This is a genomic window from Kitasatospora sp. NPDC048722 (assembly GCF_040650235.1).
GTDB lineage: Bacteria > Actinomycetota > Actinomycetes > Streptomycetales > Streptomycetaceae > Kitasatospora.
In genome coordinates, this window is sequence record NZ_JBEZGX010000003.1 from 159656 (window position 1) to 215677 (window position 56022).

Sequence of the window (56022 nt, forward strand, 5' to 3'; positions counted from 1 at the left end):
GCCTACCGCGCCATCCGCGGGGGCGACCTGCCGAACCACCGCGCCTGGATGATCCGCAGCTTCGCCCTCACCTACGCCGCCGTCACCCTCCGGGCGTGGCTCGGCGTCCTGATCCTCCTCCAGACGCTCACCGCCGACGGGCCCGTGGACGGCGCGCACGTGTTCGACACCGCGTACGCCGTCCTGCCCTTCCTCGCCTGGCTCCCCAACCTCGTCGTCGCCGAGTTCCTGATACGCCGCCGCGGTCTCCCGTCCTACCGGATCACCCCGGCCTGACCGGCGCCGGTGAAGCGCTGTCGCTCCGACGGCGCCGGGCCGCAGCCGGGTCGGCTGCGGCCCGGCGGGCGCGGCGGGTCCGGTCGATCGTCAGCCCATGCTCTTCGCGCCGTCGATGGCCTCGCGGATGATGTCGGCGTGGCCCGCGTGCTGGGCGGTCTCGGCGATGATGTGGAGGAGGACGCGGCGCGCGGACCAGGCCTCGTCCTTGAACCAGGGGGCCTTCGGGAGCGGCTGGACCGCGCCCAGGTCGGGCAGGGTGGCGACCAACTCGTCCGTGCGGAGGGCCACTTCCCGGTACGCGGCGAGCACGCCGGCCAGGGTCTCGCCGGGCAGCATGCGGAACTCGTCGGCGCGGCGGGCGTAGTCCTCCGCGGTGAAGGTCGAGAAGTCGGGCATCGCGGACGGGCCGTCGACGATGAAGTCCGCCCACAGCCTCTCGACCACCGTCACGTGCTTGATCAGGCCGCCCACGCACAGCTCGCTGACGGTGGTGCGCTGCCCGGCCTGCTCGTCGGTGAGGTCGCGGGCGGTGAAGCCCAGGAAGTGCCGCTGCTTGGCCAGCGCCACGAGGAGGTCGGCGCGCTCGCCGGTGATGTCGGTGGCCTTGTCCACAGCGGTGGAGGTGGTGGTGGTCATGGTGATCGCCTTCCGTGTTGCTTCCTGCTCCCTCGGACAGGAACCACAGTAGGGACCATTGCGGCCACTTCCTGACCTGAATTGCGCGGAGAATCGGAGTCATGGCGAACACCAGCACTCGCACCCTCCGGCTGCTCTCCCTCCTGCAGACGCATCGCTACTGGCCCGGCGAGGAACTCGCCGAGCGGCTCGGCGTCTCCGCCCGCACCCTGCGCCGCGACATCGACCGGCTGCGCGAGCTCGGCTACCCCGTCGAGGCGCAGCGCGGCGTCGACGGCGGTTACCAGCTCGCCGCGGGCGCCGCCCTGCCGCCGCTGGTGATCGACGACGAGGAGGCGGTCGCGCTGGCGGTGGGCCTCCAGGCGGCGGCGGAGAGCCCGGTGGAGGGGATCGCCGAGGCGTCGGTGCGGGTGCTTGCGAAGGTGGTGCAGGTGATGCCGGCCCGGCTGCGGCGGCGGGTGGAGGCGTTGCGGGCGATGACGGTGCCGGTCGACTGGGGCGGTCGGCTCGCGGCGCCGGTCGACCCGGACGGGCTGACGGTGGTGGCGCTGGCCTGCCGGGACGCCGAGCGGCTGCGCTTCTCGTACACGGCGGCGGACGGCAGGCGGGCGGACCGGCACGTCGAGCCGCACCGGCTGGTGTGCCTGGGGCGTCGCTGGTACCTGGTGGCGTACGACCTCACCCGCCAGGACTGGCGCACCTTCCGGCTCGACCGGCTCACGGCGCCCGAGGGTGGCGGCGGCCGGTTCGCCCCGCGCGAGCTGCCGGCCGCCGACGCCGCCGAGTTCGTCCGGGCGGGCGTCAACGGCCTCGTCCGCCCGTACCGGGTCGAGGCGGTGGTGGCCGCGCCGGCCGGGGGCGTGCGCGAGCGGATCGGCCGGTGGGGCGCGGTCGAGGAGGTCGACGAGGGGCGCTGCCGGATCGTGATGGCCGCCGACGACCTCAACTGGCCCATCATGGCCCTCGGTTCGCTCGGTGCTGAGTTCACCGTCGTCGAGCCGCCCGAACTGGTCGAGCGGCTCGACGAGTGGTCCTCCCGCTTCGCCCGGGCGGTCCGGACCCCGGGGTAGTCGGGCCGTCACGGCGGCGGGACGGACCTGCCGATCGACGAGGGGCTGGTCGTCGAGGTGGTCTGGTTCGCCGCGACGGTGCCGACGGACGGGGTCCGGAACGGGCCGAAGCGCTTCCTGGACCGGTAAGCGGTTGCGCCTCCCGGAATCCCGGAATAACGTCGTTATTCTCAAATAACGGCGTTATTTCGATCGAGGAGGCGTCCCATGGGCGGCACCGTCGAGCTGACGATCCTGGACGACCACAGCGAGACCCGGGTCGCGGCCGACCTGCGCCCCGCACCGGACGGCGCGGACCCGCACGTCTGGCTCGCCCACGCGGACGTCGAACGCGCGCTGGGCTTCACCCGCAAACCGCAGGGCTGGTGCCGCGGAGACGTCTGCGTCCCGGCGGCGGCCGTCGCCCGGTTCGAGGACGCCGGCCGCCTCGACCTCACCGCCTTCGCCGCCCTGCTCGGCCGCCCGGTGGCCGCCGAGCCCGCCGTCGGCGTCCTCGCCCTCGGCGCCTCCGCCGACGACCGCTCCGCCGCCCTGGCCGCCGGCCAGGCGCCCGACTTCTCGCTCCCGGACGTCCACGGCGTCCGGCACGCGCTGAGCGACCTGCGCGGGCGCAAGGTCGCGCTGGTCTTCTGGGCCTCCTGGTGCGGCTGCCGCTACGACCTGCCCACGTGGGAGCGCCTGCACGCCGAACTCGCCGCCGACGGCTTCTCCCTGCTGAGCGTCGCCGTCGACCGCAGGGCCGAGGACGCCGCGCCCTGGATCGCCGAGGCCGCGCCGACCCACCCGGCGCTGATCGACGTCGACGGCCGGGTCGCCGACCTCTACCAGCTGCTCAACGTCCCCACCGCGGTCTGGATCGACGAGGACGGCCGCATCGCCCGGCCCAGCGACACCCAGTTCGCGACCGACCTCTTCCGCTCGATGAGCGGCCTCGACTCCGGCAGGACGCTCGCCGCGCTGCGCCGCTGGGTGGCCACCGGCGACCCGGGCGTCGACGCCGACGCCGTCGCCGCACTGACCGAGCCGGGCACCCCCGCGCGCCAGCGAGCCCGCACCGAGGCCGCACTCGCCCTGTGGCTGCTGCGCCACGGCCACCCGGGCGCCGCCGAGCGGCACTTCGCCACGGCCGCCGATCTCGCCCCGGAGGACGTCACGACGTGGCGCAGCGCGATGCCGCTGCTCGGCGTCGACCCGATGGGCGACGAGTACTTCGCCCGCCGGGCGGCGCTGGAAGAGGCGGGCGTGCCGATCTACCGTCCGCTGCCCTGACCGAGCTGAGCGCACCACGTACGGGAGAATCGTCCGCATGCCCGCCAAATCACCCACCGGCGCCTTCGCCCGGGCCCAGGCCCTGGGCGAGGCCGCGCTGCGCACCGCCCTGCTGGACATCGCCGCCGGCCTGCTCGCCGCCGAGGGCCCGGCCGCGCTGAGCATGCGCCGCGTCGCCGCCGCGGCGGACTGCTCGACCACCGTCCTGTACCGGCACTTCGGGGCCAAGGACGGCATCACGCGGGAGCTCTACCTGGAGGGCTTCGCCCGGCTGCGCCGCCGCCTGGACGCGGTGCCCCGCGGTGACGATCCGGCCGAGCACCTGGCCGCCCTCGGCCGCGCCTACCGGGCCAACGCGCTGGAGGAGCCCAACTTCTACGGCGTCATGCACGGCGAGGGGGTGCCCGGCTTCGTCCCGGACGACGAGTGCAGGACGGCCGCCGCCGCGAGCCTCGACGTCCTGCGGGAGGCGGCGCGGGCGTGCGTCGAGGCGGGCGTGCTGCGGGCGGACGCGGACGTGGACGAGGTGACGGACACGCTGTGGGCGGCCGCGCACGGCGTGATCAGCCTGGAGCGCGGCGGGCATTTCCCGGGCGCCCTCGGCGAGCAGCGCTTCCGGACGCTGACGCGGGCGGCGGTGGGGGCGTTCCTGCCGTAAGGCGTTCCCGGCGTGGGGCGTCGCCGGCGTGGGGCGTTCCCGCCGTGAAAACCGGTCGCCCCCGGCCGATCCCCACCGGCACCATGCAGGGGTGACCACGTTGTTCCTGATGGTCGGCCTGCCCGGCGCCGGCAAGACCACGCGCGCCCGGCAGCTCGCCGCCGAGCACGGCGCGCTGCGCCTGACGCCCGACGACTGGATGATCCCGCTGTTCGGCGAGGCGGAGCCGGAGGGCAAGCGCGACGTGCTGGAGGGCCGGATGCTCTGGCTCGCCCTGGAGACGGTCCGGCTGGGCACCGACGTCGTGGTGGACTACGGGTGCTGGTCCCGGGACGAACGCTCCGCCATCCGCTGGCTGGCCGAGGCCGAGTCGGTGCGCTTCCGGATGGTCTACCTGCCGGTGGACGACGCGACCCAGCGCGCCCGGATCGCCCATCGCTGGGCGACCACCCCCGACGAGACGTTCCCGATGTCGGAGGCCGACATCCAGCACGGCCGGTCCCGCTTCGAGGAACCCGACGCCGCCGAGCTCTCGGCCCGCGAGCCCGCCGCCGTGCCGCCGGGCTGGGCGACGTGGCGCGAGTGGGCCGCCGAGCGCTGGCCGTCCTTCGCCTGAGCGGAGCCGCCGGGTGAGGCCCTGCCGGAGTGCCGAGCTCCATCGACCGCATGCCGTTGACCCCGGGCCACATCTGCCTTCACCTCTCCCGAGCGCCCGCCTGGAGGCGGATCATTTCCACTTCCAGCAGATCCATTTGACGCCCGGACGGGTATCCGCGGCACACCACCCCACCCCGGCCCGGCCCGCCCGGTCGGGCCGCTCACGTCCCGCAGTGCTCGGCGACGGTGTCCGCGAAGGCGCGGGCCAGCGGCGAGAGGGTGTCCCAGCGGCGGACGGCCCAGCCGGCGGTGAGCACGGGGAGGGCGGGCAGCGGGACCAGCCGCAGGCCCGGGTGGCCCGGGCCCTGCCACTCGGGGAGGGCGGGCACGACGGCCTGGCCGAGCCCGAGCTCGGCCAGCAGGATCGCGGTGTCCCAGTCCGCGACGCTGGTGTCGAAGACCGGCCGGATGCCCGACGTGGCGAGCCAGGAGTCGAGTCGGGAGCGTGAGACGGAGTTCTGCGGCAGCCCGATGAGGCGGGCGTCCTGGAGGTCGACCGGGTCGACGTGGGTGCGGCCGGCGAGCGGGTCCCCGGCGGCGACGGCGAGCACCCAGGGCATTTCGACGACCGGCCGCTGCTCGATCCCGCGCGCGGGCGCACCGAGCGAGATCCACGCGAGGTCGACGCGGCCCGCGGCGAGCGCCTCGAAGCAGCTGCGGCTGGACACCTCCGTCTGGAACTCCAGGCTCACCCCCGGGAAACGGCGCCGGAAGTCGACGACGGCCGCGGACATGAAGTGCCGGATGCTGGTGGCGCCGGTCGTGATCCGCACCGATCCGCCCTCCCCGCGGGCGAGTTCGTCGATGCCGCGCAACGCGTGGTCGATGCCGCCGAGGCTGTCGACGGCCGCCGCGCGCAGCAGGTGCCCGGCCTTAGTCGGCACGACGCCGCGGGGATGGCGTTCGAGCAGGACGACGCCGAGCTCCCGTTCGAGCCGTTTCACGTGCTGGCTGACGGCGGACTGCGTGCAGGACAGCCGGCGGGCCACGGCGCTGAGCGAGCCGGCCCGGCACACCGCGGCGAAGACGCGGAGATCGTCGAGGGTCACGGCAGTCACCGTACGCCCGTGCTGACCCAAGCTTTCCCTTGGGGGTTCCCCAGTGAACCCGTGGATTGACTTGGATGTCCGCGCGGCTCGATCATCGCTGCAGGGCCCAGGGCGGCAACCCGCCCGCTGTCCTCGCGCGTTCCGGACGCACGGCGGGGCACGGCGGGTGCCGACCCACAATCCCCCGAGAGGAAACCAGAGTTGACGACCGACCATGTCATCGCCCGAGCCGTCTCCGTGCTGCGCTCGCTCGGCGCGGACGGCATCGAGCACCCCGGCGGCACCCTGCTCGCCCACCTGGAACGCGTCCGGCGCCGGCTCGCCGACTGGGGCGCCCGCCCGGACCTCCAGCTCGCCGGGCTCTGCCACGCCGCCTACGGGACGGACGGCTTCCCCACCGCCCTCCTGCCGCTCGACCGCCGCACCGACCTGGCCGCCGTGATCGGCCCGGGGGCCGAGCGGATCGTCCACCGGTACGCGAGCTGCGACCGCCGCGCCACCTACCCCGGACTGCCCGGCCCGGACGCCGACTTCCACGACCGCTTCACCGGCCGCGCGCTCACCCCCGACCCGTCCGAACTGCGCGACTTCGCGGAGCTGACCGCCGCCAACGAGCTCGACATCGTCGGGAGCGACCCGGCCTTCCGCGAGCGGTGGGGCGCGGACCTGCTCGCCCTGTTCACCCGGCTGCGGCCGCTCCTGAGCCCGGCCGCGTGGGAGGCCTGCCAGACCGTCCTCGGCCCCCGCCGGACGGTCGCCGTGCTCGGCCCCGGTGGGGTCGGCGGGCTGCTCGCCGCGCTGCTGGCGCGGGCCGGGCACCAGGTGATCTGCCTCGCCGGGGAAGCGACCGCCGAGGCGCTGCGCCGGGACGGGATCCGGGTGCGCAGCGCCCAGTTCGGCGAGTTCACCGCACCCGTGGCGGCGGACACCACGCTGCGCCAACCCGTCGACCTGTGCCTGGTGACCGTCAAGCACACCCACCTGGCGGAGGCGCTGGAGCGGGTGCCGCCCGCCCTCGTCGCGGACGGACTGGTGGTGCCGCTGCTCAACGGCATCGAGCATCCGGCGCAGCTGCGCGGCCGGTTCGGGGCGGAGCGGGTCGTCGGGGCCGTCGTCCGGGTCGAGTCGGCCCGGGTGGCGCCGGGCGTGGTCGAGCACGGCAGCCCGTTCACCGAGATCGACCTCGCCGGTCCGGCCGACCGGCTCGACAAGGTCGCGCGGCTGCTGGAGGGCGCGGGCGTGCGCACCCGGGTGAGCGCGGACGAACCGGCCGTGCTGTGGGCCAAGTTCGCGTTCCTCGCACCGTTCGCGCTGCTCACCACCCGGTACGGGCTCCCGATCGGGAGCGTCCGCGCCGAGCACCGCGCCGAGCTGGAGGCCCTCGTGGCGGAGGCCGCCGCCGTCGCCCGCGCGTGCGGGGCTCCGGCGGATCCGGCGAAGTCGCTGGCGCTCTACGACGCGTTCCCGCCCACCGCGAAGTCCTCCATGCAACGCGACGCGGAGGCGGGTCGCCCCCTGGAACTCGACGCCATCGGCGGAGCCCTCCTCCGCGCCGCCGCCCGCCACGCCGTCCCCGTCCCGCTCGCCACCCGCCTGGTCGGCGAGCTGGGGTGACGGTTACGCCCGGCCGGTGCGGACGGCGCCCGCCGCTACGCCCGCCCGGCCCGGCCGGTGCGGACGGCGCCCGCGCTCGCGGCCATCACCAGGGCGACCGCCGCGCACTGCGACGCCGACAGGGTCTGCCCCAGCACCAGGAAGCCGGCCAGGGCGCCGACCGCCGGGGCGAGGCTCATCAGCACCGCGAAGGTCGCCGCCGGCAGGCGCCGCAGGGCGAGCACCTCCAGGGCGTACGGCAGGCCGGAGGAGAGCAGTGCCACGGCCAGCCCGAGCGCCAGCACCCCGGGGTCGAGCAGGGCGGTGCCCGCGGCGGCGATCCCCAGCGGCAGGCTCATCAGCGCCGCCACGGACATCGCCACCACGAGCCCGTCCAGGCGGGGGAAGCGGGCCCCGGAGCGGGAGTTGAGGACGATGTACGCCGCCCACAGGGCGCCGGCGGCGAGCGCGAACCCGGCGCCCGTCAGGTCGAGCCGCTCGAAGCCGTCCCGGCCGAGCAGGAAGACGCCCGCGAGCGCGAGCGCCGCCCACACCAGGCTCACCGCCCGGCGGGCGGCGACCACCGACAGCACGAGCGGGCCGAGCACCTCCAGCGTCACGGCGGGTCCCAGCGGGATCCGGTCGATCGCCTGGTAGAAGAGGATGTTCATGCCGCCGAGCGCCACCCCGAAGGCCCCGGCGACGGCCCAGTCCCCGCGGCTGTGGCCGCGCAGCCGGGGCCGGCAGACCGCGAGCAGCAGCACGGCCGCGATCGTCACCCGCAGCGCCACCGTTCCCAACGGCCCGACGCGCGGGAACAGCAGGGCGGCGACGGCCGAGCCGAACTGCACCGACAGCGTGCCGCCCAGCACCAGCCCGATCCCGCCGAGGCCGCTCCGGGACGGCACGACGGGCCGTCCCGCCGGGTGGGGCGCCGGGAGCGTCGCGGCGGCTGCCGCCGTCCGGGACATCCCGGACACCGTGTTCGTCATGCCCCCCACGTTAGGGATTCGTTCGTGCCCCGGGAAATGCCGAATGGCAAGCCGTTATGCTTCCGAAGCATGACCATCGAGCTGCGCCACCTGCGAGCCTTCCTCGCCATCGTCGAGGAGGGCACGATCACCCGCGCCGCCGCCCGCCTCCACACCGGCCAGCCCGCGCTCTCCCGGACCCTGCGCCAGCTGGAGGACCACCTCGGCGTCCGCCTGATCGACCGCTCCACCCACCACCTGGACCTCACCGCCGCCGGCCGCACCTTCCGCGACCGCGCCGCCGCCGCGCTCGCCGCGGTGGACAGCGCCCTCGACCCCCGCACGCTCGCCTCCCCGCCGCTGCGCCTCGGCCACCCCTGGGCCGCCCTCGGCGACCACACCATCCCGCTGCTGCGCCGATGGGACGACGAGCACCCCGACGTGCCGCTCGAACTGCGCCGCATCGACGACCGTACGGCCGGCCTCACCCAGGGCCGGGTCGACATCGCCCTGCTGCGCGGCGAGGTCACGGCGCCCGGTCTCGCCACCGAGCTGCTGCTGGACGAGGAGCGGGTGGCGGTGGTGCCCGCGGCGAGCGACCTCGCCGACCGCGAGGCCCTCACCCTGGCGGACCTCGCGGCGTGGCCGGTCGCCCTCAACACGGTCGCCGGCACCACGACCCTCGACCTGTGGCCGGCCGGCCGACGCCCGACGGCGACGATCGAGGTCGCCAACACCGACGAGTGGCTGACCGCCATCGCCGCGGGCCGGGCCGTCGGCATCTCGACGGCCGCGACGCCGCGGCTGCACAAGCACCCCGCGATCGCCTACCGCCCGCTCGCCGACGCCCCGCCCGTCCCGCTGTTCCTGGCCTGGCGCCGGGGCGTCCCGGCGCACCCGGCCATCCCGGACCTGATCCGGCTGGCCCGCGCGGTGGTGACCGGGAACTGACGGTCTGCGAACGGATTGTCCGTCGGGCGGGGCGGCCGAACGTCGAGGGTCCGGTGAGCGGGCCGAGGAGATCGCCGGGGTTTGGTCCGGCACCTGTCGAGGTCCATGACAACTCGCTAACATCACGGACGGTCACCACCCGGGAACCGTGAAGGTCCCGGCGACGGAGGGGAAGCGCCATGCGATACGCGGACGGACCGCGGACGTTCTGCGAGGTGCACATCAAGGCCACGGTCGAGGAGGTCTGGTCGCTGGTCACCGACATCGCCCTGCCCGCCCGGCTCAGCCCCGAACTCCGGGGCGTCGCCTGGCTCGACGGCGCGGAGGGGCCCGCGGTCGGGGCCCGCTTCGAGGGGCACAACGAGAACGAGCGGCTGGGCAACTGGCGGACGGTCTCCCACGTGACGGAGCTGACCGACCGGGAGGTGTTCGCGTGGATCGTCACCGATGCGGACGGCCGGTTCGGCCGCCCCTCGACGGACCCGGCGGCCTCGCTCGCCTCCTGGCGCTACGAGCTCACGCCGGAGGACGGCGGCACCCGGCTGCGGCACTCGGTGCTGATCGGCCCCGGCCGCAACGGCGTGACGGCCGCCATCGACCGCTGGCCGGACCGCGAGGAGCAGATCATCGAGGTCCGCCTCGGTGAACTGCGGACCGGCATGGCGGCCACCCTCGACGGCATCAAGTTCCTGGCGGAGCAGGGAAGTTAGCCGTTGGACAGCAGAACTCGCCACCCGGAACGACCGTACCGGGCAAGGAAGCCGGGCATCACCGTGGAAGACCGCACCGTGGAAGGCCGCACCGTGGAAGGCCGCACCGCACTCCTCGACGCCGTCCACGCGTCCGCCGCCCGGTTCGCCGCCTGCGTCTCGGCCCTGACCGAGACGCAGGCACGCGGACCGTCGGCGCTGCCCGGCTGGAGCCGGGCGCACGTCGTCACCCACGTCGCCCGCAGCGCCGACGTCTACACCTGGCTCCTGGTCCTGGCCCGGACGGGCACCGAACCCGGGCCCAGGGCCGACGGAGCCACCCTGGAACGCCTGCTGGGCGAGGGCGCCGGGCGGGACGCCCCCGCCCTCGCCGCCGACCTGCGCGCGAGCCTCGACCGGCTGCTCGACGAGGCCTCGGCGATGCCCGCCGGGCGCTGGTCCGTCCTGGTCACCGCCCTCGCGGGATGGAAGCACCCGGCCTGGTACACCCTCCACCGCGCACGGCGCGAACTGGAGGTCCACCACACCGACCTGGCCCTCGGCCGCACCCCGGCCGACTGGTCGGCCGGCTTCGTCGCGGGGGCCCTGGAGGAGACCGTGGCCGCCCTGGCCGAGTGCGGTTTCCCGGTCGGCCGGTTCGAGGCCGTCGACCTCGGCCGCGCCTGGACCGTCGCCCAGACCGGCCAGACCGGCCAGACCGCGCCCGCCCCGACGGCGTCCGGCCCCGGCCACGCGCTGCTCGCCTGGCTCGCGGGCCGCGGCCCGGCGCCGGACCCGGGGTTGCCGGCCCCGCCGCCGTGGCCGCAGCCGCCGGTGCCGGGGTGGGGGTGAGCGGGGCCGGCCGGGGCGCTGACATTTGTCACGCCCCATCGGTGTGCGAGCACACTGCCCCGCGAGGGGTGCCCCCCGCCAGCATGAATGCCATGACCTCGACCGATCTGAACCACCCCGAGACCCGCCGGGCCTTCCGCACGATCCGCCGCCTCCTGGGCGCCTACCTCGGGATCAGCCTCGTCACGATGGCCGCGATCGTCGCGCTCGCCGGCCACCCCGACCTCGTCAACGTCGCCGTCTGGATCCGCGGCAGCGCCGTCGCGGCGAGCTCGGTGATCACGCTCGTCCTGGCGGTCAGGGCGGCGGGGGGCTCGACCGGAGCGTTCCGCCGGCTGCGGATCATCTCGACCGCGATGCTCGTCGCGATCGTCGTGATCATCGCCCTGCCGGGCACGTTCCCGTTCTGGATGAAGGCCGAGCAGGCGCTGTGCGGCGCCCTGCTGCTGGGGGTGGCCGTGATCCTCAACGGACGCCACCTGCGTACGCTCTTCGGGACGGCCGCCCCGCAGAACTGAGCCCCGACCGGTGGAAGGAGCACCCGTGACCGACGAAGGCCCCGACCCCGGATCGCACCCGTGGGCGCACGGCTGGCGGCGCGTCATGCTGGCCACCGGGATGCTCGTCTACCCGGCCCTCACCGCCCTGGGCGTGTCCCACACCGTCACCGGGGCGCGGGCCGTCGCCGGGTACGCGGTCGTCGCGGCCTTCACGGCCTGCTACGCGGCCGGCGGCATCGCGTTCGCCCGGGGCCGACGCCGGCAGGCCGAGTTCCTGACGGCCGGGCAGGCGGTGCTCTTCGCGGCCGCCCTTCCCTTCGCCCACGCCGACGCCTTCTTCCTGGGCACCGGCGTGGTCTCGTTCGTCGCCGTGCTGTTCCCCGCCCGGGCCACCGCGGCCGTGGCGGCCGGCACGGCGGGTGCCCTCGTCCTGCCGTGGGCGGTGCGCCCCTGGCACAGCGGGCCCGGCTGGTTCCAGGCGCTGGCCCTGCTCTTCAGCTCGCTGACCGTGCGCGGGTTCTCCGAGATCGCCACCACCAACCAGGAACTGGTCGCCGCCCGGGCCGAGGTGGCGCGCCTGGCCTCGGAGGCCGAGCGCAACCGGATCGCCCGGGACCTGCACGACCTGCTCGGGCACTCGCTCACCGCGATCACCGTCAAGTCCCGGCTGGCGCAGCGGCTCGCCGCCAAGGACCTCGCCCTCGCGGTCGAGGAGATGGCCGCCGTGGAGGACCTCTCCCGGCAGGCGCTCGCCGACGTGCGGGCGGCCGTCTCCGGCTACCGGGAGGTGACGCTGGCCGCCGAACTGGCGCGCGGCCGCGAGCTGTTGCGCGCCGCCGGGGTGGTCGCCGACCTGCCGGGCGCCACCGACGCGGTGGCCCCCGCGCACCGGGAACTGTTCGGCTGGGTCGTCCGGGAGGGCCTGACCAACGTCGTCCGGCACGCCCGCGCGGGCCGCTGCACGGTGCTGCTCACCGGCACCTCGGTGGAGATCCGCGACGACGGGCCGGGCAACGGCCCTGCCGTGGGTGACGGCAAGGGGCTCGCAGGCCTGCGCGAACGGGTTGCGGCGGCGGGCGGTAGCGTCGAGGCGGGCCCGCTGGGCCCGCGCGGGTGGCGGCTGCGGGTCACCGTCCCCGCCGTCCCCGGCCGGCCGCACGTACCCGTCCGGGAAGGAAGCCCATGACGATCCGCCTCCTGCTCGCGGAGGACCAGGAGCTGGTCCGCACCGCTCTGCGCACGCTGCTCGACCTGGAGGACGACTTCACCGTCGTCGCCGCCGTCGGCCGCGGCGACCAGGTCGTGGAGGCGGCCCGCGAGCACCGGCCCGACGTGGCCCTCCTGGACATCGAGATGCCCGGGCTGGACGGCCTCGCCGCCGCCGCGGTCCTCGCGCAGCAGGTGACGGACTGCCGGGTGGTGATCCTCACGACCTTCGGACGGGCGGGCTACCTGCGTCGCGCGATGGAGGCGGGTGCGGTCGGCTTCGTCGTCAAGGACGCGCCGGCCGAGGTGCTGGCCGACGCGATCCGCCGGGTCGCCGCGGGGGAGCGGGTGGTGGACCCGGAGCTCGCCGCCGCGACCCTCGCCGCGGGCGCCTCCCCGCTCACCGCCCGCGAGCGCGACGTCCTGAACGCCTGCCGCTCGGGCGCGGACGTGGCCGAGATCGCCGCCAAGCTGTACCTGTCGGAGGGGACGGTCCGCAACTACTTCTCGTCCGCGATCGCCAAGACCGCCAGCCGCAACCGGCTGGAGGCGCTGCGGGTGGCGGACGAGCGCGGCTGGCTCTGAGGCCTGGGGCCGCTGTGACCCGCATTCCATCACGGTGGAATCCCTTGGCGGCGGCCGCCGCGGCGATCAGGCTGGCTCCCGGAAGCACGCCCGATGTCCTAGGAGTCCCACCATGTCCGAAGCCCTGCCCGCCGAGATCCAGCGGGAGATCGCCCGCGCCCTGGGCGTCGCCCCCGTCCCGAGCGCCGAGCGGGAGGCCGAGCGCCGGGTCGCCTTCCTCGCCGAGCAGGTGCGCGCGGCGGGCGCCCGCACGCTCGTCCTCGGCATCAGCGGCGGCGTCGACTCCACGACCACCGGACGGCTCTGCCAGCTCGCCGCCGAGCGGCTGCGCGCCGAGGGCCACGAGGTGTCCTTCGTCGCGATGCGGCTGCCGTACGGCGTGCAGGCCGACGAGGCGGACGCCCGGCTGGCGCTGGACTTCATCCGGCCGGACCGGGTCCTCACCGTGGACGTCAAGCCCGCCACCGACGGCGCGATGGACGCCCTGGCGGCCGCCGGCCTGACCTTCCGGGACGGCGCCCACGAGGACTTCGTCCGCGGCAACACCAAGGCCCGGCAGCGGATGATCGCCCAGTACGCCGTCGCCGGCGCGTCCGACGGGGTCGTGATCGGCACGGACCACGCGGCGGAGGCCGTCACCGGCTTCTTCACCAAGTTCGGCGACGGCGCGGCCGACATCATGCCGCTGTCCGGCCTGACGAAGCGTCAGGTCCGTTCGCTGGCCGAGCTGCTGGGCGCACCGGCGGAGCTCGTCCACAAGGTGCCCACCGCCGACCTGGAGACGCTCGCGCCCGGCAAGCCCGACGAGGACGCCCTCGGCGTCGGCTACGACGCCCTGGACGACTTCCTGGAGGGGCGCCCGGTCAGCGAGGAGGTGTTCCGCACGGTGCTCGGCCACTACCGCCGCACCGAGCACAAGCGCCGCCTGCCGGTCACGCCCGCCTGACGCCTCCGTGCGGGCCTCCGTCCGGCGGCGTAGCCTCACAGAGGGGGTCTCGCCCGCCGGCGGAAGGGGACTCGGCCATGAAGCACGACGAGATCATCGCCACCGTCCGGGACCTCGCCGGGCTCCCCGACCGGGCCGCCGCCGAGCGCGCCACCAAGGCCGTCCTGCTCACCCTCGGCGAGCGCCTGCCCTCCGGGCTCGCCGTGCACGTCGCCGCCCAGCTGCCGCCCGAGCTCGCCGCCACCGTGCGGGAGGCGGCCCGGGAGGCCGACGAGGAGGGCCGCACCCACGCCTCCGGCGAGCGCTTCGGCCTGCCCGTCTTCGCCGGCCGGATCGCCGGCCGGGCCGGCACCGGCGAGGACGGCGGCATCCGCGAGGCCGCCGCCGTCCTGGAGGTCCTGGACGCGGCGCTCGCGCCGGACCTGATGGACAAGCTGGCCGCCGTCCTCCCGCACGACATCGCCGAGTTGCTGCCCTCGGGGCGCGCTACATAGCGGACTTCCGCTCGGCCAGCCGGTCGAGGGAGTCGACGTACTTCAGCATCAGCCGGGCGAATTCGAGCCGGTCGCGCTCGGCCCAGTCGGCGGTGATGTAGTCGTACGCGTCGCGCTGGTGGCGCCGCAGCCGGGCGATCAGGTCGGTGCCGGCCGGGCTGAGGTGGAGGACCGTGCGGCGGCCGTCGTGCTGCGAGGCGGCGCGGGTCAGGTAGCCCGCCTTGATGCTGTCGCCGACCATGCGGCTCGCGACGGACGGGTCCACGCCGAGGAGTTCGGCGACCGCGCCGACGGTGATCTCGGCCTCGGAGTCGCGGGTGTGCTGTTCGACGAGGTTGAGGACCAGGGTGCGGCTGAGGTCCTTGGCCGAGATGGGGTTCTCGACCTCCAGGAGCGAGGTGCGGCGCAGTTTGCCGAAGGCCGGGCCCACGGCGTTCAGGAGGTCCTCGGCCGTGCGGTGGTCCGGCTCGTTCGTCGTCATGGCGGCCATCCTAAGGTCCATGCTCGGCAGCAGCCACATGTTGACTCGCAATTACATGCATGCCAGCATGCATATGCGTCACAGCAAGGGGCTGTGCATCATCATGCAACGGGGGAACCATCCATGACCGTCCTCGTCACCGGCGCCCGCGGGAAGGTCGCCCGCGCCGTCCTCGACCGCCTGCACGCCGCCGACCTGCCGGCCCGCGCCGCCAGTGCCCGGCCCGCCGACCTGTCCGTCCCGGCGGGCGTCGACACCGCCGAGCTCGTCCTCGACCGGCCGGAGACCTTCGCCGCGGCGCTCGACGGCGTGCGCCAGGTCTTCCTCTACCCCGAGCCCGCCGGCATCGGCGCCTTCGTCGAGGCCGCCCGCGCGGCCGGCGTCGAGCACGTCGTGCTGCTCTCGTCCTCGTCCGTCCTCGCGCCCGGCGCCGAGACCGACCCGCTCGGCTCGCACAACCTCGGTGTCGAGCGCGCCCTCGCCGCGAGCGGCCTGCCCTGCACGTTCCTGCGCCCGGACGCCTTCGCGAGCAACGCGTTCGCCTGGGCGCACCCGATCGGCCACCGCCGGCCGGTCGAACTCGCCTACCCGGAGGCGTCGTTGGCGCCGATCCACCCCGAGGACATCGCCGAGGTCGCCGTCGAGGCGCTGACCGGCACCGCCCTGCGCGGTCACGCCGTCACCCTCACCGGGGCGCAGGCGCTCACCTTCCGCGAGCAACTCGCCGTCCTGTCGGAGGTGCTGGACCGCCGGATCACCGTCGAGACCATCTCCCGCGCCGAGGCCGAGGAGCAGATGGGCCGCTTCATGCCCGCCCCGCTGGTCGGCTCGCTGCTCGCCTTCTGGGCCGAGGCCTCCGTGCGCCCCGCCGCGATCGCCGACACCACCGAGACCCTGCTCGGCACGCCCGCCAGGACCTTCCGCCAGTGGGCCGTCGAGAACGCCGCCGCGTTCGCGCCCGCGGGGGAGTGACCGCGCCATGAAGCCCATCGGCTACTGGCTGAACCGCACCGACAAGGCGCTGACCGCCCACATGAACGGCATGCCGGCCGACTTCGGCCTCACCCGGACGGCATGGCAGGTGCTCAACGTGGTCGACGACACCCCCGAGGCGGGCGACGCGGACGTCCATGCCGCGCTCGCCGCGAACGCCGACGCCCCGGCGCGGACGGCAGCCGTCGCCACCGTCCTCGCCGACGGCTGGACCACCCGCCCGGCCCCGGCCCCCGGCCGTCTCGCGCTCTCGTCCGGTGTGGTGAATTACCCGAGAATTTCGTTAGGTCGCCCTCGACTCACCCGGTGTCGAACGAGGGGGACGGCGACCATGAGCCAGCACGAGATGACCTTCCGTGCCATTGACGTCGGTGACGGCGGCGATGGGCGATGGGCAGCCCACGCGCAGGCGCTGTGGCCGTTGGCGGAGGAGTGGATGAGTGAGGAGGGCCGGTCCCCCGAGGGGGCGGACCGTGCCCGGAAGCTGTTCGAGGCGCACATGCCGGAGCTCGTCCCGGTGCTCGACCGGCTCGCCCGCCGGCTCGACCGGCCCGGAGGAGGGACCTTCCTCACCCTGGCCGCCGTACGGCCTTTCTTCTCGGGCTGCACCCAGATCGGGGGCAGCGGCACCCTGCTGCGCAACTACGACTTCAGCCCCGACGCGTGTGAGGGCACCGTCGTCTCCTCCCGCTTCCTGCGCCCGGTGATCGGGATGCAGGAAGCGCTCTGGGGCTTGCTGGACGGGATGAACGACGCCGGGCTCGCCGTCTCGTTGACCTTCGGCGGGCGGTTCGTCCACGGGCCCGGCTTCTCCATCGTCATCGTGCTGCGCTACTTGCTGGAGACCTGCGACACCGTTGACGAGGCGATCGGCAGGCTGCGGTCCATACCGATCGCGATCCCGCAGAACGTCACCCTCGTCGACTCCCGGCGTGCAGTGACGGTGTTCGTGGGGCCGGACATCCCGCTGACCGTGGCTTCGGACGCATGCGCCGCCAACCACCAGCACCTGCCGGTGCCTGACGAGCAGGAACGGTTCTCCCGGACCCGGGAACGGCTGAGCGCCGTCCGGGCAGCGGGAACGGACGTGGTGGCGATGTTGAGGCCGCCGCTGTACCAGTCCGCGTACGAGGAGGGGCTGGGAACGGTCTACACCGCCCATTACCGGCCCCGCGAGGGCCGCGTGTCCTACGTCTGGCCCGGCGAGTCCTGGGAACAGTCCTTCGATGACTTCGCCGTGGGGTCCCGTACCGTGACCGCAGGCCGAGCCGGCTGAGCCCGTCCCTTCGCCGCGGGCCTTGAACGGGGCCTCGAACGCCGCGCCTGACGCCCCAATCCGGTTGCCCCGCGGGCGCGGTGCGCGCGGATACTGCGGCATGACCAGAATCGCGCAGGTCCTCGTGCTGGCCCCGTGGGACGAGGAGGCGATGGCGCCGCTGTGCCGACCGGACGCCTCCCGCAGTTGGTACGGCTGCTTCGCGCCGCTGCCCACCTTCACCGAGGCGTGGGTGGCCGAGTTCGACCGGATGGGGCAGCGGGCCGGGCTGCTCCGTCACTTGGAGTCGCTGCCGTGGCGGGCACCGGAGAGCGTCCAGGTGCTCATCCACGACGAGGAGGACGACTGCTTCGGGCTGTGGATGATGCGCGACGGCAAGCTGACCGAGATCCCCGTCCCCGGCCACCGGCGGCTCCACCCGCTGACGCCCGCCACCGAGTTCGCCCCCGACCCCGGCCTGCTGTGGCGCTCGGGCACGCCCGTGCCGGCCGGCTTCTCCGAGGAGCGGCGGGATCCTCGTCCGGCCTGGTAGGGCTGTCGGTGGGCTCTGGTCTACTTCCCTGCGAAGCGCAAGGCACGGCGGAGGGCGAGGACGATGGGTGTGTTGACCGACTACTTCCGTGCGGCGGACGCGACGGTGGTCCGGCGGGAACTGGAGGCGGCGGACGGGGGATCACCGCTCCTCGGGCCGCAACGGGCGTTCGACGGGGTCGAGGCCAAGGGGCTGGATCCGGTCGTCGTCCTGGGGCAGCTGGTCGCCGCCGTCCGCCAGGTGCCGTGGGCCGTCGACCTCGTGGGCGACACGCCGGTGTGGCCGACCACTCCGCCACCCGGCCCGGACGGGCCCGGTGACGAGGACGACCCGTGGCTGACCGGCCCATGGGTGTTCGAGCTCGACACCGACACCCGCGACGCCCTCGCCGCGGTACCGGACGCCGACGTCCCGGCGGTCGCCGCCCGCTGGGCGCGGGCGGAGGAGCTGCACGGCGCCTGCGCCGGGAGCCTGTGCCCGGTGGTCGGCGGACTGGTCGGGCTCGCGCGGCGAGCCCGGGAGGCCGACGAGCGGCTGTACTGCTGGACCTGCCTCTGAACCGACCGGACGGATCGTGCGGCTGGTGCCCGGGCGCGTTGCTCGGTGTCCGCACCAGTGTCATGATCGCGTGGGCGGGGGCTGCACGGAGCACGAGCGTGAGGGGCTGGAGCCGATGGGGACGACGTTCGGGGTGCTGGGTCCGCTGGTGGTCGCCGTGGACTCGGAGCCGCAGGCGTTGCCCCGGGCGGCGGTGCTCCGCGGGCTGCTGGGGGCGCTGCTGCTCGCCGAGGGCGAGCGGCTGTCGGCCGGGCGGCTGCTGGAGCTCGTGTGGGCCGGACAGGCCGACCGGGTCGGCCGCGGCGCCGTGCACACCGGGGTGTCCCGGTTGCGCGGGTGGCTCGGGACCTTCGGCGACGACGCCGTGGTGCTGGACTCCGACGGCGAGGGCTACCGGCTCGCCGTCCACCCGGAGGCCGTCGACCTCGGACGCTTCCGGCGGCTGGCCGCCGACGGAGACCTGGCCGCCGCGCTCGACCTGCGCCGCGGCCCGGTGCTGGCCGGGCTGGACCGGGTCAACCGCGAGGACCCGCTGGTGACGGCGGTCGAGGAGACCGTCCGCTCCACCGCCCTCGCCCTCGCCGGGACCGCCGCCCCCGGCTGCGCCCTCCCGGCCGTGACGGCGCTCGCCGAGGAGTACCCCTTCGACGAGCCCGTGCAGGCCGCCCTCCTCGAACTGCTCGCCGCCGACGGCCGCCCCGCCGAAGCGCTGCGCCGCTTCCAGGCGCTGCGCCGGCGGCTGGCCGAGGAACTCGGGATCGAGCCGGGCGAGCAGGTCCAGAGTGTCTTCCTCGCCCTGCTGGCCCGCGATCACGACGGCGCCCGCCCGGTCCACGCGCCGAGCCAACTCCCTTCCGACCTCCCGGACTTCACCGGCCGCGAGGAGCACCTGCGGCTGGTCCTCGCCGCCCTCGCCGACGGCCACGTGCCGGTGGTCTCGGGCATGGGCGGCATCGGCAAGACCGCCCTGGCCGTCCACGCCGCCCACCGCGCCGCCGCCGACTACCCCGACGGCCGGCTCTACGCCGACCTGCGCGGCGCCGACGACGAACCGGCCGACCCGGCCCGCGTCCTCGCCGCCTTCCTGCGCGCCCTCGGCGCCGACGCCCGGGAGATCCCCGAGTCCCTCGACGAACGCGCCGCCCTCTACCGCACCCTGCTCACCGGCCGCCGCGTGCTCGTCGTCCTGGACAACGCCGCCGGGGAGGCCCAGCTCCGGCCCCTGCTCCCAGGGGCGGCCAAGGCGGCGCAGACCGGCCCGGCCGCCCTCGTCACCAGCCGCGCCGTCCTCACCGCCCTGCCCGGCGCCCGGCTCGTCGACCTCGGCGGGTTCGGCCCCGTCCACGCCGAGACGCTGCTGCGCCACATCGTCGGCGACGCCAGGGTCTGCGCCGAACCCGTCGCCGCCGGCCAGATCGCCGACCTGTGCGGCGGCATGCCGCTCGCCGTCCGCATCGCCGGCGCCCGCCTGGCCGCGCGCCCGCGCTGGAGCCTCGCCCGTCTCGCCGAGCTGCTGCGCGACGAGCGCCGCCGCCTCGACGAGCTCGCGGCCGGCGACCTCGCCGTTCGTGCGGGCTTCGCCGTCGGCTACACCCGGCTGTCCGAGCCCACCCGCCGCACCTTCCGCCTGCTCGGCCTGCTCGACGCTGCCGACTTCGCCCCCTGGGCCGCCGCCGCGCTCGCCGACGTCCCGCTGGAGGAGGCCGACCGGCAGCTGGAGGAGCTCATCGACGCCCAGCTCCTCCAGGAGACCGGCACCGAACCCCACCTGCGCTACCGCTTCCACGACCTCGTCCGGCTCTACGCCCGCGAGCACGCCCACGCCACCGACACCCCCGCCGACCGCGCCGACGCCCTCGAACGGGCCTTCGGCGCCTGGCTCTGGCTCGCCGAACAGGCCGCCGACCAGGTGCCGGGCCCCTGCTTCGCCGCCATCCACGGCCCCGCCCTGCGCCGCCCGCTGCCCGACGGCCCCGCCGCCCGGCTGCTCGACGACCCGCTCGCCTGGTTCGACGTCGAGCAACCCGCCCTCAACGCCTGCGCCCGGCAGGCCGCCGCGCTGCGCCTCGTCCCGACCGCCTGGGACCTCGCCGCCTGCCAGGAGAAGTACTGCGACGTCCGCGGCCTCTACGACGACTGGCGCACCACCAACCTCGCCGTCCTCCAGGCCTGCAAGTCGGCCGGCGACCTCGTCGGCACGGCCGTGCTCACCCGCGGCCTCGTCGAGGTCACCACCTGGGCGACCCCCGCCGACGGCACCGAGACGATGGTCGCCCTGGACGGTCGCGCGCGGCAGCTGCTCGAGCTGTTCGAGCAGGTCGGCGAGCCGCGCGGGGCCGCCGACGCCCTCGTCCTGCTGGCCTGGAGCCTGGTCGCCCAGGGGCGCTCCCGTGACGCGCTGGACGCCGCCCGTCGCGCCCTGGACCTCGCCGCCGCCCACGACCACCCCGGCGGGGTGGCCAAGGCGCACCAGATCATCGCCGTCGCCCACGGCGAGACCGACCTCGCCCGCACCATCGAGCACCTCACCGAGACGCTGCGCCTGGCGCGCATGATCGGCAACGTCCGCTTCGAGACCACCGCGATCCAGTTCCTCGGCGCCGCCCACGGCCGCGCCGGCGACGTCGAGCACGGGCGCAACCTGCTGACGAGCTCGCTCGCGATGGCCCGCTCGCTCGGCGACAGCTACGCGGAGGCGTTCTCCCTGCTCTACCTGGCCACGCTCCACGCGGCGACCGGCGACACCCGGGCGAGGGAGACGGCGGAGGCGGCGCTGGCCATCGCGCGGCGCTTCGAGCTGGGCCACCACCTCGCCCAGGCCCTGGGCATCCTGGGCGAGTTGGACCTCGCGGAGGGGCGGCACGACGCCGCCGTCGCGCGCCTGGAGGAGTCCGTCCTGTTCTGGCGGGCCCGGGGCTGGCGCTCGTTCCTCGCCGAGGCGCTGCGGGCGCTCGGGCGCGCGTACGAGGCGGCGGGGCTGGACGCGCCCGCCGATCGGGTGCGGCGCGAGGCCCGGGAGCTGGACGAGGGACCGGCGAACGGCGACGCGGACGCGCTCTCGCACGACGGGTGAACCGTCCGCGGGGAGTACACACCCGCGGCCGGGTCCGTCCCCTGCGCGGACCCGGCCGTCCCCCCATGCGGGTGTGTGCTTCGAACGTAGGCAGCGGCCTCTTACCGATCGCTTACCGCTCCGGCCGAGGTGCGTGCGTGACCGGTCAGGATTCGAGAAGCCCCGGCCCGCAGCCCGCGCCTAGCCTCGTGGACATGAAGACCAACGACCTCAGCATCCACTGGACCTTCCTCCCCCACACCGACCCCGACGCCTCCCTCGCGTTCTACCGCGACCTGCTCGGCTTCGAGGTCCGCAACGACGTCGGCCAGGGCAGGATGCGCTGGATCACCCTCGGGCCCGCCGGCAGCCCGGGCACGTCCGTCGTCCTGGAACCGCCGGCCATGGACCCCGGCGTGACGGAGGACGAGCGCCGCACCATCACCGAGATGATGGCCAAGGGCACCTACGCCCGCCTCACCCTCGCCTCCGCCGACCTCGACGGCGTCTTCGACCGGCTGGCGGCCGCCGGCGCCGAGCTCGTCCAGGAGCCGACGAAGCAGCCCTACGGCATCCGCGACTGCGCCTTCCGGGACCCGGCGGGCAACCTGATCCGCATCAACGAGCTCGGCTGAGCCGAGCCGAACAGCCGGCCCCCGAGCCGTCCGGTGCGGTTGGATGAACCGGGTCGGACGGACCGACCGCACCGGGCGGCCCCGCCCGCACAGAACCGGAGAGACGACGACCATGGCCAAGAGGACGGGCGCGCACGCGCCGGTGCCGCACGACGCCGACAGCCACGACATGATCCGCGTGCTCGGCGCGCGCGAGAACAACCTCAGGGACGTCAGCGTCGAGATCCCCAAGCGCCGGCTGACGGTGTTCACCGGGGTCTCCGGCTCGGGCAAGAGCTCGCTGGTGTTCGACACCATCGCCGCCGAGTCGCAGCGGCTGATCAACGAGACCTACAGCGCCTTCGTCCAGGGCTTCATGCCGTCGCTTTCGCGCCCCGACGTCGACGTCCTCGACGGGCTGACCACCGCGATCATCGTCGACCAGCAGCGGATGGGAGCCGACCCGCGCTCCACCGTCGGCACCGCGACCGACGCCAACGCGATGTTGCGCATCCTGTTCAGCCGGCTCGGCGTGCCGCACATCGGCTCGCCCAAGGCGTACTCGTTCAACGTCCCCTCGGTCAGCGGCGCCGGCGCCGTCACCGTGGAGCGCGGCGGCAGGACGGTGAAGGAGCGCCGCTCGTTCAGCGTCACCGGTGGCATGTGCCCGCGCTGCGAGGGCCGCGGGAGCGTCTCCGACATCGACCTCGCCCAGCTCTTCGACGACACCAAGTCGCTCGCCGAGGGCGCGCTCACCATCCCCGGCTACACGCCCGGCGGCTGGAACTACCGGCTCTACAGCGAGTCCGGCTTCTACGACCCGGACAAGCCCATCCGCAAGTACACCGAGAAGGAACTGCACGACTTCCTGTACCGCGAGCCGGTCCGGATGAAGATCGCGGGCATCAACATGACCTACGAGGGCCTGATCCCGCGGATCCAGAAGTCGTACCTCGCCAAGGACAAGGAGGCGATGCAGCCGCACATCCGGGCCTTCGTCGACCGCGCGGTCGCCTTCACCACGTGCCCCGACTGCGACGGCACCCGGCTCACCGAGGCGGCCCGCTCGTCGAGGATCGGGAAGACCAGCATCGCCGACGCGTGCGCCATGCAGATCAGCGACCTGGCCGTCTGGGTGCGCGGGCTCGACGAGCCCTCGGTGGCGCCGCTGCTCGCGAGCCTCGGCGAGGCGCTCGACTCGTTCGTCGAGATCGGTCTCGGCTACCTCTCGCTCGACCGCCCCTGCGGCACGCTCTCCGGCGGCGAGGCGCAGCGCGTCAAGATGGTCCGTCACCTCGGCTCCTCGCTCACCGACGTCACGTACGTCTTCGACGAGCCCACCGTGGGCCTGCACCCGCACGACATCCAGCGGATGAACGGGCTGCTGCTGCGGCTGCGCGACAAGGGCAACACGGTGCTCGTCGTCGAGCACAAGCCGGAGACGATCGCGATCGCCGACCACGTCGTCGACCTCGGCCCCGGCGCGGGCAGCGGCGGTGGCACGGTCTGCTTCGAGGGGACGGTCGAGGGACTGCGGGCGGCCGGCACGATCACCGGACGCCACCTCGACGACCGGGCGAGGGTCAAGGAGACGGTGCGCACGCCGACCGGCAAGCTGGCCATCCGCGGCGCATCCACGCACAACCTGCGGAACGTGGACGTGGACATCCCGCTCGGGGTGCTCGCGGTCGTCACGGGCGTGGCCGGCTCCGGCAAGAGCTCGCTCGTGCACGGCTCGCTGCCACGATCGTCGGGGGCTCCGGGCGAGGGTGTGATCTCCGTCGACCAGGGCGCGATCCGCGGCTCCCGGCGCAGCAACCCGGCGACGTACACGGGTCTGCTCGAACCGGTCCGCAAGGCCTTCGCCAAGGCCAACGGCGTGAAGCCGGCCCTGTTCAGCGCCAATTCCGAAGGCGCGTGCCCGACCTGCAACGGCGCGGGCGTGGTCTACACGGACCTGGCGATGATGGCCGGCGTGGCGAGCGTCTGCGAGGACTGCGAGGGCAGGCGCTACCAGGCGTCGGTGCTGGAGTACCGCCTCGGCGGACGCGACATCAGCGAGGTGCTGGCGATGCCGGTGACCGAGGCCGAGGAGTTCTTCCGCGAGGGCGGGGCCCGCATCCCCGCCGCGCACGCGATCGTGAGCCGGCTCGTGGACGTCGGCCTCGGCTACCTGAGCCTCGGCCAGCCGCTCACCACGCTCTCCGGCGGCGAGCGCCAGCGCCTCAAGCTCGCGACGCACATGGCCGACAAGGGCGGCGTCTACGTCCTCGACGAGCCGACGACCGGCCTGCACCTGGCCGACGTGGAGCAGCTGCTCGGCCTGCTCGACCGCCTGGTCGACGCGGGCAAGTCGGTCATCGTCGTCGAGCACCACCAGGCGGTCATGGCGCACGCGGACTGGATCGTCGACCTGGGCCCGGGCGCCGGCCACGACGGCGGGCGGATCGTCTTTGAGGGCACCCCGGCCGAGCTGGTGGCCAGGCGGCACACCGTCACCGGGGAGCACCTCGCGGCGTACGTGGGCGCCTGAGGCGCCCGGTCGGTCGGGAGGGCCTAGCGGGTGACGGCCCACCAGGCGACGGGGTAGCGCACCGGGTGGCCGCCGATCCGGCCCGGGAGCAGGCCGATCGCGACCAGCAGGACGGTGGCCGGCGCGAGCAGCGGCAGGAACGGCAGCGGGTGAGGCGCCTGGAGCACCACGATGACGGCGGTGGCGGCGGCGGGCGAGTGGGAGAGGTGCGTGAGCAGCATCACGCCGAGCGAGATCCCGGCGGCCACCGCCGCGCCCCACCCGTTGCTGCCGGTTGCGGCGAGCGTGGCGTACCCGATCAGCGCGGAGACCAGCCGGCCGCCGACGAGGTTGCGGGGCTGCGAGATCGGCAGCCCGGGGGCGCCGTGGACGAGCGCGGCGCTCGCGGCCAGCGGCGGGACGAGCAGCGGCTGGTGCAGCAGGACCCCGGTCCCGACCAGGAGGAGCAGGGCCGCGATGGCGAAGGCGGTGGCCCTCAGCACGTGCAGCGGATGCGGCCTGGCGGCGGACGGGGGTCTGGGCATGCGGGAGCTCCGGGTGAGGGGCGGTGGAACGGCAGCGCCTTCCACAAAATGTTGATTTGCCGATCACCATCCTGCCTCGCGGGGACCCGGCGGACCCGGCGTTCCGGCGTCCGGACGGCGGGGTCCGTCAGATGAGCGGCGGCTCCTCGGTCTCGAACAGGCGCAGGATCAGGTCGTCGACGTCGAGGTGGAGCGTCTCGGTGCCGTACGGCACGACGTGCTCGGTCGCGTCGAGGAAGGTCTGGACGAGGGCGGCGGGCGCGCGCAGGACGGCGGTCGTGTCGTCGGCGCTGAGCGCGATGAAGAGCGTCGCGGCCGCGGGCCCGGTGCCGCGGTGGACGGTGACGTCGCCGAGGCCGGCCCAGCCGGTGAGGCCGGTGGCGAGGAGTTCGCGGGCGAAGATCCAGGTGATCGGCTCGTCGAGGTCGATGTGGGTGTCGAGGCTCACCGCGTAGGGGTCCTCCCGGCGGTAGCGCAGCCGGGCGGGCAGGGAGACGAGGAGGCCGGGGCAGGCGACCGCCTCCAGGTCGATGTACAGCGCCAACTCGTCGCCGGCGCAGGCGTTCTCCTGCGGGGCGCCGGGCAAGTCGTGCTCGCTCATGGGCTCTTCCTGTTCTCTTCCCCGGGTGTTCCGGGGCGTCTCGGGGCGTCTCGGGCTGTCTTCAGGGGAGCAGAATCGTTTTTTCTCGGTCGGTTTGGGCGGTGGGGCGGAACGCAGGCGGTGCGGGGCGCGGTGCGGCTGTGCGGTGTGGTGCGGCGGTGCGGCTTCGGCGTGCGGGGCTTCCGGCTGGAGAACGAGCCGACCCGTCCCGGGTAACCGTCCGCGACGATATTCGGGCGACGGCGCCCTGTCCCGGCCTGGGGCATTGCGGTTCGGTCTCCGTGGCGGCGGAATTGTGCATGATCGCTCCGTTGGTGTCAGAGTGTCACCGTCTTCTTTTCCGATCGGGGGGTTCGATGACAGCGGGGGACGGGTCGGATCTCGTCGCCATGGTGGTCGAGGCGCTGGTGCAGGCCGCGTCGCACACGGTCGGCGCGGCCGGGGCCGCGCTCGGCGGCGAGGCGGTCGCGCGCGTGCGGGAGTCGCTGCGGCAGTGGCCGCAGTGGGCGCACGCCCTCGGGCGGGTGGAGGCCCGTCCCGGCGACCAGCAGGCCCAGTGGGACCTGGCGCTCGCGGTGGGCCAACTGCTCGCCGGCGACCCGGGCCTGGCGGCCAACCTGCGCGCCCGGCTCTCCGTCGCCATGACCGCGCCGCCGCCGATGGCCGGGGCTCCGATGCCCCAGGCGGCTCCGGCGTGGCAGGGCGGCGACGGCGCCAACTGGCCCGCGTACGGCCCCGGGACGGTCCAGGGGACGTCCGCCCGGCGCAGCCGTGCCTGGGCGGTGACCGGCGGGGTCGTCGTGCTCGCCGTGATCGGGACGCTGACCGGACTCGGTTTCTACCTCGGCACCGGCCCGGACGGCCCGAAGCCGCTGGCCAACCTGGACCAGGTGAAGTCCGTCCTGCCCGACCTGCACGCCGTGCCGGACGGCTGGACCCAGGAGAAGGCGCCCTCCGCCGCGCCCATGGACCCCTGCGGCGGCGACGGCATCGCACCCGAGCAGGCGGCGCTGTGCCCGCAGGCGGTCGGGACGGGCAGTTCGCGCTTCCACGGCGACAACGGCAAGACCCAGGTGGTGTTCCAGATCATCGCCGGCCCCAGCACGGCGTGGGCCGACAAGATGTACGACTTCGCCAACGCCGGTCCCAGCGCACTGCCCGAGCAGCCGCCGATGGCCGCTCCGAAGGCCGGCCAACGCTCCGCGATCTCCGTGGACCGCGAGTGCCTGGCCATTCTCGTCGAGTCCGGGAGCAACGTCCTGAGGATCTCCTACTGCCCGGAGAACCTGAACGCCCCGAACGTGGACGTGGTCAACCGGATCACCCGCATGTTCGCAGCGCGCTCGCAGCAGGCGCAGGACGGGAAGACCCCGGACGCTGCGGCCTGAGGGTTCCCGGACAGGGGTGGAGCCGAGCGCCCGGCTCCACCCCTGTGTCCGTGGGGCGGTCAGGCCTTCGCGCAGATCACGAAGACGCTGATGCCGACGTCGTCCGCACCCGGCTGGCGGCCGAGACCGATCCAGCCGCCGCCGTCGTCGGTCGGGAAGCTGCCGACCAGGACCGCCTCGTTGCCGCGGGCCTCCGCGCCGCCGCCGAGCGCCTTCTTGCCGGCCGGGCAGGACACCGTCCGCCGATGGAAGTTGGGCACGTTCGCGTTGTCGAGCCTCACCAACTGGTACCCCTCGACCGATCGGACGACGGTGTCCCGTGCGGGTGCGTTGTCGGTGGTGGGGTCGGCCTCCGCGACCCAGCCCGTGCCGGCGGCGGCGAGCGCGACCGTCAACAGGCCTGCGGCCGGCGCGATTGCCCGAAGCTTCATGCCGTGTCCTCCCGAGGGGTGGCGGGCGCGCGCTTCGCGTCCGTCCCACTCGGGGTATCGGCCGTTCGGGTGGCGGCCGTGATCGGGTTGACCCTTTCGGGGGGTGTGAGGGCCGTCCGGCGCGCGCCGCGGTGGCGCCCCCGGGCGGTGCCGTGGGCTCTCACGCGGACGTCGGTGGTGGGCCGCTGACGGGCCCGGCGTTCCGGGGCCCGGACCCCGGGATCACTCGACCGGGTGAGCTGCCGTGGAACGGCCGAAGGCGCGGGCGGGCGCGCCCTACCGTCGGAGCCGGAACCCGCCGTTCGGACCGGAAGGAACCCCATGCGCCGCACCGTCGCCGTTCTCCTCGGAGCCTCCGCCCTCCTCGCCGCCACCACCCCGGCGGCCGGCGCCGCCACCGCCGCCGCCCCCGGCGCGCAGGCCGCTCCTGCCATGCAGGCCGGCGCCCCGTTGTTCGGCATGCTGGGCAGCGCGAGCGCGATGGCCTTCGGGGCCGTCGACGCGCTCAAGGGCGCGGTGAAGCTGCCCTAGGCGTGGCTGGCGCCGGCGGCTCCCGCACCGGCGAACCCGGGGCGGGAGCCGCGCCGTTCCGCCCCCACGGGCTCCGTCGCCTCCGGGGAGGTCCGATTGTCGGCGGGGCGCGCTAGGGTGCCGTCCGGGAAGCCCGACCAGGGCGGGTCGGTGCGACGGGGGGAGGGCGCCGTGAGCGACGGCATCCGGTGGCTCGCCGAGGGCGACGACCGCCTCAGCGGCATCCTGTTCGCGCGTGGGATCCCGCCGGAGGAGGTGGCCCGGCGGATGGGCGCGGACGTGCGCGGCGGCGCCGGTCCGGTCAGCGGCGCCGAGGTGTGGGACCTCGACATCGAGACCTACCGTCCCGGCGAGGACGGCGACGGCGTGGTCCGCGTCGGGGTGTCCGGTGGCTGGTCGTTCGCTATCGAGTACGGCGACTCCACCGGCGCCGACCTGCTTACTGAGATAGCGCGCGACGGCGTCGAGGTCGTCCACTACCGCCCCATGGCCGAACACCCGCCGGCCCTGCTCGACTACGCCCGCGACGGCTCCGTCCTGTGCGGGTTCGGTCTCGCCGAGGAGCGCTGGCGCTGGGGCAGTGAACCGGACCTCCTGCTCCCCGTCCTCGTCGCCGCCGGCGTCCTCCACCCCGACGGCATCACCCGTGCCACACCCGTCGGCGAACCCCTCCCCGCCGTCCACCGCCGCACCCTCGGCGCCGTGGAACGCCACTTCGGCCTCAGCCTCCCCCCGGCCGTCCTGGACGCCGCCCGCCTCCCGGTGTACGCGGTCCGCGGCACGCCCGACCTCATGCTCCGCTAGCGGCGTGGCCGGACGGGTTCGCCCGTCCGGCCACGGGGTCCGGCGCTACCCGGGCACCGTCACGCCCAGGGCTCGGAGAACGACCGTCCGGGGACGGGCTTGGCGATCAGGGCGATCGCCGCGAAGAAGCTGACCTGCCCGATCGCCAGCGTCAGCGCCGTGAGCGCCTTCTCGTCGTAGTGGGCGGCCACCTCGGCCGGACACCCGGTTGTCGGAGCGCAGGCGGCATCAGGCGTACAGGCAGGGCGGATCGAGTTCGAGCATGAGGACGTCCGCGCTGCTGTGGTCCGTGGTGAAGGTGCGTTCCGTCCTGTCCGCGCCCATGTGACGGGTCATACCCCAGATCGTCGTCAGGGACTCGGCAGGATGCCTGACCAGGGGGAATACCGGTCGGTATCATGCCACTGGGGGATTGTCGGCGGGGTGGAGGGGATGTCGGTTGGTCGGCGAGGGCGGGAGTTCGGGCGGGCTGCGGTTCGCGGTGCTCGGGCCGCTGCGCTGTTGGCGGGACGGGGCGGAGGTCCCGCTCGGTTCGCCGCAGCAGCAGAGCCTGCTGCTGGCGCTGCTGTTCCGGGCGGGCCGGCACGTGTCGGGGGCGCAGCTGATCGACGACCTGTGGGGCGACGAGCCGCCGGCCCGGGCGACGGGTGTCGTCCGGACGTACGTGCACCGGCTGCGGCGGGTGCTCGGGGCCGAGGCGCTCACGTCGGTCGGCGGCGGGTACCTGTTGGCCGTCGGCGGCGGCCTGGACACCGTGCGGTGCGACGAGCTGCTGGCCGAGGGCCGGGCCCGGCGGGCCGACGGCCGGAACGCCGACGCCGCCGCCGCGCTGCGGGGCGCGCTCGCGCTGTGGCGCGGCGAGCCGATGCCCGGGCTGCCCGGGCCGTACGCGCAGCGCCAGCGCAGGGAGTGGGAGGAGCGGCGGCTCGCCGTCCTGGAGCTGTGCCTGGAGGCGGAGGTCGAGGGCGGCCGGTGCACCGAGTCGGTGGCCGAGCTCGCGGCCCTCGTCGAGGAGCACCCGCTGCGCGAGCGGCTCTCGGAGCTGCTGATGCTCGCGCTGTTCCGCGCCGGCCGCCAGGCCGAGGCCCTCGCGGCGTACCGGGCGGCGGACCGCCGGCTGCGCGACGAACTCGGCGTCGGTGCCGGGCCCGGCCTGCGCGACCTGCACGGCCGGATCCTGGCGTCCGACGAGACGCTGTCGGCGACCACCGAATGGGTCCTCACCGAGACCGAGCCGGGCGCTCCGACGGTCGGGGCCGACCCGGCCTCCACCCTCGTCCCGGCCCAGCTTCCGGCCTCCGCCGCGGACTTCACCGGGCGGTGCGCGGAGGCCGAGGCCCTGCGCGCCGCCCTGCGGGAGCCGGACAGCGTGCCGGTGGCGGCCGTCGCGGGCATGGGCGGGGTCGGCAAGACCGCGCTCGCCGTGCACGTCGCCCACGGCCTCGCCGCCGAGTTCCCGGACGGCCAGCTCTACCTCGACCTGCACGGCGCCGACGGTCGTCCCACCCGCCCCGAGGAGGCCCTGGCCGCGTTCCTGCGCTCCTTCGGCGTCGTCGGCGACGCGATCCCGGGCGGCCTCGCCGAACGGTCCGCCCGCTACCGCTCGCTGCTCGCGGGCCGTCGCGTCCTCGTCCTGCTCGACAACGCGCGCGATGCCGAACAGGTCCGCCCGCTGCTGCCGGGCAGCGCCGGCTGCGCCGTCCTCGTCACCAGCCGCACCCGCCTCGGCGCCCTGCCCAACGCCCGTTTCACCGAACTCCCCGTGCTCCCGGCCGAGGACGCCGTCACCCTGCTCACTCGGGTGGTCGGCGCCGAACGGGTCGCCGCCGAGGAGGAGGCGGCCGGTGAACTCGTCCGGCTCTGCGGCCAGTTGCCGCTCGCCGTGCGGATCCTCGCGGCCCGGCTGGCCTGCCGCCCGGGCTGGACGGTCGCCCGGCTGCTGGAGCAACTCACCGGCGACCGCTACCGGCTGGACGCGCTGCGCAGCGGCGACCTGGCCGTCGAGTCCTCGTTCCGCTTCGGCTACGACCAGCTGGACGACGAACAGGCCCGCGCCTTCCGCCTGCTGGCCGTTCCCGAGGTGCCCGACCTGTCGCCCGGGGCGGTCGCCGCCGTGCTGGACCTGCCCGAGCCGGACGCCGTCGAGCTCGCCGAGTCGCTGGTGGACTGCTCGATGCTGGAGAGCTTCGCCAGCCCCGACCACTACCGCTACCACGACCTGCTGCGGGCCTTCGCCCGGCGGGCCGGGCAGGGCGGTGACCCGGACGAGCTCCGGGAGGCACTGAGTCGCCTGGTGGACCACCACCACGCGCTGGTGACGGCGGCGCTCGGGGCGTCCGCCGCGCGGCGCGGCTTCGCCGTCGGCTCGTCCCCGGCCGTCGGTGCCCTGGTGAGCCAGTGCGCGAAGCTCCCCGGCCGCTCCGCCGACACCGCCCCCGCCCTCGGCCGGCTCGCCGAACTCCTGCTCGGCTGCTGCCTGTTGGCCGATTCCGGGCACGCCACCCGCCCGCTCGGCCACGCCGCCAACGCGCTCCTGCACGCGAGCGTCGAACAGGGCGACCGCGCCGCCGAGGCCCGCGCCCGGCTGGTCCTCGGCCGCCTGCTGAACGAGGTCGGCTCGGTGTCCTCGGCCCTCGCCGAACTGCTCCGCGCCCGCGACCTGTGCACCGCCTTCGAACCGGCCCGCCCGCTGCTCGCCCTCGCCCACAGCTCGCTCGCCGCCTGCTTCCTCCAGGCCGGCCGCCCCGACGAGGCCGTGACCGGCTTCTCCGCCGCCGCCTCCGCCTGGGAGCGGGCCGGCGACCGCCGCTCCCTGGCCGCCGAACTCCTCAACCTGGCCGGCGCGTTCGCCCACCAGGGCCGCCACGACGCGGCGAACCGGGTGATCGACCAGTCCCTCGTGATCAGCCACGAACTCGCCGACCGCGAGCTGGAGGCGCTCGCCCGCGACGCCCTCGGCACGATCGCCCACGACCGCGGCGACCTCGCCGAGGCCGCCGCCCACCGCCGGGCCGCCCTCGCCCTCACCGACCCCGCCGACCACCGCCGCACCGGCCGCCTCCTGCTGCGCCTGGCCGAGTCGCTGCGGGCGGCCGGGCGGTGGGACGACGCGGTGGGGACGGCGGGCGACGCCGTCGACGCGCTGACCCTGGACGGCGACCACCGCGGCCGGGGCCTGGCCCTGGCGGCCCTGGGCGACGCGCTGGCCGACAGCCGGACGGACCTGGCGCGGGCCCGCGCGTGCTGGGCGGAGGCGCACGGGATCCTGGCGCCGATCGGCTCCCCGGAGGCGGAGCGCCTGGTGCCGCTGCTGGGCGCCGACCACCCGGCGGGCCCCGCGCGCTCGCGCTGGCCCTCCTGGCTGCCGGGGTGAGCACGGTCTCACCGACGCGAAGGCCGGGCCCTCGCGGAGGGCCCGGCCTTCATCCGTTCAACTGCTCGTCCCGTCATCCGGTCAGGGCGTGGCGACCGCCCACACCTGGTCGGGGCCGCCCGTGCACTGGCTGACGGCGGCGGGCACGCTCGGGCCCTTGGCCGTCAGGCAGAGCCACGTCTTCCCCGTGAGCACGACCAGGTAGCCGCCGGACGTCGGCATGAAGGACCAGACCTGGTTCACGCTGTACGTCGGCGAGGCGACGATCTGCGTCTGGGACGTCTCCTCGCTGGCGTCCAGGCGACTCTGGTAGCCCGTGGCGCCGTTGGTCAGGAAGTAGCCGCCCCCGTCCTGGCGCGGGACCAGCTGCCAGACGGAGGCGGCGCTGGTGTCCAGGGACTGGATGACGGGGTTCTGGTTCCGGGTTCCCGAGTTCTGATCGGTCAGGGCGAGCCCTAGGTTCGTCAGCCGAGCGTACTGCGGGAGCCCGTGCGCCCCCTCCGTCGGCGGCCGGACGGGCGGCTTGGCGGCGCCGGTGTACGGGGGCGGCGGCGGGGGCGCGGCCGTGTACGGCGGCGTGGGCGCCGTCGTCGGCGGCTTGTCGGACGGTGTCCCGGGCTGGTAACCGCCTTGCCCCCCACCGTCGTTGCCCGTCTGGTAGCCCGGCGGGACCGGCCCCGCGGTGTACGCCGGTCCCGGGGCGACGGCACTGGGCGACGGCGCCGGAGCGGCGGGCCCGGGGACCGGCGGGCGCCCCTGGGCGTTCGACCCGGAGGATGCGTCAGGCAGGCTGCCCGCACTGCCCGTACCGCCCGCCGCACCGCCCGTACCGCCTGTCGCACCGCCCGCCGGGACCGGGCCCACCGGGGCACCGGGAACGGACGGCAGGGGCGATCCCGAAGCCGTGGACGCGCCGGGTGACGGCGTGCCCGTACCGGTGGGCGCGCCGGAGATCGCCGCGAGCGGGATGACCGTCGGGACCGCGGGCGCGGTCGGCCCGCCACCGGCGAGTGCGGCGTCGGCCGCGGCCCGGCCGGTGTCCCGGCCGAGCGTGGTGGCCGTGGCGGCGGTGATGGCCGAGCAGAGCGCGACCACGCCCGCCGCGATCAGCAGCCGACGGCGCCCCCGCAGCGCCGCCCGCAGCCGCCCGGCGGCCGGGCGCGTTCCCGTCGTGGCCGCCGCGGCGACCACCACCGGCCGTGCCGCCGTCCGCAGTGCGGTACCCGACGGGGAGACGGCCGCGACGGCCTCCACCACCTCCACCGGCTCGCCGTCGAGCGCGGCCCGGGCGGCCGCCGCCATCGTGGCGGCGTCCGGCCAGCGCTCGCCGGGGTCCTTCGCCATCGCGCGCGCCACCAACGCCCGGACCGGGGCCGGGACGTCCGCCGGCAGTGGCGGCACGGGGGTGGTCAGGTGCTTGAGGATGACCTCCAGCGCCGTCTCCCCGTGGTACGGCAGCTGCCCGGACAGGCACTCGTAGAGCACGACGCCGAGCGCGTACAGGTCGGCCGCGGCGCTGACCGCACCGGTCGAGGCCTGCTCGGGCGCCTGGTAGGCGGCGGTGCCGAGGACCATGCCGGGCACGGTCAGCCGGGTGTCGCAGCCGGGGCGGGCGATGCCGAAGTCGGCGATCACGACGCGTTCGTCGCGGACCATCAGGTTGTCCGGCTTGATGTCCCGGTGGACGACGCCGGCCTCGTGCGCGGCCGTCAGCGCCTCCAGCACCTGGAGGGCCAGGCCGAGCGTCTCGGGCGCGTCGAGGCGGCCGCGCCGCTTCAGGACGTCGCTGAGCGGCTCGCCGTCGATGAGCTCCATGACGAGGTAGGCGATCGGGCGGCCGGTGCTGCCCCAGGCGGTCGTCCAGGAGTGGCCGCCGTCGAGCCGGCCGGAGCCGAAGTCGTGCACGCCGACGATGCCCGGGTGGCGCAGCCGGGCCATCACCCGGGCCTCCTCGTGGAACCGCTCCGCGAAGCCCGGTTCGTCCAGCAGCGCGGGCTTCAGGACCTTGACCGCCACCCGGCGCCCGAGGACCTCGTCCTCGGCGAGCCAGACGTCGCCCATCGAACCGCCACCGAGCCACTCGTCCAACCGGTAGCGGTCACCGAGCGTGGTGCCACGCATGATCCTCCTCGACCCCGTACGTCGTCGCGTCCCGCCGCCGTGGGCCCGGGCCGGGACCTTCGGTCGCGTTCCAACCGACCCTCTCACCAGCCTATAAACGCCGACTTGACGCGAACGCAGAGGGGGCCGGAAACCGGCTGGTGGAGCGGACGGTTCGTCGACGACCCCATGGGGGGCCGATCACTCCGCGCGCACCTCCGTCAACGCGTCCGTCGGCCCCCGGGCCGGCGCCTCCGTCAGCGCGTCCGTCAGCGCGTCCGTCAACGCGTCCGTTGACGGACCGTCGACGGGCCGTCGACGCCGCGTACACCGCCGGGCGGTGGCATGTCCCCGCAGACCGGTCCACGGGGACCGGTCGGGAGGAGAGCTTCGACATGATCACCCGTCGGGCGGCCGCCGCCGTCCTGTCCGCCGCGACCGTCGTGTCCGGCATGGCCCTCGGCGCCCAGAGCGCGAGCGCGGCCGAGTCGCTGCCGACCAGCGGCGCCGACTACCGCATCTCCAGCTACGCGGGCGGCGCCCTGCAGTGGGACGGCCCGAACAGCGGGGCCGACGTGGTGATCCGCGACTGGAACGAATCCTCCGCCCAGCAGGCGTGGACGGTCCGGGACGAGGGCAACGGCACCTGGTCGATCAAGGTGCCCGGCACCAACAACGCGGTCGACCGCGACAAGGCCCGCAACACCGTCGGTTCCTGGAACGACATCGGCGCCGACAACCAGCGCTGGTGGCTGGAGAACACCTCGATGGGCAACGGCCGCGCGTGGCTGCTGCACAGCGTCTCGGACGGCAACCTCTGCCTCACCCGCGGCGCCGACCTCGGCGTCGGGGTGACCGGTTGCAACGCCGGAGATCCGGCGCAGTCCTGGAACCTCGACAGGAACACCGCCACCACGCCGCCCACCACCGGCCGCCCGACCATCGACCTGGACTACTCGCAGGCCCCGGACCTCGGCCCGTGGCTGGAGCAGCAGAAGCAGACCGTCGCGGCCTACTACCCGCAGATCTCCGACCTCATCATCCGGGGGGCGTTCCAGGCGCCCTCCTACTTCAAGATCATCATGGACCCGTCGCTGACCCAGTACCCCGCCTACGCGACGAAGCCCAACGGCGGCGTCAACGAGATCCACGTCAACATCGGCTACGTGCGGGGCAACCGGAACGACACCGGCTTCCTGGTGCACGAGGCCGTGCACGTCGCGGTCTGGAACAACCCCCACGGCACGGACGACAAGCACGGGTGGATGGGCGAGGGCCTCGCGGACTGGGTGCGCGACTACAACTTCCAGCCCGGCACCGGCGCCCGGCACTTCGGCCCGGACATCCACTACAACAGCGGCTACCAGGCCACGGCCCGCTTCATCGACTACGTCTCCAAGGCCTACCGCCAGCCCGACCTCGCCTACAAGCTGAACCTGAACCCGAACGACGACGGCATCTGGGCCCGCCTCACCGGCAAGGGCCCCGACCAGCTCTGGAACGAGATGCCGAAGTAGGCCTCCGGGCCTTCCCCCGCACCGCGTCCCGGCAGCTGCTCGTGCCGGGGCGCGGCGGCCTCGGGCCGTTCCGGGCCCGGCCCCGCGCCGTCCCGGGCCCGGACCTCACCCTGACGGCCGGTGCGACGACCGGCGGCACGCGCCCCCTGGTGGGGTGGCCCGGCGGGCGAGCGGGGCGGCGCACACCTAGGGTGAGCGAACGAGCGCGGGGCGTGCACGTCCCCGGCGCGCGCCCGTAGGTGCGCCGGTCCGTGCGCCGGCCGCCGCGCATCGACCGCAGGTGTCCGGCCTTCGGGCCGTCCGGCCTTCCGGCCTTCCGGCCTTCCGAGAGGTGGAGTTCCCATGTACACCGTCGTCCGCGGTGCCGGAGCGCTCGGGCTGAGCGCGTTGCTCCTCGCCTCCTCGGCCGGCTGTCAGGGCGGGGTCGCGCCCGCCGCCGAGCCCGTGCCGGCCGCGCCGGTGACGGCGGCGCCCGCGGCGGTCCAGCAGCTCGACTGGCACGCGTGCGGCGCGCCGGACGCCGCGCAGGGCGGCGGCACCCCGCCCGCGGGGGACTGGCAGTGCGCGACGCTCAAGGTCCCGCTGGACTACGCCAAGCCGGACGGCGGCACGATCGACCTCGCGCTGATCCGCTCCCGGGCCAAGGACGAGCAGCACCGGATCGGCTCGCTGGTGTTCAACTTCGGCGGCCCCGGCGGGTCGGGCATCACCACGCTGCCGGCGCTCGCGGACACCTACGCCTCCCTCAACACCCGCTACGACCTGGTGAGTTTCGACCCGCGCGGAGTCGGTGCGAGCGCCGGGGTGCAGTGCCTGGACGACAAGGCGATGGACGCCGCCAACGCGATCGACAGCACCCCCGAGAGCCCGGCGGCCGTCAAGGCGCTCGACGAGAGCACCGCGCAGTTCAACTCGGCGTGCGAGCGCAACTCCGGCCCGGTGCTGCCCTTCGTGGACACCGAGAGCGCCGCCCGCGACATGGATCTCATGCGGCAGGCCCTCGGGGACCAGCAGCTGCACTACTTCGGCATCAGCTACGGCACCCAACTCGGCGGCGTCTACGCGCACCTGTTCCCGCAGCAGGTCGGCCGTGCCGTGCTGGACTCGGTGGTGGACCCGACGAAGGACCCGGCGCAGTCCGCGCTCGGCCAGGCCAAGGGCTTCCAGCTCGCGCTGGAGGACTTCATGAAGGCCTGCTCCACCGGTGTGCCGGACTGCCCGACCGGCAGCGGCGGCGCCGACGGCACCGCCCGGGTCACCGGACTGCTGCAGTCGCTGGAGCAGGCGCCGCTGCCGACCGACAGCGGGCGCCGGCTGACCGAGAGCCTCGCCGTCACCGGCATCGCGGGCGCGCTGTACAGCCAGGAGACGTGGCCGGCGCTGGCCGCCGGGCTCACCGAGGCGATGCAGCGGGGCACCGGCACGACGCTGCTCCAGCTCGCCGACGGCCTCCTCGGGCGCGACCCGAGCGGGCACTACAACGACCTCGACGCGGCGAACCGGGCGATCAGCTGCGTGGACGCCAAGCAGCGCTACTCGGACCAGGACGTCGAACAGCAGCTGCCGCAGTTCAAGGACGCCTCGCCGGTCTTCGGCGCGTTCACCGCGTGGGGCCTGACCGGCTGCACCGGCTGGCCGGTGGCCGGCAGGACCGACCACCCCGAGGTCGCCGCCGCGGGCTCCGCGCCGATCCTGGTGGTCGGCACCACCGGCGACCCGGCCACTCCGGTCGAGGGTGCCAGGACGATGGCGCAGCAGCTGGGCGCGGGCGTGGGCGTCACGGTGACGCTCCAGGGCGAGGGCCACGGCGGGTACAACACCGGCAACCCCTGCCTGAAGACGACGGTGGACGCCTACCTGCTCGACGGCAAGGTGCCGGCCGACGGCACGGTGTGCGGTCAGGGCTAGCACGTGGTCCGCGCCGCCGGGCAAGCCCAAGTGGCCCACTCCAAGTGGGGTGAATTGGCACTGCCCGGCGGTCCACTCGGCGCCTAGGCTCCTCACCGTGACCACCAAAGTTGACTTCTACTTCGACCCGATCTGCCCGTTCGCCTGGATCACCTCCCGATGGATCCTGGAGGTCGAGCGCGAGCGCGAGCGCGAGCTCGACCTGACGTTCCGCGTGATGAGCCTGTCCGTCCTCAACGAGGGCCGCGAGGGCCTGCCCGAGCGCTACCAGCGCCTGCTGACCACGGGCTGGGGCCCGGTCCGGGTCTGCATCGCCGCCGCCGAACGGTTCGGCGAGCACGTGCTGCGCGACCTGTACACCGCGCTCGGCACCCGTCTGCACGACCAGGACCGCGAGGCGGACGGGACGGTCATCCGGGAGGCGCTCGCCGAGGCCGGCCTGCCGGAGGACCTCGCCGACGCGGCCGGGAGCACGGCCTACGACATCGCGCTGCGCAAGAGCCACCACGAGGGCATGGACCCGGTCGGCGAGGAGGTCGGCACGCCGACGATCCACGTGGACGGCGTCGCGTTCTTCGGCCCGGTGCTGACCGCGATCCCGCGCGGCGAGGACGCGGTACGGATCTTCGACGGGGTCCGGGCCCTGGCCGCGTACCCGAAGTTCTTCGAGCTCAAGCGCACCCGGACGGGGGCGCTCGACTTCTCCTGACCGACCCGGGGAGGGTCTTCCGCTCCTGATCCACTCCCGTCCGGGGCCGTCTCGTCCGACCATGGAGACGGAGGCCCCGGCGGTCACCCCGCCCGGCCGCCTCCGGAGAGGCGGTGAGCGCAGATGACCGGACGGATCCGCCTGCGCGCCACCCGGCGCCCGGCCACCCGGCACCTGGCCACCCGGCACCTGGCCACCCGGCACCTGGCCACTCCGCCGGGCTCCTCCCCGCCGGGCCCCTCCTCGCCCGGGGGGCCGAAGCCCAACCCGTTCAAGCCGACCCCGCCCAAGCCGCCGCCCCCGAGCGCGCGCCGCTGGCTGCTGCCCGTGGGCGCCCTGCTGGCCCTGATCCTGCTGCTCGTCGTCCAGACCCCCGGCCCGGCCGGCACCAGGTACGGGTACTCCGACTTCGTCGGCCGGGTCGACGCGGGCCAGGTCAAGACGGTGAACGTGACGGACACCGGCGGCGTCAGCGGCACACTCAAGGACGGCACCCGCTTCACCAGCCAGATCCCGACCGCCCTGGACACCGCCCGGCTCAGCCAGTCCCTCGCCGCGCAGCACGTGGACGTCACCGGCAGCCGCACCGGGGGCAGCTCGATCTGGTCGACGCTGCTGCTGTTCCTGCCGCTGCTGGTCTTCGGCGGGCTCTTCCTGTGGTCCGGCCGGCTCGCCGCCCGCTCGGTCACCGGCGGCCTGAGCGCGATCGGGCGCTCCCGGGCGAAGATCATCGAGGCCGAGCGGCCCGACACCGGCTTCGCCGACGTGGCCGGGTACGAGGGAGTGAAACAGGAGGTCAGCGAGGTCGTCGACTACCTGCGCAGCCCCGGGCGGTACGCCGCCGCCGGCGCCAAGGGGCCGCGCGGCGTGATCATGGTCGGGCCGCCCGGCACCGGCAAGACCCTGCTGGCCCGCGCCGTGGCCGGCGAGGCCGACGTGCCGTTCCTGTCCGTCACCGGCTCCGGCTTCGTCGAGATGTTCGTGGGCGTCGGTGCCTCCCGCGTCCGCGACCTCTTCGACGAGGCCCGCAAACGCGCGCCGTCCATCATCTTCATCGACGAGATCGACGCCGTCGGCGCCCGCCGCGCGGGCGGCTCCCGGCTCGGCGGCAACGATGAGCGAGAGCAGACGCTCAACCAGCTGCTCGCCGAGATGGACGGCTTCGACCAGAGCACCGGCATCGTCGTCATCGCCGCCACCAACCGGCCCGACGCCCTCGACCCGGCGCTGCTGCGCCCCGGCCGCTTCGACCGGCAGGTCACCGTGCCGCTGCCCAACCAGCGCGAGCGGGCCGCGATCCTCGCCGTCCACGTCGTCGGCAAGACCCTCGCCCCGGACGCCGACCTCGACCGGATCGCCCGCGGCACCCCGGGCTTCTCCGGCGCCGACCTCGCCAACCTCGTCAACGAGGCCGCCATCAACGCCGTCCGCGCCGACCGGGCCACCATCACCGCCGACGACCTCGACACCGCCCGCGACCGCGTCCTGCTCGGCCGCCGCGAGTCCTCCAACGCACTCCTGCCCGACGAGCGGCATGCCGTCGCCGTCCACGAGTCCGGGCACGCGCTGATGGCCGCCCTGTGCGAGCACGCCGACCCCGTCGCCAAGGTCACGATCCTCCCGGCCGGCGTCGCCCTCGGCGCCACCGAACAACTCCCCGAGGCCGAGCGGCACCTGTACAGCGAGAGCTACCTGACCGACCTGCTCACCGTGCAACTCGGCGGACGAGCAGCTGAACTGGTCGTCTTCGGCGAGGGCTCCACCGGGGCGGCCAACGACCTCGCCAACGCCACCTCCGTCGCCACCCGGATGGTCCGCGAGTTCGGCCTCTCCCCGGACCTCGGCCCGGTCGGCTACGCCTCGGGCTCCCCGCAGCACCTCGGCGAGAGCCCCGAGGACCTGCTGCGCCGCCCCTACTCCGAGGAGACCCAGCGCGCGATCGACCAGGCCGTCGCCGCCCTGCTGCGCGGCGCCGAACGGCGCGCGATCGGCCTGCTGCGCGAACACCGCCACCACCTCGACGAGTTGGCCGCACTCCTGGTCGCCCAGGAGACGGTGGACGGCGCAGTGGTGCTCGACATCCTGCGCCACCCGGCCGCTACTCTTCCCGAATGACCGGACGTGACTGGCAGGACCGCGCGGCAGGCGCGGTGATCGGCTCCGCCGTGGGCGACGCCCTCGGTGCGCCGTACGAGTTCGGGCCTGCCGGGGCGTTCTCGGCACGCTTCCCCGACGGCCACGGCGAGATGGTCGCAGGCGGCGGCTGGGACCGCGGCGAGGCGACGGACGACACGCAGATGGCCGTCCTCGTCGCCGAATCCCTGCTCGACAACGGCGGGTTGCACCTTCCGGACATCTTCGCCCGCTTTCAGCGCTGGGCGGCGTCCGACCCGAAGGACGTGGGCATCCAGACCGAGGACGTCCTCACCAACGGCCACACCTGGGACCTCGCCGCCGCCGTCCACTTCAACACCACCACACGCGCCGCCGGCAACGGCGCCCTCATGCGCGCCGCCCCCTCCGCCGTCGCCTTCGCCCCCGCCGGGCGCGAGGCCACCATGGCCGCCGCCCGCCGGATCTCCGCCCTCACCCACGGCGACGGTGCCGCCTGGGAGGGCACGGCGATCTTCCACGAGCTCGTCCGGCACGCCCTCGACGGCGCCGATCCGCTCGCCGCGATCCCGGACACCCTGGCCCGCGTCGAGCCCGGCCACCGTGAGCGCTACGCCGTCGTCCTCGACCCCGACTGGCACCCCGACCGCGCCACCGAGGCCAACGGCGCCGTCTGGCCCTGCCTCGGTTCCGCCGTCTGGGCGCTGCGCACCACCGACGGCTACCCGGCCGCCGTCCGCGCCGCGATCGACCTCGGCGGGGACACCGACACCGTCGCCGCCGTCACCGGCGCGCTGGCCGGGGCCGTGTACGGCCCCGGCGCGATCCCGGCGGACTGGACCGAGCCGCTGCACGTGCCGCTGCCCGGATCCGGTGGGCGGGTGCTGGGGGCGTCCGACCTCCTGGTACTGGCCGGTAGGCTCGCCGCGGGCACCGGCTACGATGCGAAGTGATCACGCAACGAACGGGGGGCACATGGACGTGACTTCGAGGCCGGTGGCGCACGTCGTCGGCGGGCGGGACGAGGTGGTCGACGACCGCTGGGGCGGGGTCGCCGCGATCGTCCGGCTGGACGGCGAGCAGTTCGCCGAGGAGGCGCTGTACGGGCTGGCGGACTTCTCCCACCTGGAGATCGTCTACCACTTCGACCGCGTGCCGGTGGACAGGATCGAGACCGGCGCCCGCCACCCGCGCGGCAACACCGACTGGCCACTGGTCGGCATCTTCGCCCAGCGCGGCAAGAACCGGCCCAACCGGCTGGGCGTCTCCCGCTGCGAGCTGCTCCGCGTGGACGGCCTCGACCTGCACGTCGCGGGCCTGGACGCGGTGGCCGGCACGCCGGTGCTCGACATCAAGCCCTACCTGGCCGAGTTCGGCCCGCGCGGCGAGGTCCGCCAGCCGGCCTGGTCGAGCGAGCTCATGCGCGACTACTACGAGGCGGGCGAGTGAGGGCGGCGGCCGAGCGGCTCGCCGTGGTCTCCGGCGGCGGCACCGGCATCGGCCGGGCGATCGCCGCCCGGCTCGCCGCCGACGGGAACCGGGTGGCGATCCTCGGGCGTCGCGCGGCCGTCCTCGACGAGGCCCGGGACGCGATCGAGCGGACCGTCGGGCCCGGCCGGATCCTGCCCGTTCCGGTCGACCTGACCGACCCCGAAGCGGTCGAGGCCGCCGCCGCGCGGATCGCGCTACTCGGCCCGGTGGACGCCCTCGTGAACAACGCGGGCGCGATCGTCACCCCGCCCGCCGACCGAAGCCTCGCCGCCCTCGCGCACTCCTGGCGCCAGGACCTGGACGGCAACCTGCTCTCCGCCGTCCTCCTCACCACCGCCCTGCAGGACCACCTGCGCAGGCCCGGTGGCCGCCTGGTCGTGATCAGCTCGGCCGCCGCCCAGCGCGGCGGCGCCGGCCCGCACTCGCTCGGCTCCTACGCCGCCGCCAAGGCCGCCCTGCACGGCTGGGCGTTCGGCCTGGCACGGCAGTTGGGCCCGGACGGGATCACCGTCAACGTCCTCGCACCCGGCTACGTCGAGGACACCGAGATCTTCGGCTACGGCTGGACGGAGGCCTTCCACGCGCAGAAGGTGGCCGACACCCTGGTGGGCCGCGCCGGCACCCCGGCCGACGTGGCCGAGGCCGTCTCCTACCTCGCGTCCCCGGCGGCCGGGTACCTGACCGGCCAGGTCATCGGCCTCAACGGCGGTGCGGTGCTCGGCCGCTGAGCGGCTCCGGGGTCTACGTGACCAGCCGGAACTCCGGATGCCGGAGCCAGGCGGCGAGGAACTCCCGGTCGCCGACGTGCACGAGGGCCCGGCCGCCGCCGTCGAGCCCGTAGGGCTGCTCCCGGAGGCGGCCGGGCAGTTCCACCGCCTGGCGCGGCAGTTCGTCGGTGAAGTCGATCAGTGCGTCGAAGCGCTCGGCGAGCCACAGGGCGAGGTGCCCGAACGCCCGGTGGTCGTCCGGCCCCGAGCGGTGCGCGAGGAGGCCCAGCGCGGTCACCGGCGGCCGGTCGAACCCGGGGAAGCCGAACTCCCGGTAGGCGTCCAGGGATTCGGGCCCGAGCTCGAACGAGCCGGCGCCGCCGAGCGAGCGGAGCCCGAGCGGCGACGGATCGCGGACGGAGAACGCGGCTCGGCCGTGGTCCAGCCGGACCTCGCAGAACCCCTCCAACCAGGGCAGCGCCTCGACCGCACCCCGGACCTCCGGCAGCCACAACCCGACCGCGGGACCACCCGTCCGACCCGACCCTCCCGAACCCCGACACCACGACGGGCCCACCCTACGGTCCCAACTCCGGCGCCTCCCGCACCCCGTGGTGGCGCCGCAGGGCGGTGAGCGCGGCGTGGTGGCCGCACATGCCGTGGACGGACGGCCCCGGCGGGGTGGCGGCGGAGCAGAGGTAGACGCCGGGCAGCGGGGTCTCGTACGGGTTCCAGCGGGCCACCGGCCGGGCCAGGGACTGACGGAGGGTGAGGGCGCCCGCGCCGATGTCGCCGCCGACGTAGTTGGGGTTGTACTCCTCGTACTGCCGCGCCGACAGGCCGCGCGAGGCGACGATCGTGTCGCTGAAGCCGGGCGCGTACTCCTCGATGCGGCGGCGGATCAGGTCGACCGGGTCGCGCGGGTCCCCGTGCGGGACGTGGGCGTAGGCCCAGACCGGTCGCCTGCCGCCGGCCTCGCGGGTGGGGTCGGTCACGGCCGGGTCGACGACGAGCACGAACGGGTCCTCGACCGGGAGGCCCGCGGCCGTCGCCGTCTCCTGGCGGACGATGTCGGCCCGGGTGCCGCCGAGGTGGACGGTGCCGGCCCGGCCCACGAGCGGGTTCGTCCAGGGGATCGGGCCGTCGGTGAGGAAGTCCGCCTTCGCCGCCCCCGGCCCGTACCGGTAGCGGCGCAGCGACCGCCGGTAGCGCTCGGGGAGCCGGGGGCCGGCCATGGCGAGGAACTCCTTGGGGCCGACGTCGAGCAGCACGAGCGGGACGTCGCCGAGTTCGGCGAGGTCGCGGATGCGCTGCCCGGTGTGGAAGACGCCGCCGTGGGCGGTGATGTCGGCGGCGAGGGCGTCGGCGATGCGGACGCTGCCGCCCTCCGGGAGGGGCCAGCCGGTGCTGTGCGCGGTGTGGGCGAGCAGGAGCGCCACGGCGGCCGAGGTGACCGAGGGCAGCCTGCCGACGGCGTGCGCGGCGACGCCGGTCAGGAGCGCCCGGGCGGGTTCGGTGCGGAGGAGCCCGAAGGGCGTGAGCCGGGTCGCGAGCGACAGTACTCGCGCCCCGAGGAGCAGCGGCGCGAGGAGGTCGCCCGGCACGCTGCGCTGGTCCGAGAGGAGCAGGTCGACGACGGCGGGGGAGCGGTCGGCGAGCGGCCCGAGGAGCTGCATCCAGCGGCGGCCGTCCGGGCCGAGGTGGGCGGCGGTGCGGCTCAGGCTGCGCCAGGCCGCGGCGGCCCGCCCGCCGGGCAGCGGGTGGGCGTAGGGGATGTCGGGCTGGAGCAGCCGGACGCCGCGGGCGGGCAGGTCGAAGCGGCGGAAGAACGCGGAGGCGGCGGCCATGGGGTGGACGGCCGCGCACACGTCGTGCCGCACGTCGCTGTCGAACAGCGGCGTGGTGCGCAGCCCGCCGCCGATGGTGTCGGCCGCCTCGAAGAGGGCGACGCGCAGCCCGGCCCGGGCCAGGGTGACGCCGGCGGCGAGGCCGTTGGGCCCGGTGCCGACGACGGCGGCGTCGGGTGTCACGCGCCCACCTCGCTGCGCTCGTTCGCCCGGCCCGGCTCGTCGCGTCCGCTCATGCGGCGACCCCCTGGTGTTCGGCGAGGCGCCGGTACAGGCCGCTCTCCTCGCTGAGGTCGGCGTGGGTGCCGACGGCCTGCACCCGGCCCCGGTCGAGCACGATGATCCGGTCCGCCTGGGAGATGGTGGAGAAGCGGTGGGCGATGGCGACGACGGCGCGGCTGCGGGCGATGGCGGCGATGCTGTCCCGCAGCGCGGCCTCCGACGCGCCGTCGAGGCTCGCGGTGGCCTCGTCGAGGAGCACGATCCGGGGTTTCTGCAGCAGGGTGCGGGCGATGGCCAGGCGCTGGCGCTCGCCGCCGGACAGGCCGGCACCGCGTTCGCCGAGTTCGGTGTCGAGGCCGTCCGGCAGGGCGGCGACGACGTCGGTGAGGTGGGCCATCCGCAGGGCCTCGGCGATGTCCGCGTCGGTGGCGCCGGGGGCCGCGTAGGTGAGGTTCTCGCGGACGGTGCCGCGCAGCAGGGTGTGTTCCTGGTCGACGTAGCCGACGAGGGAGCGCAGCTGGTCGAGCGGCATGCGGGCGGTGTCGGTGCGGCCGATGCGGATGGTGCCGGCGGACGGTTCGTGGAGCCGTTCGGCGAGCTGGAACAGGGTGCTCTTGCCCGCGCCGGACGGGCCGACGACGGCGGTGAGGCCGCGTTCGGGGACGGTCAGCGACACCTGGTGGAGGACGGGGGTGTCGTTGCCGGGGTAGGCGAAGGACACCTCGTCGAAGACGAGGCCGTGCCCGTCGACGGCGGCGTGGGCGGGCGGTCCGGCGTCCTCCTGCTCGATCGCCCCGAGCTCGGAGAGGCGGTCGAGGGAGGCCCGGCCCTGCTGGAACTGGGCGATCGACATGAAGAGCATCACCAGCGGTGCGACGAGGTAGAACAGGTACATCATGAACGACGTCAGGTCGGCGGGCGCCATGTCGCCGGTGGCGACGCGGGCCATGCCCCACGCGATGACGACGGTCAGGGCGATCTGGGTGCCGACGTTCATCGCCGGGGTGAGCAGCGCCGACAGGGCGGAGACCCGCACCCCGGAGCGCCGGGCGCGGTCGGCGAGGCCGCCGAGGTGTTCGGTCTCCCGCTCCTCGGCGCGGGAGGCCTTGACGGTCGGCAGGGCGCCGAGGACGCGCATCAGGGCGGAGCCGTAGACGCCGGTGTCCTCCCGGTTCGCCACCGCCACGAGCCGCACCCGGCGGGCCAGCAGCAGCGAGACGGCGCTGGCCGTGCCGAGGCAGGCGAGGGTGGTGGCGAGCAGCAGCGGGTCGATCCAGGCCATCATCGCGACGCCGCCGGCGACCATGAACGCGCTGGTGACGATCTGGGCCAGCGCCTGCGTCATGCAGACCCGGGCCAGCGAGGTGTCGGTGACCATCCGGGTGAAGACGTCGCCCTGGTCCCAGCGGTCGTAGGAGCGCAGGCGGGAGCGGAGCAGCCGGGCGGCGAGGGTGTGTCGGATGTCGTACACGACGTCCTCGCCGGCCCGGCCGATCGCGTACGCGTGGGTCGCGGCGAGCACGGCGTCGGCGGTGAACAGGGCGGCGGCGAGCAGGATCGGCCCGGTCAGGGGGCGGTCGGCGGCGAAGGCCTCGATCATCCCGCCGATGACGAGCGGCTGGGCCAGCGTCGCCGCCGCGCCGGCGAGGCCGAGGACGATGCCGGTGAGCAGCAGCGCGCGGTGCCGCCGGGCGATCTGCCAGGGGTTCATGACGCTTCCCCGCCCCCGGACGGCGCGCCGCCGCCGGGCCCGCTCCCGCCCTCGGCCACCACGTCACCGCCGTCGGGCCCGCTCCCGGTCCCGGCCTTGACGTACGTGCAGACGAACATCGGCGAGCGCTCCGCGTACGGCTCGCCGTCCCAGCCCGCCAGGCGGCTCTCGGGCACCAGCCCGGCCGCCCGCGCGTACGCGTCGACCTCGTCCGGCGTGGTGAGCCGGGACAGCTCGGTGCCGACGCGCGTGCTGCCGTCGGCCTCGTACCAGATGTGGGAGCAGTGCCACAGGTCGTTCTCGGGCAGCAGCGTCGAGTGCGTCTGCAGGCCGGTGCCGCGCTCCGGGTACGGGGTGAAGTAGGTGGCGTGGCTGCGCCCTTCGTGCAGGGCGTGGATGGCGGGCCGGTTGTGGGTCTCGACGACGAGCCGGCCGCCGGGGGCCAGCAGGTCGGCGGCGCGGCGGACGGCGAGCTGCTGCTCCTCGGGGGAGAGCAGCATCGACAGCGTGCCGCAGACGCAGTAGACGAGCCCGGCGGTGCGGTCGGCGCGGTAGGTGCGGATGTCGCCGTGGACGGGCTCGACGTCGGTGCGGCCGGCCAGGGCCGCGCGCAGGCCGTCGAGCATCTCGGGGGAGGAGTCGACGCCGGTGACCGGGCCGACGAGCCCGGCGAGCGGCAGGGCGATCCGGCCGGTGCCGACGCCGAACTCGACGGTGCCGGCGGCCGGGGCGGGGTGGAGCGCGGCGAGGTGCCCGGCGGTGCGGGCCGCGGAGTCGTCCTTGGGGAAGAGCCGGTCGTACCAGCCCTTGAACTCCAGCCCGTAGCCGATGTCGTGGACGAGCTGCGCGGCGCTCACTTGGACCTCCCCTTCAGCACCCCGTAGGCGATGGCGCCGGCGATCACGGCACCGATGGCGACGACGATGTACGCGGCCATGGTCAGCTCCTCACTGCGGTGGTGGCGGGCCGGGCGGCGAGCGGGCGCCGCGCGTCGGCCGGGTCGAGCGGGGTGTACGGGGAGACGAAGACCATCTCGGGGTCCTGCGTCCTGTCGTATCCGGTGGCGCGGGCCAGCGCGAACTGGAAGCCCCGGACGTCGGCCGCGTCGCCGCGCTCGTGGATGGTGGCGCGCAGGTGCTCGGTGAGGGTCCGGTAGGCCGAGGTGCGGGTGACGACGGCGAAGCCCTTGTCGATGACGTGCAGGATCTCGCTGCAGATGTCGAAGACGGCCTTCTCCGGGCGACGGGTGGGGAACCAGGCGATCTGCCAGGGCTTGCGGCCCTCGATCACGTCGAGGCCCTCCCACGGGGAGGTGGTGCCGTCGGCGCCGAGGGTTCGGTAGAGGAAGTGGTAGTCGTGCATGGCCGGGGTGGGTGCGAAGAACCGCCAGTTCGGCAGGAGCGAGAAGGTGTCCTTCAGCTGGAGCCGGTTGAACGCGGGGTGCGGGTGCTGGGTGGCGAGGGTGCCGAGCAGCATCGCCGCCCCGGCGATACGCCACGCGGCGCCCTTCCCCGTGAACACGCTGCGCACGTCGGGACGGGGCGTCACTTGGCGGCCTCCTGGTCGGCAGGGTTCGCGGGGTGGGCGGACCGGACTTCCGCGACACCGTCGAGGAACGCGGTGATGAGGTCGGTCGCCCGGTGCGCGAAGCGGCTCTGGGTGAGCACGGTGTCGTGCCCGGCGCCCTCGATGACGGTCACCTCGGTGTGCGCGCCGCCCCGGTGGGCCTCGGCCAGCTCCCGGTGCATCAGCAGCTGGTCGGGGTCGCGGTCGACGGTCTGCTGGGCCGAGACGACCAGCGCGTGCGCGCCCTCGACGGGGTCCAGCGGGCCGGAGAAGGCGCGGAACTCGGCCTCCACGGCCTCCCATTCGCGCCGCCCGGCCTCCCACATCCTCGCGTCGGCGTACTGCGCGAACGCCTTCTTGCGGTACGCGACCGGCAGTCCCTCGACCCACTCGGGGCGGGCCATCAGGACGCCGGTGCCGAGGCGCAGGTACCAGGCCATCTGGGCGAGCGAGGTGCGCAGCTGACCGGCCGACTCGCTCTGCTGCCTGGAGCGGTTGAGCTCGTCGGGGTGCGAGGAGTCGAGGTAGACGACGGCGTGCAGGCGCTCGCCGAGTTGCGCGGCGGCGCGGCGGGCGAGCTCGCCGCCGAGCGAGTGGCCGACCAGGACCACCTTGCGGTCCGGCTCGACCGCGAGGCGGACGAGGTCGACGAGGTCGTCGACGGACTCCGCCAGCCGGAAGCGCGCGGCGGAGCGGTGGCGGCTGCCGGCGTACCCGGCGCGGGCGTAGGTGACGACGCCGTAGCCGGTCTCCTTCGCGAGGCGCTCGGTGATCCAGGTGAAGTGCTCGCTGGTGGAGACCATGCCGGCGGCGAACACCAGGACGGGTTCCTCGGCGCGGCCGTGCGAGAGCACCTCGTACTGCAGCTCGTTGCCGTGCCGGGTGGTCAGCATGCGGGAGGTGTGCCAGCCCTCGGTGGTGCGCAGGCGGCGCTGGACGGCGGTGCCGGCGGCGATCGCGCCCGCGCCGGCGAGCAGCAGGAGCGCGGCCGGCAGCGCCCGGTCGTCGCGTCCGGCGACGGCGGGGTGGTCCTTCGGGGCGGAGGTGTAGGCCACCATCGGGTGCATCGCGGTGAAGGCGGTGACGAACCGGCCGAGGCCCATGAAGTACCCGTTGGCCAGGTGGAACGCGGCGGCGCTCGCGATGACCGGCCGGGCCAGGCGGCCCTTGCAGGCGTAGGCGAGCGGGAACAGGCACTCCAGCGCGAGCACGCCGTGCGTGAGGTACCGGGCGGCCTTCGGGTGCTGCCGGGTCCAGCGGAACATGCCCTCGTGGCCGTACGTGCGGGTGCGCATGACGCCGCCGAGCGCAGAGGCGTCGCGCCAGGGCTCGCCGAGCAGCTTGACCCAGCCGGAGACGAGGTACGAGAGGTTGGCCTGGAGCGCGACGTACCAGAGCAGCGCGTCCCTGGCCTGCGGGGACCGCACGAGCCGGGCCGCCCCGGTGGCGGTCTGCACGAGGATCGCGACCTGGTCGGAACCGTCGGTACCGTAGCGGTGGCGCGGGTAGAGCAGCGCGGACGTGGAGCCGAGGAAGAGGCTCCCGGCGCCCCGCCAGCGGGAGTTGCCGGGCAGCAGCATGCCAGTGGCGACGGCGGCGCGCGCGACGTGCAGCACGGTGGTGGTCCGCGGGCCGCTCACGGCGTTCAGCAACCGCCGCACCAGCGGGGTGGATTCGGCCTGGACGTCCTTGACGATGGCCCAGTCGTTGAGCCCGCCCCGGCGGATCTGCCGCCGCTGCGCGAGGTACTCCAGGGAGGACGTCAGCGTGGTGGCGGCGGCCAGCCGTTCGGACAGGCCGAGGGCGCGGTCCCGGCCCACCGGGGCCGGGGCGAACACCGCCGAGGCGATCTTCCGGGTCTTCCTGGCGAATTGCACACGTGGCACGTATTTCACGTGGTCCCTTTCACGGCGCCCCGGTGGACGGGGCGCTAGGCTGGCCGTGGGCCTGCCGGGCCAGAACGCACCTCTGGCCCGGCAGGCGTCGTGGAGCGTCCGCCCCGGTCAGGGGGCGGTCGTCATCAGCCCTGGCGGCCGAGTTCGAACGCGCCGATCACGGCGGAGGAAATCGCCACACCGCCGAGAAAAGCACCGGGAGTCGCCAGAACGGGGCTGGCCTCCGGGAAGATGACACCCTCCTCGGGGATTTCCATCGCGTTCACGGCCTCGGTGACGTCGTTCATTTTCGCGTCCTTTCGCAACATGGCTGGGCGGGCGGGGGAAAGGGGGCGGGTCAGCCGACCGCGCGGCCGAGCGCGTAGGCGCCGCCGACCAGGGTCGCGCCGCCGACGAAGGCGCCGACGGCCTTGGCCCCGCCGATGGCGGCGAGCGCGGCGGCCGGCGTCGCGAGGACGGGCAGCGCGTCGCCGTGGGTGTCGGCGGCCTCGATGGTGCCGAGGTCAAGGCCGTTGACGTGGGAAACGATGTCGTTCATGGCATTCCTCTCCCTGGAAGGGATTTCCGGTGGATGATCGGCCGTTCCGCGCTCGGGGCGGCGGAACGGCGCCGAACCGCCGTGCCGTGAATTCCCCCCGGAGCCGCCAGCGGGCGGTCGTTCCGAGACGAACACGTGGTGGCGTGGAAGGATGAAAACACCGCCCGGGAACATCGGGTATGACCTGCGTCACACTCGATTTCGGACGGTGACTTCCCCTCAACTGACGGATGTCACGACGCGCTATGACATCCGTCATGCGAACCCATGACAGTTCTCATCCCGGCAAAGTCGAGTCGCCTGCGAACATGTTGCGCATGACGAATGACGGCAATTCAAACGTGATCGAGGTCACGGACCTGTGGCGCCGCTACGGCCCGCCGGGCCCCGGCGGTTTCGACGCCGTGCGGGGCATCGGCTTCACCGTCGGCCGGGGCGAGCTGTACGCGTTGCTCGGCACCAACGGCGCGGGCAAGACCTCGGCGGTCGAGCTCCTCGAAGGCCTCGCCCGGCCCACCCGGGGCACCGTCACCCTCTTCGGCCGCTTCGACCCCGTCCGCGACCGCAGGCGGGTGCGCCCGCGCACCGGCGTGATGCTCCAACGCGGCGGCTTCCCCACCGATCTGACGGTCGCCGAGACCGTCCGCATGTGGGCCTCCTGCACCACCGACCCGCGCCCGGCCGCCGAGGCCGTCGCCCTCGTGGGCCTGGCCGCGCGCACCGACGTCGCCGTCAAGAACCTCTCCGGTGGTGAAGTCAGGCGCCTGGACCTCGCGTTGGCCACCCTCGGTCGGCCCGACCTGCTCTTCCTCGACGAACCCACCACCGGCATGGACCCGGAGGGCCGCCACGACACCTGGCGGATCATCCGGCGGCTGCGCGCCGAGGGCACCACCATCGTGCTCACCACGCACTACCTCGAAGAGGCCGAGCAACTCGCCGACCGGCTGGCCGTCATGCATGCGGGGAGGATCGCCGCGACCGGCACGATCTCCGACATCGTCGCCGAGCACCCCTCCACCCTCGCCTTCCGCCTGCCCGCCGGCCTGACCCCCGCCGACCTGCCGCACCCCGCCGACCTGCGGGCCAGCGTCGCCACCGCCCCTGCCGGCCCCGCCGGCCGCGTCGAGCTCGCCACCGACGACCTCCAGCACACCACCACCGAAGTGCTGCTCTGGGCCCGCGCCAAGGGCGTCGCCCTCCACCAACTCGACGCCCGCTCGGCCTCGTTGGAGGAGGCCTTCCTGCGGATCGCCCGGCGCCGCGCAGACGGCCCGGGAGCGGACGACACGGGAACGGACGGCACGGGAACGGAGCAGGCCGCGTGAACCGCACCCACCTCGCCGCGCTCTCCCGGGTCGAGCTCACCCTCTTCCTGCGCAGCAAGAGCAACCTGTTCAACGTCCTCGTCATCCCGGTGCTGATCGTCATGGGCACCACGACGGTCATGCGGCAGTTCGACCTCAAGGGCGCCGGCCTCGCCATGGGCCACGTGATGGTCTCCACCACCGCCGGGATCGTCCTGATCATGGCCCTGTACGCGCCGCTGATCGGCGTCTACGTCCTGCGGCGCGAGGAGTACGTCCTCAAGCGGCAGCGCACCGGCGAGATCGGCGACCTCGTCATCCTGGCGAGCCCGGCCGTCCCGATGGCGATCGCCGCCGTCCTGCAGTTCACCGCGATCGCCGCCGCCGTCGCCCTCATCGCGGGCCTCGGCGCCCCGGCCGCCCCGCACCTCGTCGCCGTCGGCGTCCTGCTCGGCACCGTGCTGATCGCCGCCGCCGCCGCGCTCAGCACCGCCTTCGCCCGCACCGCGGAGAGCGCCCAGGGCGTCAGCACCGTCGGCTTCATGCTGCTGCTCGTCACCTCCGGCACCGTCGTCCCGCTGGAGGTACTGCCCGGGCCGTTCGCGGACGTCCTGCGCTTCTTCCCCCTCACCCCCGTGATCGAACTGGTCCGCTCAGGCTGGACCGGCGAGGGCGCCGGGATGGTTGACTCGGTGGTCAGGGGCGCGACGCTGCTGGCCTGGACGGCGCTCGCCGCCTGGGGCGCGCTGCGCCGCTTCCGGTGGGAGCCGCGCGCCTGAACCCGCGGCCGGCACTCGACGGGCCGAACGGAGAGGAACGGAGGATGACCGACGTGCGGACGACCACGCACTACCGCACCGACGTCGCGAAGGCGACGGTCCAGACGCGGTGGATGCTGTGCTCGATGCCGTGGCTGCTGCTCGCCGCGCTGCTGTGGCCGCTGCTCGCCAGGCTCGGCGAGGCGGGGGCGCCGGCCGTCGTCGGGTGGGGCATCGCGACCCTCACCGCGGTGCAGGGCATCGGCGCGACCACGGCGATCGCGCACAGCGTCGGGCGGACGGCCCGGCCCCGGGCGCTGCTCGGCGCGATGGCCGCCGTGACGGTGCTCGAACTCGGCCTGTTGCCGTACGCGTACGGCACCGGGCACCTCGACGGCACGCGCGTCCTGGTCATCGCCGCCATCGCGATCGTGATCCCGCCGGCCTTCGCGCTCTCCCCGCTGCTCGGCCAGGCCCGCTACCTCGTCGTGGCGCTGGTCGGCTCGGTCGCGGCGGCCGTGGTCGTCTGGTCCTTCGACCGGGCCGCCGGCCCGGCGGTCCTGGCGTTCACCGTCGCGACCTGGACGGTCATCGGCGGGCTGATGCGCTCGTCGCTGTGGTTCCTCTCGGTGCTGTGGCAGCTCGACGCGGCGCGCGAGACCCAGGCCCGGCTCATGGTGGCCGAGGAGCGGCTGCGCTTCGCCAGGGACCTCCACGACATCATCGGGCGCAACCTCTCGGTGATCGCCCTCAAGTCCGAGCTCGTCCAGCGGCTCACCGAGCACCCGAAGGCGCAGGCCGAGCTGACGGAGGTGCAGAAGCTCACCCGCAGCCTGCACCAGGAGATCCGCGAGGTGGTCAAGGGCTACCGCACCACCGACCTGACCACCGAACTGGAGGGCGCGCGCTCGGTGCTGGAGGCCGCGGGCATCACCTGCCGGATCGAGCGCGACGGGGCCCCCGAGCTGGGCCAGGACGCGCAGACCGCCCTCGGCTGGGTCGTCCGCGAGGGCATCACCAACGTCCTGCACCACTCCCACGCCCGCACCTGCACCATCGCGCTCGCCCGCGCCGCCGACGGCGCCGCCGAACTGACCATCACCAACGACGGCGGCGGCCACCGCCCGGCGTCGGGCGGCGGCAGCGGCCTGGCCGGCCTCGGCGAGCGCCTCGCCCCGCTCGGCGGCTCCCTGGAGCACGGCCCGGGCGCCGACCGCACCTACCGCCTGCACGTGCTCCTCCCGCCGACCGAATCGCCGACCGAACCGCCGACCGAACCGCCGACCGAACCGCCGACCGATCGAGGCCACCGATGATCCGCGTCCTGCTCGCCGACGACGAACACCTCATCCGCGGCGCGTTCGCCGCCCTGCTCGCCTTCGAGGACGACATCGAGATCGTCGCCGAGGCCTCCACCGGCCCGGAGGCCACCGCCATGGCCCTGCACCACCGGCCCGACGTCGCCGTCCTCGACCTCCAGATGCCCGGGCGCGACGGCGTCACGGTGGCGCGCGAGCTCGCCCAGGCCCTGCCGGACTGCCGGACGATGATCGTCACCAGCCACGGCCTCCCGGGCCACCTCAAGCGCGCCCTCGCCTGCGGCGTCACGGGGTTCGTCTCCAAGACCGTCTCCGCCCAGGAGCTCGCGAGCATCATCCGCACCGTCCACGGCGGCCACCGCTACATCGACCCGATCCTCGCCGCGGACGCCATCAGCGCGGGCGCCTCGCCACTGAGCGCCCGCGAGGCCGACATCCTGTCCCTCGCCGCCGACGGCGCCCCCATCCTGGAGATCGCCGAACGCGCCGCCCTCGCCCCGGGAACCGTCCGCAACTACCTCTCCTCCGTCACCACCAAGCTCGGCGTGGAGAACCGCCACGCGGCCGCCCAGCTCGCCCGCCAACGCGGCTGGATCTGATCACGCCGAACCGGGGGCGGAGCGGCTGCGGCGTTTACCGATCGTCAACAACCTTTCCCTACGGTGGGTCGACGGGGCCGCCGGCCGGCAGCCCCCGGCACGCTTCCTACCAGGGGGATTCCACTGTCCAGGATCATCACCGCCGCCGTACCGGCGCACGGCCACGTCGGCCCGCTGCTCGCCATCTCCGCCGACCTCGCCGCCCGTGGCCACGAGGTGGTGTTCCTCGGCGGAGGCCGGTTCGCGGGGGCGGCGGAGCGGGCCGGGGTGCGCTTCGTGGCGCTGCCCGCCGAGGCGGACTTCGACGACCGGGACCTCGACGCCCGCTTCCCCGGGCGCTCCGAGCTGCCGGCCGGGCCCGCGCGGATCGCCTTCGACGTCAAGCACGTCTTCACCGACCCCGTCCCGGCGCAGTACCGCGCGCTTGAGGAGTTGCTGGCCGACTTCCCGGCGGACGCGGTGGTCGTGGACGCGTTCTTCCAGGGCGCGCTCGCACTGGCGCTGAGCCGGCCCCGGTCGCAGCGGCCCGCCGTGGTGGGGGTCGGGGTGGCCCCGCCGATGTTCCAGAGCGTCGACACCGCGCCGTTCGGCCTCGCCCTGCCGCCCCTGCCGGGCGAGGAGGGCCGGGCGCGCAACCGGGCCATGTACGAGGAGGTGAACCGGCGCGGCGAGCCGCTCCAGCGGTACGCCGAGCAGGTGTTCGCCGGCCTCGGGATCACCCTGCCGGACGGGCCGCGCGCCAACGCCCTCGTGACGGTGCCGGACCACTTCCTCCAGCTCACGGTGCCCGGCTTCGAGTACCCGCGCAGCGACGCCCCGGAGACCTTCCGGATGATCGGCGCGCTGCCGCCGGCCGTCGGCGCCGATCACCGCCTGCCCGCCTGGTGGCGGGAGCTGGACGGCGGCCGCCCGGTGGTCGTGGTGACCCAGGGCACCCTCGCCAACGACGATCTCACCGAGCTCGTCGCGCCCACCGTGACGGCCCTGGCGGACCGCGACGTGCTGGTGATCGCCGCAACCGCGCGCCCCGACGGCCCGGCCGCGCTCACCGAACTGCTGGGCGGACTGCCCGGCAACGTCCGGGCCGCCGCCTACGTGCCGTTCGACCTGCTGCTGCCGCACGCCGACGTGCTGGTGAGCAACGGCGGCTACGGCGGCGTCCACACCGCGCTGCGCCACGGCGTGCCGCTGGTGGTCGGCGGCGCGAGCGAGGACAAGCCCGAGGTGGCGGCCCGGGTGCAGTGGTCGGGCGCGGGGCTCGACCTGCGCACCGGGCGTCCGGAGGCCGCGGACGTCGCGAAGGCCGTCGACGAGGTGCTGGCCGACGGCCGGTTCCGCGAGCGGGCCCGCGCGCTGGCCGCGGAGCTCGCGGAGTACCGGCCGTTCGACGCCGTGGCCGAGCTGGTGGAGTCGCTGGGCTGAGTCGGACCGTACGTCAGCGCCGGGCCGGGCGGCGGCTCACTGGTCGTCGCCGTCCGCGTCCGGTCCGGCGGCCGGCGCGCCGCCCTTGCCGATGCCGAGCTTGGCCTCGGCGGTGGTCCAGTCGGCGGCGATGGCCTGCTGGACGGCGGCGAGGGTGGCCTGGCCCTTGCAGAGCGCGGTGTGCAGGTGCGTCTCGAC

Annotated in this window: 55 protein-coding genes and 1 pseudogene (2 of these 56 only partly in view); 38 read left to right on the top strand and 18 right to left on the bottom strand. The window is 74.8% G+C overall.

The annotated features are described in order from the left end of the window. A protein-coding gene (locus tag AB0C76_RS04115; protein WP_359959336.1) for a DUF2306 domain-containing protein crosses the window boundary here: on the top strand, positions 1-276 show its 3' end. Its footprint begins 450 nt before the window's first position; 276 of the gene's 726 nt are visible here — the last part of the coding sequence; the start codon falls outside the window, past its left edge; its stop codon occupies positions 274-276. Between the two features lie 90 nt (positions 277-366). On the opposite strand, the gene AB0C76_RS04120 is transcribed toward AB0C76_RS04115, so the two are convergent. Then, on the bottom strand, positions 367-915 hold the full coding sequence (locus AB0C76_RS04120) for a DinB family protein (RefSeq protein ID WP_359959339.1): 549 nt from the start codon (positions 913-915) through the stop codon (positions 367-369). Positions 916-1016: 101 nt separating this feature from the next. On the opposite strand from AB0C76_RS04120, the gene AB0C76_RS04125 reads away from it, so the two are divergent. The 4 genes from AB0C76_RS04125 to AB0C76_RS04140 all read left to right on the top strand — a co-directional run bounded on the left by AB0C76_RS04125 (position 1017) and on the right by AB0C76_RS04140 (position 4528). Further along, positions 1017-1985 carry a YafY family protein gene (locus AB0C76_RS04125; RefSeq protein ID WP_359959341.1) on the top strand — a complete coding sequence of 323 codons (969 nt, stop codon included), beginning with the start codon at positions 1017-1019 and terminating at the stop codon, positions 1983-1985. 207 nt (positions 1986-2192) lie between these two features. Further along, the gene (locus AB0C76_RS04130) at positions 2193-3254 is read left to right on the top strand and encodes a TlpA disulfide reductase family protein (RefSeq protein ID WP_359959343.1); all 1062 of its coding nucleotides are present in this window, start codon (positions 2193-2195) and stop codon (positions 3252-3254) included. 37 nt (positions 3255-3291) lie between these two features. Then, positions 3292-3912 (top strand): TetR/AcrR family transcriptional regulator, encoded by a 621-nt coding sequence (locus AB0C76_RS04135; protein ID WP_359959346.1) that lies wholly within the window; start codon positions 3292-3294, stop codon positions 3910-3912. A gap of 91 nt (positions 3913-4003) precedes the next feature. Beyond that, on the top strand, positions 4004-4528 hold the full coding sequence (locus AB0C76_RS04140; RefSeq protein WP_359959349.1) for an ATP-binding protein: 525 nt from the start codon (positions 4004-4006) through the stop codon (positions 4526-4528). Positions 4529-4730: 202 nt separating this feature from the next. Here AB0C76_RS04140 and AB0C76_RS04145 read toward each other — a convergent pair whose 3' ends face one another. After that, positions 4731-5618: a LysR family transcriptional regulator gene (locus AB0C76_RS04145; RefSeq protein ID WP_359959352.1), complete on the bottom strand. Its 888-nt coding sequence runs from the start codon at positions 5616-5618 to the stop codon at positions 4731-4733. Positions 5619-5819: 201 nt separating this feature from the next. Here AB0C76_RS04145 and AB0C76_RS04150 point away from each other — a divergent pair. Further along, positions 5820-6356, top strand: a pseudogene (locus AB0C76_RS04150) (DUF6817 domain-containing protein); the annotation flags it as partial. 21 nt (positions 6357-6377) lie between these two features. Continuing rightward, positions 6378-7232 (top strand): 2-dehydropantoate 2-reductase, encoded by an 855-nt coding sequence (locus AB0C76_RS04155; RefSeq protein WP_359959649.1) that lies wholly within the window; start codon positions 6378-6380, stop codon positions 7230-7232. Between the two features lie 35 nt (positions 7233-7267). On the opposite strand, the gene AB0C76_RS04160 is transcribed toward AB0C76_RS04155, so the two are convergent. Beyond that, positions 7268-8203, bottom strand: coding sequence for an EamA family transporter (locus tag AB0C76_RS04160; protein ID WP_359959354.1), 936 nt, complete (start codon positions 8201-8203; stop codon positions 7268-7270). 69 nt (positions 8204-8272) lie between these two features. Between AB0C76_RS04160 and AB0C76_RS04165 the strand changes: the two genes are divergently transcribed. The 8 genes from AB0C76_RS04165 (at position 8273) to AB0C76_RS04200 (ending at position 14405) form a co-directional block, all read left to right on the top strand. After that, complete coding sequence (locus AB0C76_RS04165; protein WP_359959357.1) at positions 8273-9133, top strand: LysR family transcriptional regulator; 861 nt, start codon at positions 8273-8275, stop codon at positions 9131-9133. Between the two features lie 179 nt (positions 9134-9312). Next, on the top strand, positions 9313-9843 hold the full coding sequence (locus tag AB0C76_RS04170; RefSeq protein WP_359959360.1) for an SRPBCC family protein: 531 nt from the start codon (positions 9313-9315) through the stop codon (positions 9841-9843). Between the two features lie 63 nt (positions 9844-9906). Further along, positions 9907-10674, top strand: coding sequence for a maleylpyruvate isomerase family mycothiol-dependent enzyme (locus tag AB0C76_RS04175; RefSeq protein WP_359959363.1), 768 nt, complete (start codon positions 9907-9909; stop codon positions 10672-10674). A gap of 92 nt (positions 10675-10766) precedes the next feature. After that, the gene (locus AB0C76_RS04180) at positions 10767-11192 is read left to right on the top strand and encodes a hypothetical protein (RefSeq protein WP_359959366.1); all 426 of its coding nucleotides are present in this window, start codon (positions 10767-10769) and stop codon (positions 11190-11192) included. A 25-nt stretch (positions 11193-11217) separates the two neighbouring features. Next, positions 11218-12360: a sensor histidine kinase gene (locus AB0C76_RS04185; RefSeq protein ID WP_359959369.1), complete on the top strand. Its 1143-nt coding sequence runs from the start codon at positions 11218-11220 to the stop codon at positions 12358-12360. Further along, complete coding sequence (locus tag AB0C76_RS04190; protein ID WP_359959371.1) at positions 12357-12965, top strand: response regulator transcription factor; 609 nt, start codon at positions 12357-12359, stop codon at positions 12963-12965. The genes AB0C76_RS04185 and AB0C76_RS04190 overlap by 4 nt, the downstream gene beginning before the upstream one ends. Positions 12966-13077: 112 nt before the next feature. Next, complete coding sequence (gene nadE, locus AB0C76_RS04195; protein ID WP_359959374.1) at positions 13078-13911, top strand: ammonia-dependent NAD(+) synthetase; 834 nt, start codon at positions 13078-13080, stop codon at positions 13909-13911. 77 nt (positions 13912-13988) lie between these two features. After that, entirely contained in the window at positions 13989-14405 is a 417-nt protein-coding gene (locus AB0C76_RS04200) for a DUF2267 domain-containing protein (RefSeq protein WP_359959377.1), read from the top strand. Here AB0C76_RS04200 and AB0C76_RS04205 read toward each other — a convergent pair. Then, positions 14398-14886, bottom strand: a complete 489-nt coding sequence (locus AB0C76_RS04205; RefSeq protein ID WP_359959380.1) for a MarR family winged helix-turn-helix transcriptional regulator — start codon at positions 14884-14886, stop codon at positions 14398-14400. The genes AB0C76_RS04200 and AB0C76_RS04205 overlap by 8 nt on opposite strands. Before the next feature lie 123 nt (positions 14887-15009). Here AB0C76_RS04205 and AB0C76_RS04210 point away from each other — a divergent pair, with 123 nt between their 5' ends. The 7 genes from AB0C76_RS04210 (at position 15010) to AB0C76_RS04240 (ending at position 24444) form a co-directional block, all read left to right on the top strand. Continuing rightward, positions 15010-15858 carry an NAD(P)H-binding protein gene (locus AB0C76_RS04210; protein WP_359959383.1) on the top strand — a complete coding sequence of 283 codons (849 nt, stop codon included), beginning with the start codon at positions 15010-15012 and terminating at the stop codon, positions 15856-15858. Between the two features lie 7 nt (positions 15859-15865). After that, complete coding sequence (locus AB0C76_RS04215) at positions 15866-17155, top strand: C45 family peptidase (protein WP_359959386.1); 1290 nt, start codon at positions 15866-15868, stop codon at positions 17153-17155. A gap of 100 nt (positions 17156-17255) precedes the next feature. Then, entirely contained in the window at positions 17256-17687 is a 432-nt protein-coding gene (locus AB0C76_RS04220; protein WP_359959388.1) for a hypothetical protein, read from the top strand. A 63-nt stretch (positions 17688-17750) separates the two neighbouring features. Next, positions 17751-18245, top strand: coding sequence for a hypothetical protein (locus AB0C76_RS04225; protein ID WP_359959391.1), 495 nt, complete (start codon positions 17751-17753; stop codon positions 18243-18245). A 115-nt stretch (positions 18246-18360) separates the two neighbouring features. Next, entirely contained in the window at positions 18361-21318 is a 2958-nt protein-coding gene (locus tag AB0C76_RS04230) for a BTAD domain-containing putative transcriptional regulator (protein WP_359959393.1), read from the top strand. Positions 21319-21512: 194 nt separating this feature from the next. Then, the gene (locus AB0C76_RS04235) at positions 21513-21932 is read left to right on the top strand and encodes a VOC family protein (protein WP_359959396.1); all 420 of its coding nucleotides are present in this window, start codon (positions 21513-21515) and stop codon (positions 21930-21932) included. A gap of 112 nt (positions 21933-22044) precedes the next feature. Continuing rightward, positions 22045-24444: an excinuclease ABC subunit UvrA gene (locus AB0C76_RS04240; protein ID WP_359959398.1), complete on the top strand. Its 2400-nt coding sequence runs from the start codon at positions 22045-22047 to the stop codon at positions 24442-24444. A gap of 23 nt (positions 24445-24467) precedes the next feature. Here the strand turns inward: AB0C76_RS04240 and AB0C76_RS04245 are convergent, their stop codons facing one another. Next, positions 24468-24968 (bottom strand): HPP family protein, encoded by a 501-nt coding sequence (locus AB0C76_RS04245; RefSeq protein ID WP_359959400.1) that lies wholly within the window; start codon positions 24966-24968, stop codon positions 24468-24470. A gap of 127 nt (positions 24969-25095) precedes the next feature. Continuing rightward, positions 25096-25569, bottom strand: a complete 474-nt coding sequence (locus tag AB0C76_RS04250) for an SsgA family sporulation/cell division regulator (protein ID WP_359959403.1) — start codon at positions 25567-25569, stop codon at positions 25096-25098. 356 nt (positions 25570-25925) lie between these two features. Between AB0C76_RS04250 and AB0C76_RS04255 the strand changes: the two genes are divergently transcribed. Further along, complete coding sequence (locus tag AB0C76_RS04255; RefSeq protein ID WP_359959406.1) at positions 25926-26957, top strand: hypothetical protein; 1032 nt, start codon at positions 25926-25928, stop codon at positions 26955-26957. A gap of 59 nt (positions 26958-27016) precedes the next feature. On the opposite strand, the gene AB0C76_RS04260 is transcribed toward AB0C76_RS04255, so the two are convergent. Beyond that, on the bottom strand, positions 27017-27388 hold the full coding sequence (locus AB0C76_RS04260) for a hypothetical protein (RefSeq protein ID WP_359959409.1): 372 nt from the start codon (positions 27386-27388) through the stop codon (positions 27017-27019). Between the two features lie 321 nt (positions 27389-27709). On the opposite strand from AB0C76_RS04260, the gene AB0C76_RS04265 reads away from it, so the two are divergent. Beyond that, positions 27710-27919 carry a hypothetical protein gene (locus tag AB0C76_RS04265; RefSeq protein ID WP_359959412.1) on the top strand — a complete coding sequence of 70 codons (210 nt, stop codon included), beginning with the start codon at positions 27710-27712 and terminating at the stop codon, positions 27917-27919. A gap of 171 nt (positions 27920-28090) precedes the next feature. Next, positions 28091-28723, top strand: coding sequence for a DUF6461 domain-containing protein (locus tag AB0C76_RS04270; protein WP_359959415.1), 633 nt, complete (start codon positions 28091-28093; stop codon positions 28721-28723). A 59-nt stretch (positions 28724-28782) separates the two neighbouring features. On the opposite strand, the gene AB0C76_RS04275 is transcribed toward AB0C76_RS04270, so the two are convergent. Next, a complete protein-coding gene (locus tag AB0C76_RS04275) occupies positions 28783-28914 on the bottom strand; it encodes a hypothetical protein (protein WP_359959418.1) in 132 nt (43 codons plus the stop codon). A 248-nt stretch (positions 28915-29162) separates the two neighbouring features. Here AB0C76_RS04275 and AB0C76_RS04280 point away from each other — a divergent pair, with 248 nt between their 5' ends. Further along, complete coding sequence (locus AB0C76_RS04280) at positions 29163-32096, top strand: BTAD domain-containing putative transcriptional regulator (RefSeq protein WP_359959420.1); 2934 nt, start codon at positions 29163-29165, stop codon at positions 32094-32096. Between the two features lie 81 nt (positions 32097-32177). On the opposite strand, the gene AB0C76_RS04285 is transcribed toward AB0C76_RS04280, so the two are convergent. Continuing rightward, positions 32178-34217: a serine/threonine protein kinase gene (locus AB0C76_RS04285; protein WP_359959423.1), complete on the bottom strand. Its 2040-nt coding sequence runs from the start codon at positions 34215-34217 to the stop codon at positions 32178-32180. A gap of 374 nt (positions 34218-34591) precedes the next feature. Here AB0C76_RS04285 and AB0C76_RS04290 point away from each other — a divergent pair, with 374 nt between their 5' ends. From AB0C76_RS04290 to AB0C76_RS04320, 7 genes are all read left to right on the top strand, one after another. Then, positions 34592-35713 carry a basic secretory protein-like protein gene (locus tag AB0C76_RS04290; RefSeq protein WP_359959426.1) on the top strand — a complete coding sequence of 374 codons (1122 nt, stop codon included), beginning with the start codon at positions 34592-34594 and terminating at the stop codon, positions 35711-35713. 342 nt (positions 35714-36055) lie between these two features. Further along, positions 36056-37621 (top strand): alpha/beta hydrolase, encoded by a 1566-nt coding sequence (locus AB0C76_RS04295; RefSeq protein ID WP_359959429.1) that lies wholly within the window; start codon positions 36056-36058, stop codon positions 37619-37621. 97 nt (positions 37622-37718) lie between these two features. Next, positions 37719-38330 (top strand): disulfide bond formation protein DsbA, encoded by a 612-nt coding sequence (locus AB0C76_RS04300; protein ID WP_359959432.1) that lies wholly within the window; start codon positions 37719-37721, stop codon positions 38328-38330. A gap of 123 nt (positions 38331-38453) precedes the next feature. Further along, on the top strand, positions 38454-40445 hold the full coding sequence (ftsH, locus tag AB0C76_RS04305) for an ATP-dependent zinc metalloprotease FtsH (protein ID WP_359959434.1): 1992 nt from the start codon (positions 38454-38456) through the stop codon (positions 40443-40445). Further along, complete coding sequence (locus tag AB0C76_RS04310; protein WP_359959436.1) at positions 40442-41395, top strand: ADP-ribosylglycohydrolase family protein; 954 nt, start codon at positions 40442-40444, stop codon at positions 41393-41395. The genes ftsH and AB0C76_RS04310 overlap by 4 nt, the downstream gene beginning before the upstream one ends. A 22-nt stretch (positions 41396-41417) precedes the next feature. Continuing rightward, complete coding sequence (locus AB0C76_RS04315) at positions 41418-41891, top strand: SAM-dependent methyltransferase (protein WP_359959439.1); 474 nt, start codon at positions 41418-41420, stop codon at positions 41889-41891. After that, positions 41888-42661, top strand: a complete 774-nt coding sequence (locus AB0C76_RS04320) for an SDR family oxidoreductase (RefSeq protein ID WP_359959442.1) — start codon at positions 41888-41890, stop codon at positions 42659-42661. Before AB0C76_RS04315 ends, AB0C76_RS04320 begins: the two co-directional genes overlap by 4 nt. Before the next feature lie 13 nt (positions 42662-42674). On the opposite strand, the gene AB0C76_RS04325 is transcribed toward AB0C76_RS04320, so the two are convergent. The 8 genes from AB0C76_RS04325 to AB0C76_RS04360 all read right to left on the bottom strand — a co-directional run bounded on the left by AB0C76_RS04325 (position 42675) and on the right by AB0C76_RS04360 (position 50419). Further along, positions 42675-43217, bottom strand: coding sequence for a DUF6368 family protein (locus AB0C76_RS04325; RefSeq protein WP_359959444.1), 543 nt, complete (start codon positions 43215-43217; stop codon positions 42675-42677). A 1-nt stretch (position 43218) separates the two neighbouring features. After that, the gene (locus AB0C76_RS04330) at positions 43219-44670 is read right to left on the bottom strand and encodes an NAD(P)/FAD-dependent oxidoreductase (protein ID WP_359959447.1); all 1452 of its coding nucleotides are present in this window, start codon (positions 44668-44670) and stop codon (positions 43219-43221) included. A gap of 49 nt (positions 44671-44719) precedes the next feature. Continuing rightward, complete coding sequence (locus AB0C76_RS04335) at positions 44720-46420, bottom strand: ABC transporter ATP-binding protein (protein WP_359959450.1); 1701 nt, start codon at positions 46418-46420, stop codon at positions 44720-44722. After that, positions 46417-47277 (bottom strand): class I SAM-dependent methyltransferase, encoded by an 861-nt coding sequence (locus tag AB0C76_RS04340; protein ID WP_359959453.1) that lies wholly within the window; start codon positions 47275-47277, stop codon positions 46417-46419. The genes AB0C76_RS04335 and AB0C76_RS04340 overlap by 4 nt, the downstream gene beginning before the upstream one ends. Positions 47278-47359: 82 nt before the next feature. Beyond that, positions 47360-47968 (bottom strand): hypothetical protein, encoded by a 609-nt coding sequence (locus AB0C76_RS04345; RefSeq protein ID WP_359959455.1) that lies wholly within the window; start codon positions 47966-47968, stop codon positions 47360-47362. After that, entirely contained in the window at positions 47965-49872 is a 1908-nt protein-coding gene (locus AB0C76_RS04350) for an alpha/beta fold hydrolase (protein ID WP_359959458.1), read from the bottom strand. The genes AB0C76_RS04345 and AB0C76_RS04350 overlap by 4 nt, the downstream gene beginning before the upstream one ends. A 134-nt stretch (positions 49873-50006) precedes the next feature. After that, entirely contained in the window at positions 50007-50168 is a 162-nt protein-coding gene (locus AB0C76_RS04355) for a hypothetical protein (protein ID WP_359959461.1), read from the bottom strand. A gap of 50 nt (positions 50169-50218) precedes the next feature. Next, a complete protein-coding gene (locus AB0C76_RS04360; protein ID WP_359959463.1) occupies positions 50219-50419 on the bottom strand; it encodes a hypothetical protein in 201 nt (66 codons plus the stop codon). 317 nt (positions 50420-50736) lie between these two features. On the opposite strand from AB0C76_RS04360, the gene AB0C76_RS04365 reads away from it, so the two are divergent. The 5 genes from AB0C76_RS04365 to AB0C76_RS04385 all read left to right on the top strand — a co-directional run bounded on the left by AB0C76_RS04365 (position 50737) and on the right by AB0C76_RS04385 (position 55824). Continuing rightward, positions 50737-51747, top strand: coding sequence for an ABC transporter ATP-binding protein (locus tag AB0C76_RS04365; protein ID WP_359959466.1), 1011 nt, complete (start codon positions 50737-50739; stop codon positions 51745-51747). After that, on the top strand, positions 51744-52505 hold the full coding sequence (locus AB0C76_RS04370; RefSeq protein ID WP_359959469.1) for an ABC transporter permease: 762 nt from the start codon (positions 51744-51746) through the stop codon (positions 52503-52505). The genes AB0C76_RS04365 and AB0C76_RS04370 overlap by 4 nt, the downstream gene beginning before the upstream one ends. Before the next feature lie 44 nt (positions 52506-52549). After that, positions 52550-53800, top strand: a complete 1251-nt coding sequence (locus AB0C76_RS04375) for a histidine kinase (RefSeq protein ID WP_359959472.1) — start codon at positions 52550-52552, stop codon at positions 53798-53800. Continuing rightward, positions 53797-54402, top strand: coding sequence for a response regulator transcription factor (locus AB0C76_RS04380; protein ID WP_359959475.1), 606 nt, complete (start codon positions 53797-53799; stop codon positions 54400-54402). The genes AB0C76_RS04375 and AB0C76_RS04380 overlap by 4 nt, the downstream gene beginning before the upstream one ends. A gap of 63 nt (positions 54403-54465) precedes the next feature. Further along, on the top strand, positions 54466-55824 hold the full coding sequence (locus AB0C76_RS04385) for a nucleotide disphospho-sugar-binding domain-containing protein (protein WP_359959478.1): 1359 nt from the start codon (positions 54466-54468) through the stop codon (positions 55822-55824). 36 nt (positions 55825-55860) lie between these two features. Here AB0C76_RS04385 and AB0C76_RS04390 read toward each other — a convergent pair whose 3' ends face one another. Next, positions 55861-56022 carry the 3' end of a hypothetical protein gene (locus tag AB0C76_RS04390; protein WP_359959481.1) on the bottom strand. Its footprint extends 567 nt past the window's final position, so 162 of the gene's 729 nt are visible here — the last part of the coding sequence; its start codon lies beyond the right edge, outside the window; its stop codon occupies positions 55861-55863.

Bases quoted from the DNA above. Each gene is read 5' to 3' on its own strand.
- AB0C76_RS04360 (WP_359959463.1), bottom strand. From the start codon at position 50,419: ATGAACGACATCGTTTCCCACGTCAACGGCCTTGACCTCGGCACCATC.
- AB0C76_RS04225 (WP_359959391.1), top strand. From the start codon at position 17,751: ATGGGTGTGTTGACCGACTACTTCCGTGCGGCGGACGCGACGGTGGTC.
- AB0C76_RS04290 (WP_359959426.1), top strand. From the start codon at position 34,592: ATGATCACCCGTCGGGCGGCCGCCGCCGTCCTGTCCGCCGCGACCGTC.
- AB0C76_RS04365 (WP_359959466.1), top strand. From the start codon at position 50,737: ATGACGAATGACGGCAATTCAAACGTGATCGAGGTCACGGACCTGTGG.
- AB0C76_RS04295 (WP_359959429.1), top strand. From the start codon at position 36,056: ATGTACACCGTCGTCCGCGGTGCCGGAGCGCTCGGGCTGAGCGCGTTG.
- AB0C76_RS04235 (WP_359959396.1), top strand. From the start codon at position 21,513: ATGAAGACCAACGACCTCAGCATCCACTGGACCTTCCTCCCCCACACC.
- AB0C76_RS04160 (WP_359959354.1), bottom strand. From the start codon at position 8,203: ATGACGAACACGGTGTCCGGGATGTCCCGGACGGCGGCAGCCGCCGCG.
- AB0C76_RS04245 (WP_359959400.1), bottom strand. From the start codon at position 24,968: ATGCCCAGACCCCCGTCCGCCGCCAGGCCGCATCCGCTGCACGTGCTG.
- AB0C76_RS04165 (WP_359959357.1), top strand. From the start codon at position 8,273: ATGACCATCGAGCTGCGCCACCTGCGAGCCTTCCTCGCCATCGTCGAG.
- AB0C76_RS04205 (WP_359959380.1), bottom strand. From the start codon at position 14,886: ATGACGACGAACGAGCCGGACCACCGCACGGCCGAGGACCTCCTGAAC.
- AB0C76_RS04190 (WP_359959371.1), top strand. From the start codon at position 12,357: ATGACGATCCGCCTCCTGCTCGCGGAGGACCAGGAGCTGGTCCGCACC.
- AB0C76_RS04380 (WP_359959475.1), top strand. From the start codon at position 53,797: ATGATCCGCGTCCTGCTCGCCGACGACGAACACCTCATCCGCGGCGCG.
- ftsH (WP_359959434.1), top strand. From the start codon at position 38,454: ATGACCGGACGGATCCGCCTGCGCGCCACCCGGCGCCCGGCCACCCGG.
- AB0C76_RS04135 (WP_359959346.1), top strand. From the start codon at position 3,292: ATGCCCGCCAAATCACCCACCGGCGCCTTCGCCCGGGCCCAGGCCCTG.
- AB0C76_RS04285 (WP_359959423.1), bottom strand. From the start codon at position 34,217: ATGCGTGGCACCACGCTCGGTGACCGCTACCGGTTGGACGAGTGGCTC.
- AB0C76_RS04215 (WP_359959386.1), top strand. From the start codon at position 15,866: ATGAAGCCCATCGGCTACTGGCTGAACCGCACCGACAAGGCGCTGACC.
- AB0C76_RS04240 (WP_359959398.1), top strand. From the start codon at position 22,045: ATGGCCAAGAGGACGGGCGCGCACGCGCCGGTGCCGCACGACGCCGAC.
- AB0C76_RS04355 (WP_359959461.1), bottom strand. From the start codon at position 50,168: ATGAACGACGTCACCGAGGCCGTGAACGCGATGGAAATCCCCGAGGAG.
- AB0C76_RS04265 (WP_359959412.1), top strand. From the start codon at position 27,710: ATGCGCCGCACCGTCGCCGTTCTCCTCGGAGCCTCCGCCCTCCTCGCC.
- nadE (WP_359959374.1), top strand. From the start codon at position 13,078: ATGTCCGAAGCCCTGCCCGCCGAGATCCAGCGGGAGATCGCCCGCGCC.
- AB0C76_RS04125 (WP_359959341.1), top strand. From the start codon at position 1,017: ATGGCGAACACCAGCACTCGCACCCTCCGGCTGCTCTCCCTCCTGCAG.
- AB0C76_RS04250 (WP_359959403.1), bottom strand. From the start codon at position 25,569: ATGAGCGAGCACGACTTGCCCGGCGCCCCGCAGGAGAACGCCTGCGCC.
- AB0C76_RS04315 (WP_359959439.1), top strand. From the start codon at position 41,418: ATGGACGTGACTTCGAGGCCGGTGGCGCACGTCGTCGGCGGGCGGGAC.
- AB0C76_RS04170 (WP_359959360.1), top strand. From the start codon at position 9,313: ATGCGATACGCGGACGGACCGCGGACGTTCTGCGAGGTGCACATCAAG.
- AB0C76_RS04130 (WP_359959343.1), top strand. From the start codon at position 2,193: ATGGGCGGCACCGTCGAGCTGACGATCCTGGACGACCACAGCGAGACC.
- AB0C76_RS04210 (WP_359959383.1), top strand. From the start codon at position 15,010: ATGACCGTCCTCGTCACCGGCGCCCGCGGGAAGGTCGCCCGCGCCGTC.
- AB0C76_RS04200 (WP_359959377.1), top strand. From the start codon at position 13,989: ATGAAGCACGACGAGATCATCGCCACCGTCCGGGACCTCGCCGGGCTC.
- AB0C76_RS04180 (WP_359959366.1), top strand. From the start codon at position 10,767: ATGACCTCGACCGATCTGAACCACCCCGAGACCCGCCGGGCCTTCCGC.
- AB0C76_RS04260 (WP_359959409.1), bottom strand. From the start codon at position 27,388: ATGAAGCTTCGGGCAATCGCGCCGGCCGCAGGCCTGTTGACGGTCGCG.
- AB0C76_RS04220 (WP_359959388.1), top strand. From the start codon at position 17,256: ATGACCAGAATCGCGCAGGTCCTCGTGCTGGCCCCGTGGGACGAGGAG.
- AB0C76_RS04335 (WP_359959450.1), bottom strand. From the start codon at position 46,420: ATGAACCCCTGGCAGATCGCCCGGCGGCACCGCGCGCTGCTGCTCACC.
- AB0C76_RS04375 (WP_359959472.1), top strand. From the start codon at position 52,550: ATGACCGACGTGCGGACGACCACGCACTACCGCACCGACGTCGCGAAG.
- AB0C76_RS04255 (WP_359959406.1), top strand. From the start codon at position 25,926: ATGACAGCGGGGGACGGGTCGGATCTCGTCGCCATGGTGGTCGAGGCG.
- AB0C76_RS04230 (WP_359959393.1), top strand. From the start codon at position 18,361: ATGGGGACGACGTTCGGGGTGCTGGGTCCGCTGGTGGTCGCCGTGGAC.
- AB0C76_RS04120 (WP_359959339.1), bottom strand. From the start codon at position 915: ATGACCACCACCACCTCCACCGCTGTGGACAAGGCCACCGACATCACC.
- AB0C76_RS04310 (WP_359959436.1), top strand. From the start codon at position 40,442: ATGACCGGACGTGACTGGCAGGACCGCGCGGCAGGCGCGGTGATCGGC.